Annotated in this window: 39 protein-coding genes and 2 tRNA genes (1 of these 41 running past the window's edge); 19 read left to right on the top strand and 22 right to left on the bottom strand. The window is 48.3% G+C overall.

Annotated features, from left to right (window positions below):
* Positions 1-229: hypothetical protein (locus tag K0A89_00905; protein MBW6517049.1), on the top strand; the 229-nt coding region annotated here is incomplete at its 5' end.
* A 137-nt stretch (positions 230-366) separates the two neighbouring features.
* Positions 367-1692 (top strand): YIP1 family protein, encoded by a 1326-nt coding sequence (locus K0A89_00900; protein MBW6517048.1) that lies wholly within the window; start codon positions 367-369, stop codon positions 1690-1692.
* Positions 1693-1699: 7 nt separating this feature from the next.
* On the opposite strand, the gene K0A89_00895 is transcribed toward K0A89_00900, so the two are convergent.
* The 4 genes from K0A89_00895 to K0A89_00880 form a co-directional block, all read right to left on the bottom strand.
* The gene (locus tag K0A89_00895; GenBank protein MBW6517047.1) at positions 1700-4288 is read right to left on the bottom strand and encodes a valine--tRNA ligase; all 2589 of its coding nucleotides are present in this window, start codon (positions 4286-4288) and stop codon (positions 1700-1702) included.
* An 80-nt stretch (positions 4289-4368) separates the two neighbouring features.
* Positions 4369-4830, bottom strand: a complete 462-nt coding sequence (locus K0A89_00890; GenBank protein MBW6517046.1) for a phosphopantetheine adenylyltransferase — start codon at positions 4828-4830, stop codon at positions 4369-4371.
* 33 nt (positions 4831-4863) lie between these two features.
* Positions 4864-5397: a metal-dependent hydrolase gene (locus K0A89_00885; protein MBW6517045.1), complete on the bottom strand. Its 534-nt coding sequence runs from the start codon at positions 5395-5397 to the stop codon at positions 4864-4866.
* Between the two features lie 42 nt (positions 5398-5439).
* Complete coding sequence (locus tag K0A89_00880) at positions 5440-6240, bottom strand: hypothetical protein (protein MBW6517044.1); 801 nt, start codon at positions 6238-6240, stop codon at positions 5440-5442.
* A 111-nt stretch (positions 6241-6351) separates the two neighbouring features.
* Here K0A89_00880 and K0A89_00875 point away from each other — a divergent pair, with 111 nt between their 5' ends.
* Both K0A89_00875 and K0A89_00870 read left to right on the top strand, forming a co-directional pair.
* Positions 6352-7260 (top strand): ATP-binding cassette domain-containing protein, encoded by a 909-nt coding sequence (locus K0A89_00875; GenBank protein ID MBW6517043.1) that lies wholly within the window; start codon positions 6352-6354, stop codon positions 7258-7260.
* Positions 7261-7277: 17 nt separating this feature from the next.
* Complete coding sequence (locus K0A89_00870) at positions 7278-8060, top strand: ABC transporter permease (protein MBW6517042.1); 783 nt, start codon at positions 7278-7280, stop codon at positions 8058-8060.
* Here K0A89_00870 and K0A89_00865 read toward each other — a convergent pair.
* From K0A89_00865 to K0A89_00855, 3 genes are all read right to left on the bottom strand, one after another.
* On the bottom strand, positions 8057-9316 hold the full coding sequence (locus K0A89_00865) for a class I tRNA ligase family protein (protein ID MBW6517041.1): 1260 nt from the start codon (positions 9314-9316) through the stop codon (positions 8057-8059). The genes K0A89_00870 and K0A89_00865 overlap by 4 nt on opposite strands.
* Positions 9317-9387: 71 nt before the next feature.
* A complete protein-coding gene (locus K0A89_00860) occupies positions 9388-10260 on the bottom strand; it encodes a hypothetical protein (protein MBW6517040.1) in 873 nt (290 codons plus the stop codon).
* A gap of 6 nt (positions 10261-10266) precedes the next feature.
* On the bottom strand, positions 10267-11001 hold the full coding sequence (locus K0A89_00855) for a radical SAM protein (GenBank protein MBW6517039.1): 735 nt from the start codon (positions 10999-11001) through the stop codon (positions 10267-10269).
* A gap of 199 nt (positions 11002-11200) precedes the next feature.
* Between K0A89_00855 and K0A89_00850 the strand changes: the two genes are divergently transcribed.
* Positions 11201-15406, top strand: coding sequence for an alpha-2-macroglobulin (locus K0A89_00850; GenBank protein ID MBW6517038.1), 4206 nt, complete (start codon positions 11201-11203; stop codon positions 15404-15406).
* 41 nt (positions 15407-15447) lie between these two features.
* Here K0A89_00850 and K0A89_00845 read toward each other — a convergent pair whose 3' ends face one another.
* Positions 15448-16311: a cation diffusion facilitator family transporter gene (locus K0A89_00845; GenBank protein MBW6517037.1), complete on the bottom strand. Its 864-nt coding sequence runs from the start codon at positions 16309-16311 to the stop codon at positions 15448-15450.
* 86 nt (positions 16312-16397) lie between these two features.
* Here K0A89_00845 and K0A89_00840 point away from each other — a divergent pair, with 86 nt between their 5' ends.
* A complete protein-coding gene (locus tag K0A89_00840; protein ID MBW6517036.1) occupies positions 16398-18299 on the top strand; it encodes a phosphoadenosine phosphosulfate reductase family protein in 1902 nt (633 codons plus the stop codon).
* 85 nt (positions 18300-18384) lie between these two features.
* Here the strand turns inward: K0A89_00840 and K0A89_00835 are convergent, their stop codons facing one another.
* The 4 genes from K0A89_00835 to K0A89_00820 form a co-directional block, all read right to left on the bottom strand.
* Positions 18385-18801: a hypothetical protein gene (locus K0A89_00835; GenBank protein MBW6517035.1), complete on the bottom strand. Its 417-nt coding sequence runs from the start codon at positions 18799-18801 to the stop codon at positions 18385-18387.
* 185 nt (positions 18802-18986) lie between these two features.
* Positions 18987-20501, bottom strand: coding sequence for a catalase (locus K0A89_00830; protein MBW6517034.1), 1515 nt, complete (start codon positions 20499-20501; stop codon positions 18987-18989).
* 262 nt (positions 20502-20763) lie between these two features.
* The gene (locus K0A89_00825; GenBank protein MBW6517033.1) at positions 20764-21012 is read right to left on the bottom strand and encodes a hypothetical protein; all 249 of its coding nucleotides are present in this window, start codon (positions 21010-21012) and stop codon (positions 20764-20766) included.
* Positions 21013-21131: 119 nt separating this feature from the next.
* Positions 21132-22553, bottom strand: coding sequence for an ATP-binding protein (locus K0A89_00820; GenBank protein ID MBW6517032.1), 1422 nt, complete (start codon positions 22551-22553; stop codon positions 21132-21134).
* Between the two features lie 421 nt (positions 22554-22974).
* Between K0A89_00820 and K0A89_00815 the strand changes: the two genes are divergently transcribed.
* Positions 22975-23835: a DUF488 family protein gene (locus K0A89_00815; GenBank protein ID MBW6517031.1), complete on the top strand. Its 861-nt coding sequence runs from the start codon at positions 22975-22977 to the stop codon at positions 23833-23835.
* Positions 23832-24587 carry a hypothetical protein gene (locus K0A89_00810; GenBank protein ID MBW6517030.1) on the top strand — a complete coding sequence of 252 codons (756 nt, stop codon included), beginning with the start codon at positions 23832-23834 and terminating at the stop codon, positions 24585-24587. Before K0A89_00815 ends, K0A89_00810 begins: the two co-directional genes overlap by 4 nt.
* A gap of 181 nt (positions 24588-24768) precedes the next feature.
* On the opposite strand, the gene K0A89_00805 is transcribed toward K0A89_00810, so the two are convergent.
* Genes K0A89_00805 through K0A89_00785 form a run of 5 tightly spaced genes read right to left on the bottom strand, consistent with a single transcriptional unit; the run spans position 24769 to position 29790 of the window.
* On the bottom strand, positions 24769-25659 hold the full coding sequence (locus K0A89_00805; protein MBW6517029.1) for a radical SAM protein: 891 nt from the start codon (positions 25657-25659) through the stop codon (positions 24769-24771).
* 36 nt (positions 25660-25695) lie between these two features.
* Complete coding sequence (gene gatB / locus K0A89_00800) at positions 25696-27138, bottom strand: Asp-tRNA(Asn)/Glu-tRNA(Gln) amidotransferase subunit GatB (protein ID MBW6517028.1); 1443 nt, start codon at positions 27136-27138, stop codon at positions 25696-25698.
* Positions 27139-28554: an Asp-tRNA(Asn)/Glu-tRNA(Gln) amidotransferase subunit GatA gene (gene gatA / locus K0A89_00795; protein ID MBW6517027.1), complete on the bottom strand. Its 1416-nt coding sequence runs from the start codon at positions 28552-28554 to the stop codon at positions 27139-27141. It abuts the gene before it with no gap.
* Positions 28555-28564: 10 nt separating this feature from the next.
* Entirely contained in the window at positions 28565-28846 is a 282-nt protein-coding gene (gene gatC, locus K0A89_00790; GenBank protein MBW6517026.1) for an Asp-tRNA(Asn)/Glu-tRNA(Gln) amidotransferase subunit GatC, read from the bottom strand.
* Positions 28843-29790, bottom strand: coding sequence for an asparagine synthase C-terminal domain-containing protein (locus K0A89_00785; protein MBW6517025.1), 948 nt, complete (start codon positions 29788-29790; stop codon positions 28843-28845). The genes gatC and K0A89_00785 overlap by 4 nt, the downstream gene beginning before the upstream one ends.
* Positions 29791-29858: 68 nt before the next feature.
* On the opposite strand from K0A89_00785, the gene K0A89_00780 reads away from it, so the two are divergent.
* Together K0A89_00780 and K0A89_00775 are read left to right on the top strand one after the other, a co-directional pair.
* A complete protein-coding gene (locus K0A89_00780; GenBank protein ID MBW6517024.1) occupies positions 29859-31058 on the top strand; it encodes an ABC transporter permease in 1200 nt (399 codons plus the stop codon).
* Between the two features lie 490 nt (positions 31059-31548).
* Positions 31549-32094, top strand: a complete 546-nt coding sequence (locus K0A89_00775; GenBank protein MBW6517023.1) for a hypothetical protein — start codon at positions 31549-31551, stop codon at positions 32092-32094.
* A gap of 54 nt (positions 32095-32148) precedes the next feature.
* Here the strand turns inward: K0A89_00775 and K0A89_00770 are convergent, their stop codons facing one another.
* The gene (locus K0A89_00770; GenBank protein ID MBW6517022.1) at positions 32149-32727 is read right to left on the bottom strand and encodes a hypothetical protein; all 579 of its coding nucleotides are present in this window, start codon (positions 32725-32727) and stop codon (positions 32149-32151) included.
* 196 nt (positions 32728-32923) lie between these two features.
* Here K0A89_00770 and K0A89_00765 point away from each other — a divergent pair.
* From K0A89_00765 to K0A89_00725, 9 genes are all read left to right on the top strand, one after another.
* A tRNA-Asn gene (locus tag K0A89_00765) sits at positions 32924-32996 on the top strand.
* 15 nt (positions 32997-33011) lie between these two features.
* Positions 33012-33086 (top strand) — tRNA-Ile (locus tag K0A89_00760).
* 281 nt (positions 33087-33367) lie between these two features.
* Positions 33368-34423 carry an elongation factor Tu gene (locus K0A89_00755; GenBank protein MBW6517021.1) on the top strand — a complete coding sequence of 352 codons (1056 nt, stop codon included), beginning with the start codon at positions 33368-33370 and terminating at the stop codon, positions 34421-34423.
* A complete protein-coding gene (locus K0A89_00750) occupies positions 34420-35217 on the top strand; it encodes a bifunctional fructose-bisphosphatase/inositol-phosphate phosphatase (GenBank protein ID MBW6517020.1) in 798 nt (265 codons plus the stop codon). The genes K0A89_00755 and K0A89_00750 overlap by 4 nt, the downstream gene beginning before the upstream one ends.
* Before the next feature lie 61 nt (positions 35218-35278).
* Positions 35279-36103, top strand: a complete 825-nt coding sequence (locus tag K0A89_00745) for an NAD(+)/NADH kinase (GenBank protein ID MBW6517019.1) — start codon at positions 35279-35281, stop codon at positions 36101-36103.
* A gap of 69 nt (positions 36104-36172) precedes the next feature.
* Complete coding sequence (pyrH, locus tag K0A89_00740; GenBank protein ID MBW6517018.1) at positions 36173-36847, top strand: UMP kinase; 675 nt, start codon at positions 36173-36175, stop codon at positions 36845-36847.
* A 33-nt stretch (positions 36848-36880) separates the two neighbouring features.
* Entirely contained in the window at positions 36881-37666 is a 786-nt protein-coding gene (locus K0A89_00735) for a sugar phosphate isomerase/epimerase (protein MBW6517017.1), read from the top strand.
* Between the two features lie 46 nt (positions 37667-37712).
* Complete coding sequence (locus K0A89_00730; protein ID MBW6517016.1) at positions 37713-39017, top strand: phenylacetate--CoA ligase; 1305 nt, start codon at positions 37713-37715, stop codon at positions 39015-39017.
* Positions 39018-39032: 15 nt separating this feature from the next.
* On the top strand, positions 39033-39464 hold the full coding sequence (locus K0A89_00725) for an acetolactate synthase (GenBank protein MBW6517015.1): 432 nt from the start codon (positions 39033-39035) through the stop codon (positions 39462-39464).
* 66 nt (positions 39465-39530) lie between these two features.
* Here the strand turns inward: K0A89_00725 and K0A89_00720 are convergent, their stop codons facing one another.
* The 4 genes in view from K0A89_00720 to K0A89_00705 are tightly spaced (at most 16 nt apart) and all read right to left on the bottom strand, a layout consistent with a single transcriptional unit that may run on beyond the window.
* Positions 39531-41060: a PGF-pre-PGF domain-containing protein gene (locus K0A89_00720; protein ID MBW6517014.1), complete on the bottom strand. Its 1530-nt coding sequence runs from the start codon at positions 41058-41060 to the stop codon at positions 39531-39533.
* The gene (locus tag K0A89_00715) at positions 41011-41295 is read right to left on the bottom strand and encodes a hypothetical protein (protein ID MBW6517013.1); all 285 of its coding nucleotides are present in this window, start codon (positions 41293-41295) and stop codon (positions 41011-41013) included. The genes K0A89_00720 and K0A89_00715 overlap by 50 nt, the downstream gene beginning before the upstream one ends.
* Positions 41295-44204: a hypothetical protein gene (locus K0A89_00710; GenBank protein MBW6517012.1), complete on the bottom strand. Its 2910-nt coding sequence runs from the start codon at positions 44202-44204 to the stop codon at positions 41295-41297. The genes K0A89_00715 and K0A89_00710 overlap by 1 nt, the downstream gene beginning before the upstream one ends.
* A gap of 16 nt (positions 44205-44220) precedes the next feature.
* On the bottom strand, positions 44221-46430 hold the 3' portion of the coding sequence (locus tag K0A89_00705) for a hypothetical protein (GenBank protein MBW6517011.1). Its footprint extends 436 nt past the window's final position; 2210 of the gene's 2646 nt are visible here — the last part of the coding sequence; its start codon lies beyond the right edge, outside the window; the stop codon is at positions 44221-44223.

Genomic DNA, 46430 nt, shown 5'->3' with positions numbered 1-46430 from the left:
CACCGACCGCAGCGTCATCACCCATCCCCGCCAGTTCTACCAGGACATAGCCGTGTCAGGTTCTCTCAAAGAACCCCTGAACTTTACCTTCATGACCATCCTGATGATAGGGATTCTGTATGCAGTCGTCATCATATCCTCGGTCCTGATTTTTCCTTCACACGATGGCTGGCTATTGAGATTCGGGAGTTACTACAGGAATATGGCCGCCGGGAGCAGACCCATATGAACCTGAGACCTGGGGGAACCTGGAGCTTTTATAACCGTAAAAATTCACGAAATGAAGGAAGAAATGGATTTACCAGATAAAAAATTAGACTTTAAACCACAAATTTTTAAATACAATAAATCCAATAGATTCATACAATGTCATCGGCAAAAACGTACCTGAAAAACTACCTCGCCACTGTCCGCAGTGTCATCATCCAGCCCCGCCAGTTCTACAGGGACATGCCCGTATCAGCCGGCCTCAATGAACCCATGGGCTTTGCGCTCCTGACCATCCTCATCGTATCGCTGCTGTATGCAGCCATATTGATGGTATCATGGGCTCCCCTCATTCCCCTGAATTCGGACCTGGTTTTCACGATAATCATAATCCTGGCCGTTATCCTGTACTCTGTCATCAGCATGGTGATATCCCTCCCAATAAACGCTATCCTGTATCACTTCATGCTCATGATATGCGGTGCAAAAGGCAGCATTGAAGCCACGCTGCGAGTATTCTGTTACTACCTCGCAATCTCCTATGTCGTGCTCCCGTTGACCCTCATCGGCGTGCTGTTCTTTTACCTGTTGGAGATAACAGGCCTGGAGGGGGTCGGCATCGAAATAATGGCATTCTTTGTCGCGGTGAGCATACTGGCATTAGTGGTCTATAGTTTTTACCTACTCCTTGTGGGATTCGCAGAGGTCCACCAACTATCAATGAGGCGAGTGGTCCTGGCAGTAGTCGGCATCCCCTCAGTACTGTTCCTGCTCCTGATGGGTCTTATGCTGGGAATGATATATGTCATGGAACAATCCGGGTCATTCGGAACCCCGCCCCCGTATGGCAGTAATTATAACACCTACGACCAGCAGTTTCCAGATAATACACTTATAGACCCGATCCTCATATCACCTTACAGCACGCCACCCGTTGTAGACGGATACTACACATCAGAGGACGGTTGGGATGAGGAACAATCCATACATTTCGATGTAAGGGGTGTGCCATATACCATGGCCTCCAAACATGATTATGAGAACCTGTACATTCTCCTCCAATGGGAAGGCGGCCCCCGGTGGCAGAACTCCATGGACATACGCCTTGAGCAGGACGGCACCACCCACGACCACGATCTTTCAACAGGAAGGGACGACTACAAATACAACGGCGCAGAGGTGTATGGACCCAGCAATCTTGCCGATGCACACTATGACGGCGGGACAGCAGAAGAAGAAAACGGTATGCTCTTAGGCAACTATTCTGACGGTTTATGGGTGCAGGAATGGGTGATACCGGTCAATTACGATGAACCCGGCGATATCTATATCACACAAATGCCGGCAACCCTGGGCTTTGCCGTTATCGACTGGGGGCCCGGTGCAGCAACCGGGGTATGGCCGCCGGGGTATGGCCGCCGGGAGCAGACCCGTATGAACCCGAGACCTGGGGGGATCTGGAGCTTTTTTAATTTATCAGAATAAAAAAATCCTACTTTCCAATCACGACCATCACATCCCCTACCTCCAGCACATCAACCGCATGGCCTTCTGATAATATCTCGCGCTCAAATGCCACTGAATCAGGTTCGAGTGTTATTGTCTCGCCTCCTGCTTCGATAGATATTGCTCCTGCCGCTGCCTGCTCTGCTATGGTTGCAGCATCAGCACGTTTCAAAGCACCTATGATGGCTCCGGCCTTATCACGGAACCTGGGGCCGATCACACCCATATCCGGCTTCAAACCGCTCACGCTATACTCGAATTCGGGCTCTCCTGCCATTATATCTATTTTGGCGTTCACCGTTCCGGCAATATCAGCCACATCCTCGATACGCCCGTATATCCTGAGCTGACTCATGGGTGCATTCAATGCCATACCTTTGTCAGATTTAAAGCGCCTGATGGCAGCGGTAATCTCCTTCACCTGCTCGCCTGACCCCTCGGCAATTGCGTCAATGGCAGATTCGTCCACGCCGGGCCATGCATCAGTATGCACGCTGTGGTCATGCAACTGTGAGAACACCTCTTCTGCAAAGTAAGGAATGAACGGAGCCATCATCTTTGCCAGAGCATCCACGGTTACGTACAGGGTCTGCTGAGCAGCCCGCTTTGCTTCGGTATCGTCGCCGTACAGCCTGGATTTTACGAGTTCTATGTAATTATCTGCCAGGATATCCCAGGCAAAACCCCTGATATTCTTCAAGGTCTCGTCGAACTGGTATGCATCCATGCTGGCAGTGGCTTCCCTGATAAGGATGTTCAGTTTGCTCAGCAGCCAGCGGTCAATGGTCCTGTACTGAACCTCACCAGACTGGAAACCCTCAAGGTGAGGCATGCAGAACCGTACAATGCTCCAGAGTTTTTGCTGGAACCGGTTCGCAGCTACTACATCTTTCCAGCTGAACATGATATCGGACCCGGTAGACCCGCCAATAGCGGCCCACTGCCTGAAAGCGTCAGAGCCGTACTGTACAACGACCTCTTCCGGCATCACGATATTACCCAGGCTCTTGCTCATCTTATGGCCGTCATCACCCAGCACCATACCGTTTATCATAATGTCGTCCCACGGTCTCAGACCCGTTAAGGCACTGGCGCGCAGGATAGAATAGAAAGCCCATGTCCTGATAATATCATGTCCCTGTGGGCGCAACTGGGTAGGCAACCTCACATCATCCCGGGACAACCAGCCGGCAGCGTTCAGGGCTGTAATGGATGAGTCCATCCAGGTATCCAGCACATCCTGCTCAGGCAAAAACGACGTTGAACCACACTTACAGGCATCGGGCGGCTGTGAGAGGTTGGGGTCCAGGGGCAGCCATTCCTCTTTAGCCACCATTACCTCACCGCATTCATCACAGTACCACACCGGGATGGGCGTTGCAAAGATACGCTGCCTTGAAATGCACCAGTCCCATTCCATGGTACCTGTCCAGTTCTTGAGCCTGACCTCCATATACGGGGGTACCCATTTGATCTCTGATGATTTTGAGATGATGTCGTCTGCATCTATTTTCACGAACCACTGCCGCTCTGACAGTATTTCAATTGGCGTTTTACAGCGCCAGCACAGACCAACATTCTGGTCCAGGGTCTCCTGCTTATAGATGATGCCCGCATCCTTCATGTCCCTGGTAATGGCCTCTTTGCAATCCTTCAGGGACATGCCCTCGTACTTCCCTGCAATTGAGGTCATCATGCCCTGCTTGTCAATAGCTTTACGCAGGGGAAGGCCCAGTTCAGCCCACCATCTGACGTCCTGCTTGTCGCCGAAGGTACATATCATGACCACCCCGGTACCGAATTTGGGATCGACCCCTGAATCCGATAGCACCTTCACCTTATGACCGAATACGGGCACCTCGATCTCCTGGCCAATATACTGTCCGTACCTCGTATCGTCAGGGTTCACGGCCACAGCCACACAGGCTGCCAATAGTTCGGGCCTGGTGGTAGCCACGTCAAGTTCATCAAAATGGAAAAAGTTCAGCGTGGTCTGCCTTGCATCATATTCAACTTCTGCAAAAGCGATAGCGGTCTCGCATCTTGGACACCAGTTGTTGGGATGGTCGGAGCGGTATATCAGGTCTTTATTGTACATCTGCACAAAGGAGTGCTGGGTTTTGCCGTAGTATTCCGGCTTCATGGTGATGTACTCGTTACTCCAGTCAATGCTGAACGCCAGGCGGCGCATGGTATCGCGCATTTTCCCGATATTCCCTGCTGTCAGTTCCTCGCACATCTGCCTGAACTCGGCACGTGGCACCTGGTTCTTGGTGATCTTGTGTATCTCTTCTACCTTCACTTCGGTGGGCAGGCCGTGGCAGTCCCAACCCTGGGGGAACATCACATTGTACCCGCGCATGCGCTTGTATCGGGCAACGAAATCTATGTAACACCAGTTCAGTGCATTGCCTATATGGAAATTGCCTGTTGGATAGGGGGGTGGCGTATCGATGATATACTGGGGTTTTTTGCTGTCCCAGTCAAAGTAGTTCATAGAATCGTGCCATTCTCCCATCCACCTGGGTTCGACCTCCTGCGGGTTGTACTCTTTCGGCAGTTGTGTTAGAGACATATAATGTTCCTCTTGAAGTATGAAATATGGTATTACCTTGATTGAAGTGTGAACACAAAACATCCACAAGATAAATATTATTATCGGTGTTGCAGCAGGTTGCCGTGAATATCTATCTCCCCCTGTAACACCCTGGTTGAGGAGATTGGCTGTCCGTCATCAGCCAGGACATACTTTACCAGTTCGATGCTGATGGGTTCTTTTCCCTGTTCAGTTCGCCGGGTATTTATTATGTGGGCTGTGGGTTCGGTCTCGGGAGAGACTACAAGGTAATCGAAATCCTCATCTATGGCAGGACCGAACGGGTCGTCCAGCCTGGTAATAAAGGGACTTGCATTGAAGGTTTCCTGCATAAAATCCGTGACCTCCTGTTTTCTTACCTCCCAGTCTTCTACTTCGTGGTACTTTTTCCCTGCCATCTCGTTTGAAGTAATGCCTATCAAGAGTTCCCCACCTTTGCTTAACTGGTATGCCCTGGCAAGCAGGGCTCTGTGGCCGTCATGTAAGGGATTGAATGTTCCGCCTACTGCAACTCTGGACATTGAACTGTCTTAATGCAGCAGGGACAATAATAGTTATCGATACTTGTCAGTACCAGAGCGGGTGAGATACACAGTGATGGCAGCAATACACAAGACCAGCATTGCAACAAATGCATAGGTCGTTTCGGTAAGCAGGATGTAGTACATCTTGCGGCTCAGCGGATACAATAACATGATCCCATTGGCTGCAACTCCCGTTACGACCGCTTCATTCACTTCACTGGCTGCCGTGTCATTGGTGATGGCAATGTCTATTATCTGCCTGATGGTACCTTTTGAATTGTCGAACAGAAAGATATCCAGCAGGCTGTGGCTTAAGAAACCCGACAGCAGTGCTCTGAGTGATACGGGATAGACTATACCGATGACTCCTCCCAGTACCGCCAGCACCAGCGGTGCGTGTATTTCGCTGCGGTGGGTGGTGAGGATATCAAGGTCGGGGAACAGGCTGGCGACGATGGCTATCGATAATATAGTGGTGCGGTATTTTTCCCACTCCTGCTGGCGTTTCATGTAGGCCAGTCTTGTTAAGGCAAGGCCGAAGATGATGTGTGATATCCAGTCCATGGTTGTGATAGTGGAATTAAAAAATTATAATCTGCCATTAAGTCAATACCTGCCGTTGAGCAGTATCACGTTCCCCCGCCCCTGCTTCACTTTACGCACCAGCCCCCCGTCCTCAAGGTCGGTGACCATCAGGCTCACTTTGGCTTCGGAACATCTCAGTTTACTTCTCAGCTCCTTCTGGGTGAGCCTGCCCCCTGCCTGCCGGATGATTCCCAGTACTTCATTAAGGTCATCAGGCAGGGTTTTGAACTCAGGTGTCCCGGGCACGGGCTGAGGCTGCTGTTCAGCCACCGGGTCGAATCCAGGTTCACCTTTCGTACCAGGTTCGGACTCGGTCCAGGCCTCCATTTCTCCATTTCCCTTCCTGCTCCTGTAATGGTAATATGCCGCCATTACCACAAAGAACAACACCAGCAGTGAACCTGCCGAATATGTCCAGTCAAATGCAGGAAGGGTATTTTCCTTGATATCATAGGAAATGTTACCAATATCCTCATCAGGGAAATCTTCACCTTCGTTTTGCAGGGGGAACAGCAGGATATCGAACACATAGTCCCCTTCAAGGTCGGTCACCGTGATATTATCCTCTGCATAGTACTCCAGGGTATCATTTGTGTAATAACTGGTCTTGATAAGGTAATCCCCGGGCAGCAGGTTGAAGGAATACACACCAGATGTAGCCACCCTGAACTGGACAGGTGTGGAGTTCACTTCCACCAGGGCATTGTCCAGTGGCTCGAAAGTGGACCACTCGTATACAATTCCATGGATGATAGTGGCGCTTGATGTCGGCAATATGAGCAGCAGAATAATCGTCACTAAGGTGGCTCTGGCAGATAACATATATGAAACCACATTTCGCAGACCAATATAAAAAACTTGTGAATGCAAAAACCAAATAAAGAAATACAAATAAAACCAATTCCATATTCAATAGTAATGTGGTGGTAGGCTATCTCTTCTATTATCGTTGCTGAAGACCTTGTAAAGACGTTCGGTGAATTCGTAGCTGTTGACGGGATAAGCTTTACTGTGGAAGAAGGAGAAGTGTTCGGTTTTTTGGGTCCCAACGGTGCCGGTAAGACCACAGCAATGAAGATGATCCAGTGTGTATCACCCAGGACCGCGGGAAAACTTGACGTGTTCGGCATGGATGTGAATACCAGCCAGTCCGACATCAAGAGATTGTTGGGCGTCGTTCCCCAGGAGACGAACCTGGACCCGGATTTTAGCGTATACGAGAACCTGATGGTCTTTTCACGATATTTTGACATGAGCCGCAATGATGCCAGGAAGGTTACTGATGAACTGCTGGATTTCGTCCAGCTAAATGAGAAAAAGAATGTCAATATCGAGCAGCTCTCAGGTGGTATGAAGCGGCGTTTGATCCTGGCAAGGGCCCTTATCAACAGACCGCGCCTGCTGATCCTGGATGAACCCACGGTGGGACTGGACCCCCAGGCAAGGCACCTTATCTGGGACAAGCTCAGGAGCCTGCGGGATAAGAAGGTCACCATTGTGCTCACCACTCATTATCTTGATGAGGCCGCACACCTGTGCGACAGGCTTGTTATCATGGATAATGGCAGGATACTGGAGGAAGGAAGCCCGAAAGAGATGGTACAGAAAAATATCGGCACCGATATTGTGGAGGTCGGGAACGGCCCCGAGATCCTGGCATGCCTTGATGATATGGTCGCAGACTATGAGATCATAGGTGATACAATACAGGTGTATACCAACGACCCGGAGCATGTCACATCCCACCTGTTGAAGGAATGCCGGCTCGGGAAAATTACTGCACGTTCGGCAACCCTGGAGGACGTGTTCCTGAAATTAACGGGCAGGAAGTTGAGAGAATGATGAATATGATAACTATTATGTCATATTTTCACATTCCTGTGCTCAGCAAGCGCATCATGAAGGTATGGCTCCGGAACTGGGACGTGTTCCAACAAACCTATAAGGTAAATTTCCTGCCACCTTTCCTTGAACCCCTGTTATATCTTTTTGCGCTCGGATTTGGCCTGGGTGTGTTTATCGAGGACATCGAAGGTGTCTCTTACGCAAAGTTCATAGCGCCGGCCCTGATAGCGATTTCGATCATGAACTCTTCTTTTTTTGAGTGTACGTATTCTTCATATGTCAGGATGTACTACCAGAAGACCTATGATGCCATGATCTCGACACCCTTGAGCATTGATGAAGTGATAGCAGGTGAATTGTTGTGGGGAGCAACCAGAAGTTTGATAAATGCAACAATAATGCTTCCGGTACTTGCTGCTTTCGGGCTTATCGACCTGCCTTTGTCCCTGCTGATAATCCCGTTCTCATTCCTGGGTGGACTGCTCTTTGCCTCTATAGCAATGTGTTTTACAGCAATCTCGCCAAACATAACCGCACTCAATTACCCGGCCTTTTTGTTCATAACACCCATGTTCCTCTTTTCCGGCACATTCTTCCCGCTGTCCCTTCTCCCCGTACAGGTACAGTATTTTGCACTGGCAGTGCTACCGCTGACCCATGTGGTCATGATTGTCCGGTCCCTGACCTTAGGTACTCCTACCGTTCACCTGTTGTTCAATCTTGCATGGATCGTATTTGCAGCGACACTTTTTTTCGTATTGTCAGTGAACCTGATGAAAAAGAAACTTATAACTTAATTCTCTGCCAGCCCGAATACCTGTAATACGCTATCAATTTCAGTCAACACACGAACGATCTTCCCTACATCCCGCTTTGCTGCACCTTTTTGTACAAGAAGTCCTGACAACAGTGACAATGTATGGGAAATATCGTTAAATGCCTGCCTGACATCAAGGTCATTATCCATGTTCTTTTCAAAACCAGCCTTTAAACGCTCTGTAAATTCCTCTACGTTATTGCCGGATACATTGCTATCATCTGCATTCCTGATAGTATCGATCACATTCTGTACCTGTGATAATTTACCTGTCACCTTCGTAAACTTATCATAAGTAAAGTTCAGACGCTTCCGGTAACTACCATAAAGAAGAAAGAAACGTATCTCTTGTGCAGAATACCCCTTATCCAGCAGGTCATCAGGATAGACCACATTGCCTTTGCTCTTGGACATCTTCCTGCCATCCACCAGCAGATGTGCCCCGTGCAGCCAGTAATTTGCCATCTTTTTACCGGTGACCGATTCGACAATGGCTATGGTATAATCATGGTGCCGTACCATATTATCCTCTCCGCCGCAGCAGATGTCCAGTGAAGGTCCCAGTGTCTGCAATACCATGGCAGGGTCCTGGACGTTCCATGCAGGCCTGCCCCTGCCGATGCTTGTGTCCCAGTACACGGTATCACCCTCCCGGTACCCGTGCCAGAGAATGAAATCGCCAAGGTTCCAGTAGTTGCCTGGATAGGTATCCCTGTGAAAGCGGCGCCTGGTCTTCGGCCACCGGGACAGGTCGGGCCGTCCCAGTTTACCGAAATCATCGAACTTGAGCGGGTCAAAGTACACATTCCCCCTGTACCAGTATGCATAGCCTTTTTCCAGCAGGTTCTGTATGATATCCACCGCCTGGTCAATGGATGTGGATGAACGGGGATTGAACGTGGGAGGTCGTATCTTCAACAAAGCAAGGTCCTGGAAGAACAGCTTGCTGTATTTTCCCGTAAATTCCAGTACATCCATAGCGTGTTTTTTGGCTTCAAGGATAGACTTTTCTTCCACGTCAGTGCAATTCAGTGCCCGTGTGACCGTATATCCCTGGTACTCAAGATAGCGCTGCAGCACGTCCTCGAACAGGAACGTGCGGTAATTCCCTATATGCGGCCGCTGGTAGATGGACGGGCCGCAGGTGAACATTTTCACTTCACCTTCCTTCATTGGTCGAAATTGTTCGACCTGCCTGGTGAGACTATTAAAGAGAGATAGCACATGTAACCCCATTGTTCTGATGTATCCGAAGGCAAATATATGTTTTCACATGTTTCCGGAAAGAACAGTATCATGCGAATAATTCAGCAGATGCGCATTCTATTCTCTGTCTCCTGAATAAAACCCTCGTGTTTCATCTGTTGAATGATGTTCCTGACACGCTCACGGTTCTCATCGAGCAATGCAATAAGTTCATTTTCATCCATTTCCCCCGTTTCCAGAAGTTTCTTCAATACCGCTCCCCGTATCTGGCGGTCTGAACCTTCGAATGGCGATTGCCGGGCATAGGAAGTACTCTTTCGGTTGGGATTTAGGATGTGCTTTTTCAACATGGAACCATAATCCATGAGGGCATAGTACCATTGCCTGGGGTCTGACCTGTCAAGCGTTTTTTCAACCAGGGGAACGATGTCACTATCCTGGATGGATTCCCGGTCGTGGAAAAAGAAATGAATGAACACACGCCTTATATTGGTCTCGATGAACACGACAGGTTTATTGAAGGCAAAAGCAGCAATCGAACATGCAGTGGCCTTGCCGATACCGGGAAAGGTGGACAGGATTTCTACATCATCCGGCAGGCTCCCGTTGAATTCATTCACTACTCGCCGCGCTCCTTCCCTCAATGCTTTAGCCCGCCGGTTGTATCCCATACCCTGCCAGACCCGCAGCACATCCTCCAGTGGCGCATTAGCAAGGGTTGTGAAATCAGGGAATACAGTAATAAATTCCCCGTACTTGCCAAGCACCCGTTCCACCTGGGTCTGCTGGAGCATGATCTCAGATACGTAGATGTGATAGGGATCGGTGGTGTGTCTCCATGGCTGGTCCCTCCCGTTTTCAAGATAATAGTCATATATGATGGTCCTGAACAGCGAAACTGTGCCCGTGTCAGGTCCGTGTTCTATCAGTCGCTCGTTAAAACGTGAGAGAAGACCATTATCTTCCGGGAACATGGAAAATTAACCTGGATAATATCTGCAATCCACTTTCGCACATACTTTATTGCGGTGGCTGTGTTCGCATCGCAGCCGTGCTGCAGGTACATGCCCGAACTCCACACCCAGCACTTCCCTGAAGTACTCGGTTGCCACTTCCAGCACGGTCATGGTACTGCGCTTGCAGCACCTGGGCCCCCGGTTGTTGGATATGGCTGCCAGCGCCCTCGAGGTCATGGTTATGCCGCGGCTGCGCTCAACATCGGATAAAGGGGTGGCCCTGAGTATCACAGCAATGGCAATACCGGTGGCAATGGCGGCCGCATCGGTGCCGAACAACCCGCAGTATCCTGCCGGTACCTGGCTGCCCCGCCGGATAGCCTCCCTTACGTCATCTTCGGTGCCTTCGCCTGTGATGTTCCTGTGGGCGGCCACCAGCACGGCCGCTATCATGCCGTGGTGCTCAGAGCCGTGCATGGGTATGCCGGGATGACGCATGATGGACAGTGCCAGCTCCATGGGGTTAGTGGAAGCTGATGCTGTGCAGGCCCGCTCAATTATTTCCAGGGCACCGGCGCTATGGCACGGGTCGCACACATAATGACCGTTGGGGCATACGAAATATCCCTCTTCGGTTTTGTTGCAGTAGATGCATGTACTGCTGGCGGGGCGGTCAAGGTATTGTAGTTCAGAGCCGCAGACCATGCAATTCTCGTTGTGCTTTTGTGAGGGGGGTTGCTGGGGTGTCATGGGAATCATGTCTGTTATAATTCAACTGATGTAATATTAATGTCTTCATGGGGGGGATATTCCAGATCCTGCATACTTATTGAGTTGCAGTCATTCCTTCCTCCTGAACCATAACTGCGAACCCATTCGAAGTCTAAACAATCTTTATAAGGTTGTCACACCAATCTTCCCTATAAGAATCCAAAAAATCCCAAGGAGTCCTCAACCCATGAACCCTGATAAGAAAATACCCCTATTCATCTCGCTACTGGTCCTGTTCCTCATACTTCTGATCGTCTTTCCCACCATCACCCAACCCATTACAAAACTGATCAACCAGCCTGCGCGTCCCTACGACCCAACCGCCTCCTATACAGGCAGCGACCTCCTGATTCTCGCCCCCCGTGTCATGTTTACGGGCGGCGAATCAGCCATTACCATTGCTGCATCTGAAAAAGGGTTCCCGGTGGAGCAGAGCATCAGCTTCATGCTGGTGGACGCCGCCGGTGTGGCAACCACCCTTACGCGGGGCTCGACGGGTCCGTCCGGTCACGCCGTGGCCGCCTTTGATGTCCCTGACCTGGACCCCGGCACCTATACCCTGGTGGCCCAGCCTGCCGGCTCCAATGCCACGTTCAACGGCAGTGTCAGGATAGCAAACAGCAGCGCCCTGTTCCTCGAGACCGATAAACCCATATACAAACCCGGGCAGGTCATCCACGGCCGGATCCTGTCCCTGAACAACAAGCTCATACCCGTATCAGGCCAGTGCACCATTGAGATATCAGATGCCAAAGGCATCAAGATATTCAAGGAGACCCTGGACACCAACGAATACGGCGTGGCATCCTTTGACATGCCCCTGGCCAGTGAAGTGAACCTGGGCACCTGGAAGGTCAAAGCCGATATGGGCCAGGCCCAGACCCAGCTCGACCTGAGGGTCGAGAAATACGTGCTGCCAAAGTTCAGCGTGGATGTGACCACACCCCGGGACTGGTTCCTGGTGAGTGATACAATAACCGGGCAGGTGGATGCTGCCTACTTCTTCGGCAAGCCAGTCGAAGGCAGGGTCAACGTTGTAGCCACCCGGTACGTAGGTGTATGGGAAGAATATGCCACGTATGAGGCAGACCTGGAAGACGGCTCTGCAGAATTCGAACTTCCAGCTGTTGGCTGGGTAGCCGGTACCTCAGGCGCCGGTGGCATGGGCAGTATGCAGCTTAATATTTCAGTGACCGATACCGGAGACCACACCGAGACCACCACCAAACTGCTCAGGATCACCCAGTCACCCGTTGTCCTCCAGGTCATACCTGAATCCAGGCTGGTCAAACCCGGTATGCCGTTCAATGTCCTGGTAGTGACAGAAACGCCTGACGGTGAACCCCTGGAGAAGGATGTGGAAATAGAGCTTGAATTCCTGGATAAGAATTACAATCAGCAGCGTCAATCCTCCACTGTTACCACAAAGAACGGTGTGGCCCTTGCCGAATTCCAGGCGCCTGAGGATATCCTGAGAGTAACCCTGAACGCCCGCTCAGGTGATGCATCCCAGAGCATGAACCTGGGTACCGTATATTCGCCAAGTGGCAGTTTCCTCCACCTTGCCCAGACCAGCAGGGGTACTCCGCAGGTAGGGGATACTATGACCTTCACGGTGTACAGCACCAATCCCGGCACCGTGTATTACGATATTATGGCAGGAGGCAGGGCCGTGTTCTCTGCCACGAGCAGTGAGCGCAATATCAGCCTCACGGTCACGCCCCAGATGAGCCCCCGGGCCGAAGTGGTGGCGTATATCATCAATCCCAACAGTGAAGTATCGGCAGACACCCTGCCCTTTGATGTGCTCATGGAAGCGCCTGTTGACCTGCAGGTTTCGTTCGACCGGGAAGCAGTTGAACCAGGCGACGATGTACGCGTGGATTTTGATGCAGGCTCCAAATCCATGATAGGGTACTCCATAGTGGACGAATCGGTATTCGCTCTCAGTGAAGGCAGGCTGAACCTCCGGCAGGTATTCGATGAACTTGAAAAACGGTTCATGGAGCCCCAGGCCGAAGCCCATCCCCAGTACTGGACCCCTGTTCCCCTGGGTGCACAGGATATTATCCAGGAGGCCGGGTTCCAGGTACTAAAATCACCGGACCTGGACGTTCCTGAGCAAATAATCGAACAGGAAAAGATGGGAGGAGGGCGAAATGGTGGTTTCTTTGGAGGTATAGTGGTGGAAGATGTCATGGAAATGGGCACCGAAGTTGCCATGGCTGCCATGACAGGTGCGCCCATACCCTCTGCGACCGCACCTCCATCTGATGACCAGGGTGAATTAATGGAAGTGAAGCGGGTCAGGCAGTTCTTCCCCGAGACATGGATATGGGAACCCGGACTGCTTACCAACGGAAAGGGACAGGCCAGCGTTGACCTGAACGCTCCCGATTCCATCACTACCTGGCGGCTCCATGCCGTCTCTTCTTCCCCTGAAGGATTCGGCATTGCCGAGACCAACCTCAAAGTGTTCCAGGATTTCTTTGTGGACCCGGACCTGCCGTATGCAGTGACCAGGGGCGAGGAATTCCCGGTCACCGTACAGGTGTATAACTATCTGGACAAAGACCAGCAGGTAACGGTGACCCTGGCCGGAGAGAACTGGTTCAATATCATCGGCACCAGCAAATCGAAGATAACCGTTCCTGCAAACAGCGTGAAACCGGTACATTTCACCATCAGGCCCACAAAGGTGGGTACCCAGCTGGTGGAGATAACAGGCCAGACCACCAGACGGGCCGATGCGGTAAAGAAAGATATCATCGTGGAAGCGGAAGGGACACAGCGAGAGATAGTGATGAACGGTATTTTGCAGGATAAGGATGTTACCCTGGACGCCGCCCTGCCACAGGGTATCGTTGCCGATTCCGGCAGGGTGCTGCTCAGCTTCACTCCGTCCCTGGTGGCCCAGTCCATCAGCGGTGTGGACGACCTGCTGGGTATGCCATACGGCTGCGGGGAGCAGAACATGCTGCTCTTTGCGCCAGACGTGGAAATACTACGATATCTGAAGACCTCAGGACAGGCCAATCCCGAGATACAGGCCAAGGCCGAGATGTTCATCATCACCGGATACCAGCGTGAGTTGACCTACCAGCACAGGGACGGTTCGTTCTCGGCTTTCGGGGACAACGACCCCGAGGGCAGCCTCTGGCTCACTGCCTTCGTGCTCCAGTCCTTCAGCGGTGCCAGGGATGTGACCACTATAGATGAATCGGTGCTCGACGAGGCAGCTGACTGGATAGTTGACAGGCAGAACCGTGACGGCTCCTGGGACCAGATAGGTTTCGTGCACCACCAGGATATGATGGGGGGATTGAGCGGTAAGTATTCCCTGAGTGCCTACACAGCACTGTCACTGCTGGAATACGGCAGGGCACCCGGCGCTCTTGACAATGCGCAGAAATACCTGGAAGATAACCTGGACGACCAGAGCGACGACCCTTATGCACTTGCACTGGCCACGCTGGTGCTTGAGCGACTGGATAGTGACCGGGCAGATGATGCCCTTGATATGCTCATGGACCTGGCAAAACAGGATGAGAACGGCATGTACTGGGAACTTGAGCCGGCCGTGATGCCGATGAGGGAAATGTACTGGCAGCCTCCTTCCAGCAAGAATGTTGAAGTGACAGCCTACGGCGCACTGGTGCTTATCGAGCACCGGGATGCCAGGGCCAATGAGGTACTGAAATGGATATCTTCACAGCGCAACAGCCTGGGAGGGTATGGTAGTACCCAGGATACGGTCATGGCCTTCAAAGCGCTCATGACTGCAGCAGCTACACAGGCAAAGGATACCGATGCCACAATAACGGTCAGTGTAGATGGGAAGGAGATTACCAGGGTAAGGGTGAATACCGTAAACTACGATGTGCTGCAGATGGTAGAGATACCCGGCTCCACAGAACTGGTTACCCTGAGCATGTCAGGAAAAGGCGATATCAGCTACCAGCTCGTCAAGCGGTTCAATGTGATACTGCCCGATGTACCGGAATTCACTGACCTGGAATTCGAGGTGGAATATGATGCTGCTAATGTGGCTGTGAACGATATCGTAGATGTCCATGCACGCGTGAACTATACCGGAGAGGCAAATTCCACCGGCATGCTCATTCTTGACATAGCAGTACCCACAGGATTTGACCCGGTAGTATCCACGCTGGATGAACTGAAAAACGACCGCATCATAAGCAGATATGATATTGCAGGCCGCAAGGTCATCCTGTATGTGGACGACCTGCCAAAAGGAAAAGAATTGAGGTTCGACCTGTCAGTCCAGGCCCGGTTCCCGGTCAAGGCCATAATCCCGGACAGCAGTGCGTACTCATACTATAATCCTGAGATAAAGGCCGAGTCGAGGGGTCAGGAGATAGTTGTCGCATAAATGGGATAAACCCGCCAGAACAGGCGGGTTTATTCAATAGTTCATTCACGATCCCTAACAGGCTCAAGATGCACTACGACATCCTTCACACCATTAACCCTCTCTTTAATCTGGTTCTCCACGGCATGGGCGAGACAGTGTGCCTCATTTATGGATAGCTCCCCTTTTACATGCACATGCAGGTCCACATAGACATTATCGGCCGTACCCCTCGTCCTGATATGGTGGCAGTCTTCAACCCCCTCTATTTCCAGTGCAATCCTGCACAGCATATCAGCATCAAGGACCGATGCGTCCAGAAGTGAATATGATGTTTCCCTCACCACATCCAGGCCGGACTTGACAATGACCAGCGCGATTATTATACCTGCTATCACATCGATTACGGGAAAGCCTGCCGTGACGGCTATCAAACTGAATATCACACCAATGGACACGAAGATATCGCTTCTGGTATGAAGGGCATCAGCGGTGAGTATAGGGCTGTTGTATTCCCTGCCCTTCCTGGTCTCCAGGGTGGTGACAAAAAGATTGACTGCCATGGTGCCAAGCATGACCATAAAACTCAGCGAGGTGACCCTGGGTGAAACCGGTTCCTGGAGATGAAGGAGGGCACCCCTTGCCACTTCAAATCCGGTGATGAGCAGCAACAGGGCAATGAACAATGAGGCGAAGGGCTCGTGTTTGCGGTGCCCGTATGGATGGGATTCGTCTGCCGGCCGGGAGGCTACCCACACGCCCACCATACCGACCATGGTGCCGCCCCCGTCCATCAGGGAATGAAATCCGTCAGCTTCCATGCTGATGGAACCGGTCAGATAACCGTACGCTATCTTGGCGAATGCTACTGTCAGGTTCAATGACAGAGCAATGGCCTGGACCATCAGTATTTTTTTATATTGCATTTACCCATCCTATAAATCTGATATCTGCTGAGATATCTCTATAATCCTGCATAATATTTCTATACTTCTCATTCATAAGGAGGCACATGACTAAAATATATTTGGGAAAAATGGTACTCCACTGGTGTCCCCGGTGCAACCTGCCCGTGCTGGATTCCACGTGTGCCTGCGGTTCTGTTTCATATAAAGTGAAGGTCACTCCCCCCGGTGATATCAGGCCCGCATTTTCCCATGATATTGACTTAATCAATACTACTGCCACAGCACAGTTCGGTGCCCCCCTGATACCTGAGGGGACCATCGTCATCATGAACAAAGTGCCCTCTGACGACAGGATGGAAGAAATAATCGCTGACGGTGTGGCACTGGCAAATATCAGGTATGATGTGGAGTCAGGCCAGTGGGGGCTGCTGCCCAGGATGGAGGGGGCAGCCCGGATATTCACACAAATGAACGGCCGCAGCAACTGGGTGATGATCGACGGCTCTGCAGTACCGTTCATAGAAAAGGGTGCCAGTACCCTGGCTCCAGGTGTGATAGATGCCGACCCAGATATTGTGCCCGGTGACGAGGTCGTGGTCCTGTCTCCAGAGGGAACGTCTGTGGCTGCAGGCCGGGCCAAGATGTCGGGTCGGGAAATGGTGGATGCCACAAAAGGTGTTGCCGTCAAGACCAGGTGGAACGGGAGAGTCGAGAATGTGCCTGCACCTGACCCTCATTCATGGGACGAGGTCGTTTCTGCCAATATGCATATCCTGAAGGATTTTGAAGCAAAAGCCCAGACGTTTATCAGGAACGTAAGCGAGTCCACACGTCGGCCGGTAAGCGTTTCCTATTCCGGGGGCAAGGACAGTCTGGCTACCCTGCTGCTGGTGAAAGATTGTATCGAGGATTTTGAGGTACTGTTTGCGGATACGGGACTGGAATTTCCGGAAACCGTGGCGAATGTTGACGATGTTGCCGGGTACTACAACCTGCCGGTCAGGATATACAGTGCAGGAGACGTGTTCTGGAAGTCCTTTGACCGGTTCGGTCCGCCAACCGTGGAGGCCAGGTGGTGCTGCAAGACGTGTAAACTGGGTCCTATATCCATGCTCATCGAGGAGCATTTCCCTGACGGCTGCCTCACATTCATCGGGCAGCGCAAGTACGAGAGCGAAGGGCGGGCCCGGAGTGATAAGATATGGAAGAATCCCTGGGTCGGTAACCAGATAGCAGCCTCGCCCATCCAGAACTGGACCGCGCTGCACATCTGGCTATACCTGTTCTGGAAAGGAGCACCCCACAATCCGCTGTATGAACAGGGGTTCGACCGTATAGGTTGCTGGTTATGCCCGTCAGGAAGTATGGCAGAATTGTCCCGTATCAAAGAATTACATCCTGAAATGTGGGCCCGGTTCGAGGAGAAACTGCGCTCGCATGCAGAGAAGTTCGGCTATGGTGAGGGGTGGGTTGATTTCGGGCTGTGGAGATGGCAAAATCCTCCGCAGGTACAGCGTGAGATGGCACAGAGGTTGGGTATCAACCTGGTGCCCAATGTGTACAATGGTGACATGGAGTTCTCAATGGTATCGGGATACCGGCCATGCAAGGCTGGCGGTGTTTCTGCGGAGGGGAGTTTCGGTGTGCCCCTGAACCTTGAAGTTATCGAGGATTCGGGCATGGTGATGGTGCTGGGTGATGTGCATTCCATGGACGGTGTGGTCACGTCCAGCCAGGGTGAGGACACGGTGCAGGTGTTCGCATCCGGGACTATGACCGCCAGGAGCGATACCGACCCGGCTGCCAGACGGTTGATGGGGAGAGCAGAATCCTCTATCCGGCGGGCGCTGGAGTGTACGGGCTGCGGGTTGTGCGTAGCAAAATGTGAAGTGCGGGCCGTTCAGGTGAAAGATGGACGGGCTGTGGTCAATGAGAAGTGTACGCATTGCGGGCTTTGTTTGACGGCGTGTCCAGTAGTGAGGTATCTGGGGACAGTGGAAAAATAAGAACATATGACTCGTACAATTAACACGGAATCAAAAATATTGGTCAATTATACAAGTCATAGAATTGAAGCGTCTCTGTTTCAGGTCATACCCCGAACTCGACCACATTACCTTTCTCGTCTGTCATGGTCATCTTGCCGTCTTTCATGCTGATAAAGGACACAACCTTCCCGGCAGCATCATAGTACGTCCATTTGAATGTCTCGCCGTTCTCTGACCATAGATACTCCATTTTCGCGATCTCATCTGCAGTATTGGTTTCCATAACAGCCTTGCACAGGGTAACGCCGTCTACGGTCATGGTACCAATGACCTCCATGGATGCTATCTCCTGGGTCTGAGGATTTGAGGCCTGCCAGGTAGTACCGGCCGGACACCATTCGTCTTCGGCCCCCTCGGGGACGTTGTATTCAATATCCATGTCACCATCACTGGTTGAGACAGTGGTGGTGGTTGTGGAATCCTTTTCAGTACAGCCGGCTGTAATGAATACAAACAACAGCAGTAAGATTATCACTTGTTTAAGCAAATGTAATACCTCCTATTAAGAATGTGTTTGATTCAATTTAAATACACTGATTATGAGTATCAATGTGAAGCAAAGCATAAGGCAGAGCGTGTGTATTTACCCATGTGTTTCCCGCAACCCACACGAGTTTTTGCAATCATTGGTCGTATGATTAGTTTCTATGATGTTACTTTTGCTCGCTCATCATGTGACATGTTAGCCAATTTCTCAACTTCTTTTACATCCAGTTTAAGTCCATCAGCCACCCGACGACCATAGTCCGGATCTGCCTTGAAGAACAGAGCAGTCTGGCGGAGTTGTATACGCTTTGGGGCTCCCCCAAGATGACCAACAATATTACCCACGAGATTCTCACGGTCCTGTTCGGTCATCACATCACGGTAGAGATTACCGGGCTGGACAAAATCATCGTTTGGATACGTATATGGGTAACGGTCTGCTTGTCCTGAGATGGCCATGCCGGGTTCTTTTACAGAAATATCCGGCTCTTGCCCATGAAAACTGTTCGGCCAGTAATTAGGACCGCTGCCGCCATTTGCATCGGTACGCATAGCTCCATCACGCTGATAGCTGTTCTCAGGTGCATTTTTCGGTGCATTTACCGGCAGCAGGTGATAGTTCGGACCCAGTCTGTGGAGATGGGTGTCATGGTACGAGAACAGACGACCCTGGAGCATCTTATCAGGAGAAGCGGCAATACCTGGCACAAGGTTCCCGGGGCCGAATGCAGCCTGTTCAACCTCTGCAAAGTAATTTCTTGGATTACGGTTCAAAACCAGCTTCCCAACCTCGATGGGTGGAAAGTCAGCATGGGGCCAGACTTTCGTGATATCAAGGATGTCTAAACGGTAATCTTTGGCCTGCTCAGGGGTCATTATCTGCATCTGGAGCGTCCATGATGGGTAATCTCCGCGTTCAATTGCTTCATAGAGGTCCCGTGTAGCATGGTCAGGGTCCTTTGAGCGCATGACCTCTGCTTCCTGGCGGGTTAGATTCTTGATTCCCTGATCGGTCTTAAAATGATATTGCACCCAGAAATATTCGCCCTTCTCATTATACCACTTGAAAGTGTGACTGCTATAACCATTCATGTTTCGATAGGTGGCCGGAGTGCCGCGATCGGAAAAGAGAATGGTTACCTGGTGCATTGATTCAGGTGTCAGGGAAAGGAAATCCCAGAACATGTTAGGGTCCTTACAGTTGGTCGCAGGGTTACGCTTTTGCGTGTGTATGAAATCAGGGAATTTTAACGGGTCGCGTATGAAAAAGACCGGGGTATTATTCCCGACAAGGTCATAGTTACCTTCCTCAGTATAGAACTTCAGTGCAAATCCCCGTGGATCACGCTCGGCATCTGCCGAACCCCTTTCTCCTCCTACCGTTGAAAACCGGGCAAATACCTCGGTCCTCTTGCCAATTTCAGACAGGAATTTTGCTTTTGTGTATCTGGTAACATCTGCAGTAACCTCGAAGTATCCGCCTGCACCTGCTCCCTTAGCATGCACCACACGTTCAGGGATACGTTCACGGTCAAAGTGACCTAACTTCTCAAGCAGGTGAACATCCTGCATCAGAACAGGACCTCGTTCTCCGGCAGTAAAGCTATTCTGGTCGTCAGCGACCGGTATCCCAAAAGCAGTAGTTAATCTCTGTTTCTGATTGTTGTTACTCATTATAGTTCCCCACTTTTTATTCATTATTGGAACATTTTTGTGTTCAAGAATAATATGATATGCGCAATATTTATACACTTCGCCTTAACGTACACTCTCTTCGGAATTATATTTCCGGTCATATCCCACCTGCATCCAATCCCATGTCCTTCAAGGGGGCAGCTAGATGGAGTAAGAAGTAAATGGGGAATAAGAGAGTGAACAAATGGTTGTGGATTTAAAGAGGTTCATAAGAAATAATCTATACAATTAATAGTTTAATTCAAATCAATATTTTATCCACAAGCAGGTCAATGATTGTTGTTAAATGAACATTCGAAGAAGGATATAATCCTTTTTCATCATGTTTGTGGTGGGGAAATGTATCAATTTCCCTATGATGGGGTACATTATCCCATCGTTCTATTAACTCACCATTTTCTGACTGCCAGTGATATTTGCATTTGAGGCGGTTAGCAATCTCATGTTCAATTTCAATAAATTCTATAAAATGGAGAATAGAACCGTCCAATAGTTCCAGCTTTCCCTTTTAGTATCCCAGAAACTGGTCGATCTCGTCAAATTCAGTAGAGAAATGGGTGACGATTGGGCATTCAGTAAGAGTGACTTCAATCTGAGAGTAATACTCCCTTACATCACACCCATATAATCGTCAAGGGTAAGTAGCAAAATCCCATCCTTTTTTGCTGTCTTTTTCAGATTTTCAGTAAATCCGGATTTACTGATAAGACCGAAATACTCTTTTCTATCTGGGAGCCACTTCACATACCTGGCTTTTTCCTTGAGTTTATGGTAAATGTCAACACCGACCTGCCTGTCCTGCCATTTACACTCACAAAACAGGATTTGCAGTGTATCGTTGTTCACTGCCGTTATGTCAATCTCATAATCATTCTGTCCTTTTGGAGCCAGGGGAATTTTCCCCCACTGCCTGCCAATCTTATGAAATCTGAAGGGTAGTTTACCAGCTACATTAAGTTGCGTCAACATCTCTATGCCAATCTGCTCAAATGTTTCACCAAGAAATGTGTTGTAATTTTTATTAACGTCTTCAATTGCCGGCGTATAATCCCCTTGCTCTACCGAGTCCTTATGCAACAGCACATACCTGAACCAGAATCTCAGGAAATTGTCCCGGATACGGTACATGGTCTTTTTTGTTGTGATTTTCTCTGTCACAGGATGCTCTTTTCTCACAAAACCTAAGCGTATCAGGGTGTCCAGATAGTATGGCAGGTCCTTTGCCTCCATGAATGAACTGGCGGCAATCTCACCGGGTCTGGTGGCACCTTTTGATATGGCAAAGAGGATGTTCATGAAGGTGGCAGGCTCCCGCAATTCCTCACGCAGCAGGAATTCGCCTTCTGCATACAGTACGGCTTCTTTTGCGAATATGTTATGTTTGAGATGGTCCTGGAATTTGTCCTTTGGATCAAAGAACTGCAGGTAGAATGGAACGCCTCCGGCTGCACCGTAAATTTTCACCAGTTCATCCTGGGGCAATCCTGGGAAGAATTCGTCGATATGCCTGAACATAATAGGTTCTACCTTTATCTGGCCTGTCCTTCTGCCATACAGCGGACTTGAATATGCGAGTGTGCTTTTCTCCATCATGGACACCGAGGAACCGCATAGTATGAGGTGGAATGGTCCGTCTTTTAACATCTCATCGACTATTAATTGGAAGACAGAAGGAATAGAATCATCCTGCTGGGCCAGGTATGAAAATTCATCGATAATTATTACCAGTTTTTCTTTGCGGGTCCATTTTATCTTTATGTAATTGAACACTTCGTCAAATGTTTCCAGACTGGGTTCGAAGTCCTCGAAAAAGTCTGCGGCTTTTTTCCTGAATCTGTAGAGGTTTGGCCTGGTGCCCCTTCTGTCTGCCAGGAAGTAGATGTGGGGCTTATCCTGCTGGAAATTGTGTATCAATTCGGTCTTACCGACCCGGCGGCGGCCGTAGATTACTGTGAATGAGAAGCCTTTGCTCTGGTAATCGCGGTGTAAGGATGAGAGTTCTTCTGTGCGATTGATAAATTTACTGAACATGTTTATTATGATTTAGTTCCGAATTATTATATAGTTATCGGATGTTAATCCGAATGTTGCTGATGGGGGGGTAAATTGGTATCCTTCATCTGTGTTGATGGTCACTCTGCGCCCGCTTTTGCATAGGCGACACGCATGTTTTCTCATCGTCACGGACTCCGGACGGCGCTACGCTCTGTCTGGGGCATCTGGAGGATGCTCATTTGTTAGAATTTATATTGATTTTTTTACTAAATAAGGCGCAATTAATTTAATTAGAAACATTGTTAAATAATACTTTCACATCACTCTAAGGTAACTATTATTAAAATAGAAATTAAATAAAAATGGTATAGGTTAAATATAAAATTGAACGAAACCTATAATGAATATATATCATAAGAAACCAATAAAGACATGAAAATTTAACAATTATGATAAAATGCGAACTTTAACTCATAAACAAAGAATTTTAATGAAAGTCGTTGAAAGACTTTCGGTAGAAGGGGAATCATCAAAATTTATGTTGGTGAAAATTTTATTTTTACTAAATTACGAAGAAAATATTGATGAAAATTTGAAATTTTATAATTTTTTCCCTTATAAATATGGACCATTTTCCAATATGATATATTCCGATCTTAATATGTTGGAAAAAGAGGATTTTATTTCAAAAAATGGTAATGGTCTGCGACTAACTGATAAAGGGAAACAAGCTGCTAAAACTGCTAATTCCCGAGGATCAATTAAAGTATCAAGAATCGTTAAACGATTTAAATCGGATCGTCAAATAAGGGAATATGTTTATCAAAAATTTCCAGAATTTACTGTTAAAAGTGAAATTATACCCACAATAAATAAACAGACTATTCCAGGTCTTTCTACAATTGGCTATGAAGGCAAAGATATCGATTTATTTTTAAATGTATTGATACATAATCAAATAGAAATTCTGATAGATGTTAGAAAAAATCCTTTTAGTATGAATTTTTCTTTCACTAGAAATAAATTAATAAATTCTTTAGAAAAAGTTGACATAAAATATATTCACATCCCAGAATTAGGGATAGATGGAAAATCTAGAGAAAATCTTATTAGTCGTAATGATTATGAAAATCTTTTTAAAAAATATGAAATCACTACACTGAAAAGTCATCCTGAAAAATTAAATTATATAATGAAATTGATTGAAAAAAATAGAGTGGCACTTTTGTGTTTTGAAGCAGACAAAGATTTCTGCCATAGAGGAATTATAGCTAAAGAGATTGAAAAACAACATGGTATGGGAGTAACTCATTTGTGAAGGAAAATATTTTAGTTTTAGTACGAGCCACACCTGAACAAAGCAAAGGACATGGTCATTTGGTGTGTGTGGCAGGGATAAATGAAGACAATCAATGGAGAAGACTATATCCTTTCGAATTTAGCTACGGGGAGAAATTGATTGATTTCAAAAAAAAAGATACTATAGAAGTCTATCTTACTGATCCAGATAATGATAAAAGAAGAGAGAGTAGAAGAGTAATTAATTATAAAAAATTAATAACCCCTTTAATTGATGAAGACATCCATGATCGAATTCAACCTCTGGTTTCCTCTATAGAAAAATTAAGTATTGAAAATGCTAGTCTCGGAGTTATTAAACCTGAATTACTTGATGTGGAAATTATAATAAATAGTACTAATATCTACGACAATCAGGCATATTTTTCTCTAACAGGAGATTATCTCGAAAAAAGAGAAAAAGTAAAGATGCCAGTTGAATTACGATATATTTTTAAATGCAAAGATGAACCAGAATGCAAAGGACATAAGATTATACTAATAGATTGGGAACTTAATGAGCTTGCAAGAAATGTTATGCTAAGAGATGATGATTCAAAATTAATAAACGAAAAAATTCGTACGAAATTCTTTGATTTCATGAAAACGAGAGATTTATATTTCTTTATGGGTACACATTTTAGGTTTGGAACCTGGATAATTATTGGAATTTTCTACCCAAAAAAGCAGAAAAAAGAGAAAACTGTTCAGGAAAGCTTGATGAATTTTTAAATATTCTAAAAGCACTATTTTTTAAGTTATAAATAAAAGGTTTTGGATAGCTATCCACTATTCGAGCATGAATCACCCATCCCGAAGTAACTTGTATACCCCGTACAAATTGTAACGGAGCCTGTATAGCATTTTCAGGATTATCTGCCTATTAACCTACCCAACCAGATAACCCCTTCACTCACCCGTGATAATATTCACTCTGCGCCCGCTTCTGCACTGGAGACCCACAGGGCTCCTCACCAGGCACACCCACAGCATCGGCCCGGCACTGCTGGCACAGCCTGAACTGGGGCAGGTACTCCTCGGCCAGCGTCCTCACCAGATTCAGGTCTTCGCACGATGGCGGTTCCGAGCCCTCGAAATCGTACAGCGGGATAAGCGGGATAATATTCATAATAGCAGCACCGTACTCTGCCGCCTTTCTGGCAATATCCTCGATCTCGTCCATATTAATATCAGGAAGCAGCACCGTATTGGTCTTAACCAACAACCCGGCTTTACTGGCAGCCCTGATACCTTCCCACTGCTTTTCCAGCAACAGTTCGGCAGCTTCCAGGCCCTTGTAGGTCTTGCCGTGGTACCGCACCCAGTGATAAATCTTAGCCGCAGTTTCAGGCTTTACCGCATTCACGGTAACGGTCACGCTGCTCACACCAACCGCTTTCAACGCATCGATCTTCTCGCTGAGCAGCAGCCCGTTGGATGCAACGCACTTTATCAGGTCAGGATACTTCTCATGCACCAGGCGCAGGGTCTCGAACGTGGCATCGTTTGCCAGGGCCTCGGCAGGACCTGCAATACCCACCACTTTCAGGTTCTCCATCTCCTTGACATACTTGTCTACCCGCTCCAGCGCCTCCTGCGGTCCAATGATACCACTGGCCACACCTGGCCTGTGCTCGCATTTATCAATGGTACGGATACAGTACCCGCACTGGATATTGCATTTTGGTGCAACAGGCAAGTGTATGCGGGCGGTCTTGAAATGCATCTTCTCGTTATAACAGGGATGCACGGTCGTCACATGTGAGAATTTGGAGCCGATATCTCCCCAGCGTTCTTCTTTCATAATCTAACCTCTATTACGATATTACAACGATTTGATTTAAATCCTCTGGATAATCATCTCGCGAACTTCTTTGGCATCAGCACGGCCCCTGGTCTTCTTCATGACCTGCCCGGTCAGGAAATTCACAGCCTCGGGCTTGCCGGACCGGTAATCCTCAACAGCCTGGGGATTCTCTTCAATGACCTCGACCACAGCCGTGGTCACAATGTCGCCACCCGCCTTCAAAAGACCTTTTGCCGCCACAACTTCATCAGGGTTACCACCCTCATCCAGGATTGTGCGGATAACCTCAACACCACTTTGCTCTGAAATCTTATCCCCGGCCACCAATTTCACCAGAGCCACCATATATTCGCTGGAAAATGCATCAATGCCAATGTCCCGGTAATTCAGTTCACCCTTCAGTACATCAGCTATCCAGACCGCTGCCAGTTTCGAATCAACCTCTGCCGCCACCTGTTCATAGAAATCCGCCACCTGTTTCTCGGAAGTAAGGCTCCTGGCATGGTCATCAGTGATACTATAATTAGACACGAACCGCATTCTCCTGGCATCAGGCAGTTCCGGCAAAGTCTCCTGTATCCCGGGCGCCCAGTCTGCCACCCTGATGGGCCCAAGGTCAGCCTCGGGGAAATAGCGATAATCATGCGCCTCCTCCTTGGTCCTCAAACTCACGGTCACACCCCTGGCCTCGTCAAAGTGCCTGGTCTCCTGCACCACCTTGCCGCCCCGCCGCAGCAGGTTCTTCTGCCGGATTATCTCGAACAGCAATGCCCGCTCCGCACCTTTGTGGCTGCTGATATTCTTCACCTCGGACCGGCTGCCGCCCGCCAGCGAGATATTGGCATCCACACGCATGGAGCCCTCAAGCGTCGTATCCACCACGTCCAGGTATCCCAGGATGTTGCGCAACTTATCCAGGAACCTGCGCGCCTCCTTCGGGCTTCGCAGGTCGGGCTCGGTCACGATCTCAAGCAGTGCCACACCACTGCGGTTGTAATCGATGAAGGTGTACTTGGAGCGCTCGATACTGCCGCCCTCGTGTACCAGTCTTCCAGGGTCCTCTTCCATGTGTGCCCGGTTGATGCGGATTCGCACTTCGCCGTCCTCGCCCTCAATGTTAATGTAGCCATTTGAGGCAATAGGATAATCGTACTGTGTTATCTGGAAGCCCTTTGGCAGGTCGGGATAGTAGTAATTTTTCCTGTAGAACTGGGTATGCTCCTCTATCGTGCAATTCAGAGCCAGTCCTACCTTGATTGAGTATTCCACAGATTTGCGGTTTATCACAGGTAACGACCCTGGCAGGCCAAGGCATACGGGGCATGTATGGGTGTTTGGTTCATCATCGTGGTAATCCAGGGGACAACCGCAGAATATCTTGGTATTGAGCTTGTTCAGCTGCACATGTATCTCAAGCCCTATCATCACGCCGACGTCATCCAGGTATGGGCGCAATTTCAAACTTCCCTCTCGCATCTATGCCACCTCCGGGCTTCTGGTATGGAAATCAGTGTTCTGCTCAAAAGTATAGGCTGTGCGGATAATGGTCGCTTCGTCGAAATGCCGTCCCATTACCTGCAACCCTATCGGCAGCCCGTTCGAAAAACCACAGGGCAATGAGACCGAAGGCACGCCTGCCAGGTTAATGGGAACGGTGTTCACATCTGCCATGTACAGGGTCAGAGGGTCGCTTATCTTCTCCCCAAGTTTGAATGCCGGAGTGGGCATGGTAGGTGCTATGAGCACGTCGGTATCTTTGAGAGCCTGCTCAAAGTCCTGCCTGATAAGTGTCCTGACCTTCAGCGCCTTGAGGTAATACTTGTCCATGTACCCCGCTGACAGCGCATAGGTCCCCAGCAGGATGCGGCGTTTCACTTCCTCGCCAAACCCCTGTGCCCGTATCTCGCTGTACGTGGTATGCCAGTCGTGGTCCTTTTCGAGCCGCAGCCCGTACCGCATACCGTCGAACCGTGCCAGGTTTGAGGACGCTTCGCTCATCGCAATGACATAGTAGGCAGCAAGTGCGTACTTTGTATGCGCCATCTTCACTTCTTTCCACGATGCACCCAGCTCTTCCAGCCTGTGCACGCCGTCCCAAACCGACTTCTCCACAGCCGGGTCGATCCCCTCACCGAAATATTCTTCCGGCACCCCAATGGTCAGTCCTTTCACGTCGTCCACCAGTGCCTTTGTATAATCCTTCTCTCCGGCTACTGACGTGGAATCCCTTGCATCGTGTCCGGCAATTACATTGAACAATAAAGTCATATCCTCAACATTGGAAGCAATAGGTCCTATCTGCTCCAGGCTGTTGGCATAGGAGATCAGCCCGTACCTGGATATCACGCCATAGGTGGGTTTGAGCCCCACCACGCCGCAAAAAGATGCGGGGCACCTGACCGAGCCGCCGGTATCTGAGCCCAGTGACAGCGGCACCTCGCTGGCAGCCACAGTGGCAGCACTGCCACCGGATGAACCGCCCGGCACCCGTTCTGGGTCCCAGGGATTGAGCGTGGGGCCGTAATGGCTGCTCTCAGTGGAGGTGCCCATGGCGAACTCATCCATGTTCGCTTTGCCAACAATAATGGCCCCTGCCGCTTTCAGGCGCTCGATAACATGGGCGTCATAGGGCGGCACATAACCACCGAGTATCTTTGATGCACAGGTAGTCTGAATGCCTCTGGTCGATATATTATCTTTGATGGCAATGGGTATGCCTGCCAGGGGTCCGGTATGTCCTTCCATTTTCCCGGCCGCCTCAAGGGCAGATTCCTTTGCCACGGTGATGAATGTGTTGAACGTGCCGCTCTCTATCCTGTCGATGCACTGGTTTAGTACGTCCTCAACTGACGAATTTCGTATTGCTTCAAGGGTCTGTGCTACTGTTATCATTCCATTTACCTCAGATTATCCTGGGGGCCTTGAAGTAGCCATCCTGCGTCCTGGGCGCGTTGCCCGTGGCCTCGTCATGGGTGAGGCAGCCAGTGACCTCATCATCCCTGAACACGTTATTAACTTTCAAAACATGGAAGGTGGGCTCCACACCCTCGGTATCCACCTCGTCCAGCTGTCCGAAATAATCCAGTACCGAATTCAACTGGCCCGCATATCCTTCAAGCTGTTCCTCTTCCATCTTCAGCCTGGCCAGCCAGCCAATATGTTCAACGTCCTTTGTTGTGATCATGATGTTACATCCAGCGTAATCCTGTTTTCCTCTGCAACCGAATAAAGATATTTTCTTATATAGCCTTTATCTTGTTTCCTGTACCCTGCCTGCCTGGCAAGTTTGCCCATAGCCGCCCACACGCCGCTGCCATACTGCATGGCTTTCTTGTCCCGCCATGCGATCTCACCCGGCATAACCTGTTCAGCAGCCCTGCGGAGGATGTACTTGCCAACCCGTTCTCCCCCGGACTCCCTGACCTTCAACATGGCAGGAATGAACAGGCCCAGTTGGACCATCCCGGGTTCAAGGAACGGGACCGCAAGCTCCACGTTTGCAGCCTTTGTAATGGTACTATCGCGCAGGATGTCCCGCCGGGATAATCCGGCTACATCTGCGGCGATTGCTTCATCCAGGGCAGACATCCCCTCGTGTGCAATGTCCTGATACCGGTGATAGCCGCCGAACAGTTCATCGGCTCCCTGTCCGGCTAACAGCAGGCCGATATTCATGCTTTTTGCCTCAACGCAGGCAATAAAAAGGGGTACTGCAAGTGAGATGGTCATGGGGTCGGCGGTTCCCAGTACCTTCATAACGCGGGGAATCGTCGATTGGACATCCCCGGGGGTAATGATTTTTGAATGGTGATTGTTCCCAAGTCCCAGCAATTGTGCGGCCACAGGCGCCCATCCAATATCATTAGAATCCGAAAAACCAACCGTGATAAGCATGATGTCAGGTATCTGGCGTGCGGCCAGCACAGCGATGAGTGAACTGTCCACCCCGCCCGAGAACAGCACGGCGCAATGTGGTCGTAAACTCTTGCTCACACTCACGGACAGGCTTTGTACGATCATCTCACATAATGCGGGTTCATCATGGTTCCCTGTTGCCCGGACTATTGTCTGAAAATGAGCATCCATCTCTCTTCCTCTGTGACCGTGACAGCTTCTACCTGCTGCCAACAAACTGTGTCTGCAATATATTTGCATTAACATTATTATATCTACGGCACGTACTATCATGAGGTATCATGCTTGCGCTCAAGAACATAATGAAAAACAGGGTCCGGACATCACTTAACATCGCTGCGGTAACAATAGCAGTATTGTCCGTGATACTGCTGGCATCCCTGGGTAGTGGTCTTGTGACCACGGGTGAAAGTGCTTTCAAGGAGAGTTTGATGCATCTCTGGATAACAGGCCAACCTGTTGACCTGCGCGCCAGCTATGCAAGCGTTGGTGCGGCAAAAATAAACAATGCCCACCAGCTTTCATATGATGCCGTGAAAGACCCCCGGATCACCCACACCATCCCCATGCTCACTGAAATGATCTATGCCTACAGGGATGATGTAAATCCCAGGGCGGTATTCGGACTGGGAGTGGAAACGAGCGGGCCCATGGTTGTTATTTCCGAAGGTTCCCCCCTGAACACCAGTTCCCACTATAATGGCGGGGCGTATAACGGAGCATGGACACGGGAAGTTTTGGTGGACAGCCGCGCATCTGCTTTGTTGAATGTTAATGTGGGTGATACCATACACGTGGGTAAATCTGTTGGAGATGCAAAAGGGCAGGTATTCAAGGTTGTGGGAGTCACCAACTCACTGGCAGGATTCAGCGTCAATCCCATGATCATATTCCCTTTTTCAGAATTCCAGGATATTACCGGCAACCACTATTATGACAGCGCTTCCATGATAATGGTCAGACTGAAAGACCCTGAAGACGTTCATGCGGTCAAAGCCGACCTTGAAGTGGCCTATCCGAACTATGTGGTGAGCACAAACATGGAGTTTCTCGAGAAGGTAATAAAAGAGAACAGCATAATGCTTTACAGTGCTGCCTCAATGGTGGTGTTGGCACTGGTCATGGGGGGCGCCCTTGTCGTGAACACCACGCTGCTATCCATAAACGAGAAACGCAAAGAGATAGGTATCATGCAGGTTATTGGCCTGTCCAGGTGGTCAATGGTAAAAAGTATAGGACTGGAAGGATTGATAATCAGCCTTCTGGGAGGGATCGCCGGATGTGTTTTGAGCATACCTTTCACGATAGGACTGAACCACGGGATTGAATCCATGATGGGTTTTAAAAATGTGCTGGTACTGGATGAAATGTTCCTGGCGGGAGGATTTGTAATGGCAATAACACTGGGTCTGTTATCCACTATCATAGCTATGTGGCGGTTAGTCCGGATACACCCGATAGAACAGTTGCGTAGCATTTAATCAAGGCACCGTAGCCCTTCTGGGGACATTTGGTCTTACACAGGCCGATGTTTCAGGTATCGAGCGTTAATTATTTATCTTGAAACACTATTACTAATTTAGTTAACTTAATTACTTTAATAATGGTCAAATAGAAGAGGAAATCGTTTGATACTACCTGCCAGATGTCCGCGTATGCAAACAGGTTGCTGTGCATTAATTGTTGGGAACAGAAAACTCCCTGAAAAATACTCGGGTAGATGTGAGCGAATGGAAGAATACGTCTATTGCGAACATTACAGCAGTGGTGTATGGGGCAAGAGTAGCAGTTTTCATATAACGAATATCGTACAGTCTTTTCGTAGACTTTGAGATGTGAAGAACAGAACATTGTCCTGATTGTTTCCGGTTTGCTTGCTGCCAGATCATTTTATTAAGTCATATTTTATATATGATGAATCAAATAATAACTATTACTGTTACTGTCAAAAACGCTTAAAGGTGAAAAACAATGGACCACAAAAAACATTTTGTAATTTTACTTATGCTTATGTATCTTACTGCCCCTGTATTTGCATCCCAGAATCTGGAGAAAAAAGATGTCAGGGATGGAAGTTCCTGGGACATAGGGAATGGTTATTACATCATGGTGGAAGGGGTGGACTATGTTGAAGAACAGGCTTTTGTTTCTATCTGGAAAGATGGGGAAATGCTAAACGAAAACCTGCTTCAGGCTGGAAAGAAATTTGAATACTATGACTCAACAAGTTCCCTGATCGTTTCCCTGAAATTGGGTTCAGTATTCAGGGGCACGTCAGGCAGCGTGTGTCATTTTATTGATATCTATCTACGATACGGAGAACCTTCCAGCACGGTTACAACAAAACCAACGGCAACTGCAACCAATACGGCCGTGTCTACAGATACTCCATCTCCCCTCAGTACCAGGGATGTGAGTTTTGGTGATGGCGCCATCATACCAGGCCTTAGCGCACCACTTGTCATGGCTATTATGATATTGTCTGCAGTAATACTCAAAAAGCAAAGGAAAGAATAGGCCCGATAAGGAACGAAGGGATAAATAAGACATTAAATGGACCTTGGAATACGTTCAGGTCTTTTCATCTTCTTTCTCAGCTTTATCTTTTTGCCTCATATGAGCAAGACCGAGAGACTCGATGATCATGTCAGCCCTCTCTTTGAATGTTTCTTCTATCTCTGTTTTTAAGAAGTCCATATTATTCAATTCCGCTTCAAAATCATCATCATCCTGATCGGTTTCCGGTCCATGTTCCGGTACCTGTACCGGCATAGATTCCTGTGCATGTTCTGGCACAGGTTTTGATGCATGTACCGGCATAGATTCCTGTGCGTGTTCTGGCCCAGGTTTTGATGCATGTACCGGCATAGATTCCTGTGCGTGTTCTGCCACAGGTTCTGGTGTATGCTCAGGTAAAGATTCTGATGCCGTTTTTTCTTTGCTTAATTCAACGATGGGCTTTTTTAGCAGATGGATCTTGAGACGGTTTCCTTTTACTTTTTCCAGGTCTAAGATCAGTTTTTTGGCAATAAAATTGTCAGGGTTGGCAACAGAGTTATCACATTGGTCCTTGCAAATGTTACAGATGGCTTCAGCAACTGGTTTGTTCCATCTTGGACAGAATAGTTCCAATGTAGTGCCACCCGTCATTATTTTTTCACCAATGTATTGAAAGAGAATTATTAAATAATACTAATATGGACCTACTATTTATAAAACCATTATATCCTCACTTTTTTATTTAAACATTTGCCAAAACCTTAGGGATAATGCATATATAAATAAACAAAACCTTTAAATCAAAGCATGTCCTTAAGAACGACTCGCATAAAAAAGCAAACATGATGCCGCCATAACTCAGTTGGTAGAGTGCATGGCTGTTAACCATGATGTCACAGGTTCGAGCCCTGTTGGCGGCGTCTCATCCTTATCGGGGGCCTGTAGCTTAGTCAGGTTAGAGCGCCCGGCTCATAACCGGGCGGCCACCGGTTCAAATCCGGTCAGGCCCATATAAATAATCCATTGTCAAGATAGGGATTTTATCAGGACAGTCTTTCCATCGGAAAGAATATGCGGTCTGTTGAATACGTTTCCTCAAATATGAAGGATTGAATGAAAATAGTTTTTATTAGAACACCAGGTTTTTGCATTCCTTTATGAAGGTCACAGCACGTGAAAAATGAAGCCGACGAGTTTTTATGTGAAAATATTCATTACCTTTTAGAGCATTTACTACTTATAGTACCCGGGATATCATTATCGGGTAAAAAACACTTGTGTTGAATGAATTATGGTATCAATAGCAATTATCGGAGGAGAAGGTTCGGGCAGGAGCTCGTTGGCTGCCAAGCTTGGCAAAAAGGGAAATGAGAGTGACATTACCCTGTATGACTTTGCCAAAGGCGAGCAGATACTGACTATCATAGACCCATCTGGATATCCGGCATCCCCGAAACCCTTGATGACAGCACTGGGCATGGTTGACATGGTATTGCTGTGTATCCCGCCCAAGGGAATGGATGCAGCGACCGGGGAGTGCGTGATAGCCATTGACCTGCTTGGTATCAGGCAGGGCATCGTTGTACAGACCATGGCTGACAGGTCAAACTCCTATGAACTGCAGGAGAACGCAAAAAAGTTCAGGGCAATGCTAAAAGATACAACTGCCCGGGACTGGGATATCATGGCGGTTTCCACCAGCACTTTTGAGGGAATGGAAGAGTTAAAGGAAGCCATTAACAAACTCGATGCACACGTTGCAGTACAGCATCTCAAGACCGCAGACCAGCCCCCCAGGGTGATAGTGGACCATTCCTTTAACGTAAAAGGCATTGGTTCGGTAGTACTGGGACGGGTGACCAGGGGCACCATTCACAAGCAAGATAAACTCACCATCCATCCTATAAAGCGCGAGGTAGAGATCCGCAATATCCAGATGCATGATATCGATTCAACATCTGCCCCACCCGGTTCGCGTGTCGGCCTGGCCCTCAAAGGCGTCCAGGCAAAGGAAGTGAACAGGGGCCATATCATCTCAATTAAAGAGATCTGCTCTGATGATATTGAACTTGAGTGCAATGTGTCGCGATTCAGTCCCGGAATGTCCGTGGGAACTACGTTGCACGTGTACGTTTCTCTCCAGTCCAGCCCGGTCAAAATATCAGGTATCACCGTGGGCGGACAACGTGTACCTGAAGTCAAGGCAGGTAGCCAGTGCAGGGTTCACCTGAGCATTGATGAAGAACTGGCCTATAGCGCGGGAGATACATTCATTATAGCGGACCTGAACAAACCCCGACAGCGATTCATTGCTGTGGGGACGCTCCCCCGGGAACCGGGGGCCTGAGCTTGACCGAGATTGCCGTTTTGTGTGATGATGTGGCAGATGCTGTGGCCCGGGCAACAAAGGAACTGGTGGGTACTCAAAAAGGAGACCGCGTTGTGGGCATGGGTGCAGACGGCACTCCTTCCAGGTTTATAGACATCGTCGCCGAGGATGCCGCACTTGAGATACTGGCATCATCTGGTATTGATATGAAGGTGGTATCAGAAGAGAAAGGTATTTTCACCTATGGAGACCGGCCGGAATTTACTGTGGTGTTGGACCCGCTTGACGGCACTTTCAATGCAACCCACAATATTCCCTTTTACTCAGTTTCCATAGCCATTGGAAATAATGACCTTTCAGACATCAGATACGCCAAAGTATATAACCTTGCCAATGACACGGATTTTACTGCATCCCTGGGAGAAGGTGCGTTGTGCAATGGCCAGGAGATACATACATCATCGGTCAATAGACTAGAGGACCTCACAGTGGCTGCCTATGCTTACAATGACGGCTGGGATGTGTTGAAACGCCTGGGCCGGCAGGTGCGGCGTATCCGTACCCTGGGCAGTGCGGCACTGGAACTGTGTTACGTGGCGTCAGGCGGTTTTGATGCTTTTGTCGATACCCGTGACAGGCTGCGCATCATGGACGTTGCGGCCGGTTTGCTGATAGTTAAAGAGGCGGGTGGCAGGGTGACCGACGGGCAGGGAAATCTGCCAATCGGTGAACTCAATGTCACCGACAGGGTAAACATTGTGGCATCAAATGGCATTGTCCATACCGCTCTTGAAAAAACAATAGGGTTATAATACTGTACCAGATTATATTACTTTTATTATCTTAAAAAGGAAGGAATTGAAGGGGAATTCAATGATACAAAAGGTTGGAGTGGTCTCCCGTTGTGACAGGCCTAGTGCTGTGGGTATTGCAGGCGAGATCATTGAACATCTTCGCAAGAAGGTTGACGTTTTTGTGGACCCTGGTACTGCCGTTGAACTGGGTCTCGAAGGTATGCCGGTAGGCCAGATGCGCCAGGAGGGCGTGGAGTTAATTATTGCAGTGGGTGGGGACGGTACGGTACTCAGGGCCATACAGCACATGGATGACCCGCTACCGGTTATTGGTGTAAATATGGGCACGGTGGGTTTTCTTGTGGATGTGGACGCAGAAGAAGCATTGCAGACCATTGATTCCATCCTTCCCGGATTCCAGGTTGATGAAAGGTTCCGCCTGGAAGTGTGGATAAATGATGTCAAACTTCCGCCTGCCACCAATGAAGTTGTCATCATTACCGCCCATCCTGCAAAGATACTTGCCTATAAGGTCTGGGTAGATGAGCGTAAACTGGAAGAACTGAGGGCTGACGGGTTGGTCATTGCCACGCCCACCGGTTCGACTGCCTACGCCATGAGCGCCGGGGGTCCTATTGTAGACCCAAGGGTGGATGCCACCGTGGTGGTACCTCTTGCTCCATTCAAACTGTCTTCACGTCCTTGGGCCATACCGGGCCGGAGCAGGATTAAAGTGGAACTGCTTTTGCCGCATAAAGAAGCAGTGGTGGTAGTGGATGGACAGTATTCACAGGGCATTTCCTCAAACGATGTCATAACGATTGAAAAAGCAGCCAACCCGGCGCGTTTCGTACGTATCAATAATGACGGTTTTTACGAGAAGGTAAAAAGTAAATTATATTGAAAAAGTATTCAGGTTTAAGGTAACGTAAGGTAACGTAAGGTACAGCGAAAAAAGGGACAGGTAATATCAATGATAATCGTAGTTTCGATAGGGGGGTCTGTGTTGACAAGTGACCTTGACCCTGAGAGGATACAGAAGTATGCAAAGAGCATCGAACAGCTTGCAAAGGTCCATACTGTGTATGTGGTCGTCGGGGGCGGCAGGGTTGCCAGGGAATATATAAAAACTGCCAGGGTGCTGGGTGCCAACCACGTGGAATGCGACATTATCGGGATAGATATTACCCGCGTCAATGCCAGGCTCCTGATATCCGCCCTTGGCAAGCGCGCGTACCTCGAACCTGCTACCAGTTACCCTGAAGCTGCAAAGGCAGCCCTTGCCGGACATATCGTGGTGATGGGAGGGTTGATACCTGGCCAGACCACTGATGCGGTCTCAGCCGTTCTGGCTGAGTACGTGGGTGCTGACCTGCTCATCAATGCCACATCAGTGGACGGGGTATATTCAGCAGACCCGAATACCGATAAAGATGCACGAAAATTCGATACCATGACACCTGCCCAGCTTGTGGATGTGGTGATGAAGATTGATATGGTCGCAGGTTCCAATTCGCCTCTTGACCCCCTGGCCGCCAAGATAATCCAGCGCTGTGGTATCAGGACCATTGTTATTGACGGAAGGGAGCCCCATAATATTATTGAAGCTGCTGCAGGGCGGCACAGCGGGACGCTGGTATCCCGTTGATTCGAGATATCCATTTTACCCTCACGTGATAATATGAGTTTTGGACTTGACCCCGGGCATCTTAGTTTTTCGTACCCTCCACCGGCGGGTGACCTGTCTGAATTTGCCAGCACGCTCATTGACATGGGATTTACTGGCTGGGAGCTGGTGTGTGACGGGCGACAGAGGCCCGGTGAATTGAACATCAACGAAATAGCATCGGTCCTTGAGACCACTGGTCTGGACCTGAGCGTTCATCTCCCTTTCTCTGACCTGAACCTTGCCAGTCTCAATGAACCTATCTGGAATGAAACCCTCCGCCAGATGATGCAATGGATACAGCTTATGGCTCCCTGTTCTAAACTGGCCGTGGTACATCCGGGCCATCTTTCCCCGCTGGGTATGCAGCTACCTGACCTTGCATGGCAGCGCAACATCCAGGGACTCAGGCAATTGTGTGACCATGCGGCCCTGTTCGACATGACCGTCGGGGTTGAGAATATGGTCAACATGGAATTCATTTTCGGCAAGCATGCCGAGGAAATGCTGGGTATGATAGAATCGGTTGACCGGGATAACCTGGGATTGACCTTTGATGTGGGGCATGCCAACACCAATAAGGCTGTAACCTCATTCCTTGAAAAATGTCAGGCTAACATTGTGCACGTGCATCTTCACGATAACAAGGGACGCAGGGATGAACACCTGCCTCTGGGCAAAGGTTCGGTTGACTGGGCCGCTGTGACCGGGAAACTTCCCAAACGTGATATCAGGTACGTACTGGAATCCAGGACTTTCGATGCAGCACAGGAGAGCATTGAGTATCTTCGTTCACGTTAAACCAAACATTTTATATCTTTTTAGAGAAGAGTATTCAGGGATTACCATGCCTGAATACTGGGACCCGCTTGTTGAGAGAATGCCTGTAGATGAACTGAAAAAGGTCCAGGAAGATAAACTGAAATCACTGGTCCGATATGTGTATGACCATTCTCCGTTCTACAGGAAACGATTTGACGAAGTAGGGGTTTCGCCTTCTGATATACAATCCCTTGAGGATGTGAAGAAACTTCCTTTCACTGTCAAACAGGACCTCAGGGATACATATCCCACAGGCATGTTCTGTGTCCCGCAAAGCCAGGTTGTCCGCTACCATGCATCCAGCGGTACCACCGGCAAACCGACTGTTGTGGGATATACCCAGAATGATGTCAAAGAATGGAGCACCTCACTTGCCCGTGGCCTGACCTCTATTGGCATAGGCCGGGGAGATGTGGTGCAGGTTGGTTACGGGTATGGCCTGTTCACGGGCGGACTGGGATTGCATTATGGTACGGAAATGGTCGGGGCAAGTGCCATTCCAACCAGTTCCGGGAATACTGAGAGGCAGATAGAACTGATGCAGGACCTGGGCTCCACTGCTATCGCCTGCACACCGTCATATTTCCTTCACATACACGAGGTCGCAAAGAAAATGGGTATCAGTATAGCTAACGACACTCAATTGAAATGCGGGATATTCGGGGCCGAACCGTGGTCTGAGGAGATGCGCAGAAGGATCGAAGAGCAGACCGGCATCAAGGCGTACGATATTTTCGGGACTTCAGAAATAAGCGGTCCCCTGTTCACCGAATGTACGTACCAGGACGGCATCCATATCTGGGCAGACCAGTTCCTGATAGAGGTCATTGACCCGAAGACCGGGGAGCAATTACCTGACGGCGAGAGGGGGGAGCTGGTCGTGACCACGCTGGTCAAGGAAGCGCTGCCGCTGATACGATACCGCCTCGGTGATCTGACCGTGATAAGAAGCGAATCCTGCAAATGCGGCAGGACGCATCCGCGCATCATGCGTATCCTGGGCAGGACCGATGATATGATAATCGTAAGGGGCATCAACGTGTTCCCGGGACAGGTGGAAGCGGTATTGATGGAGATACCCGAAGTGGCCGAACATTACCAGCTCATTGTTGAACGTGAGGGGGAACTTGATAAGCTTACGGTCAAGGTCGAGGTGACCGCGGACGTGTTCAGTGATAAGATATCTGACCTGATGAAGCTTGAGAAAAAGGTAGGCAAGGCACTTCATACGGTACTGAACATCACAGGAAAGGTCGAACTTGTGGAACCGGGGACCATCCCGCGGTCCATGGGTAAGGCACAGAGGGTTATTGATAAAAGGAAAATATGATATGGAGTGGAGAACATGGAAAGTAAAATGATCAAACAGATATCCATATTTGCCGAGAATAAACCGGGCAGGCTTGAGGAGATCACCGGGCAGCTGAAATCCGCAGGCATCAATATAAGGGCATTTACTATTGCAGAGGCTGGGGATTTTGGCGTACTGCGCATGGTTGTTGATAAACCTGACAGGGCCCATGATGTATTACACGATGCCGGATTCACGGTCTCCGAAACTGAAGTGCTTGGCGTGGAGATGAGCGATTCACCCGGCGGCCTGCATGATATTGCATCAGTGCTTGGTTCTAATAATATCAACGTGGACTATGCCTATGCCTTTGCCACGGCAACTGAGAAGGCGCTGTTGATAATCAGGGTGGATGACATACATAATGCCATCAACGTGCTTGACGGGGCCGGTGTGGTGCTTATCGGAATTGAAGATGTGAAATAATGTTCAAGGTAAATCGGTTTTTCCCGCACGATGGTAAAGATAACCATAAAATTGTACAGGGTCTCTCTAAATCCATTCACGCAATTCCTTTCTCCACAGATAAACAAATAGTGCAAGGTAACTGATTACCTGTATCAGGAGCAATAACCAGCATGGCTTTTTCTTTTCTACCGGTACGCTCGTTTCATTTGATGGAGGCGTTTCTTTTTGCTCAACTGGTGTGGGAATGGCGGTAAATGTGGGTAATGGCATCATTTCTAACCATGATGCCTCACTTGAAATCGCAAACGGCGAAAAATCCGGTGTTTTTGCTTCAAAATAATAATAAGTGGCATCTTCTTTTACATATGTTGTATCTAGTTTAGACCAGACCCCGTCGACATAACGATACAGGGCAATAGTGGATACATCAATATACTTGTCAGATATCCATGTCCTGTCAACAACAAAAACGACTGTTACATTATCAATATTCTTTGGTACGGCCCATCCATAATTCCCAAGCCAGATATTAACATTCTTAAATACTAACCCGGGCGGAGTTGCATTGACCAGCGAGGACGTACTGTTCAATACTTCCACCTTTGAAGCGATCTCTCCCGCACTGACAAGAGACGTGAAATTGATATGTTTTACAATAGTGCAATCGAGATTAAAGCTGTAACTGACAGATGCATTTTTTTGTACACTTTGCCGGTCTGTTTCCGAACATACGATATTGTAGAAGTCTTCTCCCGAGGAGCCGCCACCTCCTCCACCGCCACCTCCACCGCTACCCGGTCCTTTGTCAGGGGAAACAATGGAATTGATGATGTAACCTCCACTTTTTACCGGTGTTACCGGCACTGAACTGCCTGAAAGGTTGAACGATACGGTATAGTATACCTGTCCAAAGAAAACAGGGACATCCGGGTAATCATAGAATAGTTCACCGTGCCATGATTGTCCGGGCTGGAGGATGACGTTCGGGTAGAATGTCTTGATGAGCGCAGTATTGTTCAGCATTGTGTCTGAGAGATATATCTCAGACTTATACTGTGAATAATTGAACTCGCTTTCATCCCACACCCGTAAACCGACCCTCCACCTATCCTTGGAAATTTTCTCTTTTTCAAGCGTGAAGTTCGTGGAGATAGTGACACCAGATAATGAAAGAGATGTGGATGCCGAATAGGTGGGAAGAGTAAATGATACGTTGGAATCTTGAACGGTAATGCTGGTGGTGGATGTGGTAGAAAACAGTATTTGCATGCTCTCGGTGGATGCGGGATGGATGGTAACATTAGTCCAGACAACCGTATTCGTAGTGTTCGAAAAATTCACGCTGCCATTTGTGGCTGTGATGTTATGATAGTTCAGTTCGGACGGGAATACCTTGTCAAACTGGACAATATTGATATCTTCAATTCCTGAATTGTTGATTGTTACATTGAAAACAATGGTCTGGTTAATACCCGGTACAAGTGTTGCAGGCGTTAAGGTCTCGACCACTGATATTGGAAGGCTGATGGCGGAACTGGCAATCTGGTACGATACAACGGTCGTATTATTGCAGCCAAGTTTTGTTGATATGGATATTGGAAGGTGTAATGCCACTGGTAAAATCAATGTTGATATCTGCTATGGTATTGTTCAGGGATGGATTCGTAATATAGAGTGAACCCGTGGCATCACTGAGACTGTAGTTCCCGTCTGAATAAAAAACCAGGCTATTGATGTATTCGGTAGTATCGAGATGCAGGTTCAGGGGAATTGCCGATACTGGCGAACTGAACAGCAAGGACAGAGACAGTAACAGCACAATTGAGGGAACCTGGCGGCAGTATCTCATTAGAACACACCCACCGTGAGAACATCAGAAATATTGTACCTTCCGGTTGCCACCATGGTATAGGTCACGACCTTACTTTCCCCTGCCATGAGATCCATGGTCCAGTAGTATCTGGTTGCATTTGACCCATTATAATTTGGCACCGGGTTGGTGATGGTGAAATTGACAGGTACCAGGTCATAGACACTGAGGTTCGTCTGGTTTGAAATGTCAGGATTGGTCAGGTTAAGTGTAATGGTATAGTTTTCAAGACCCGGTCCGGGTACAATGGTCTTGTTCACACTAAAATTCACGTATTCCAGAACATCGGTCGATACATAATGTATAAAGACGGTACTGTTCGTACCTTCTGGAAGATTACCTTTATGGCAGGTCCAGCATTCCGAGTCATTATACGTGCTAAAACCGGTATGGTTGAAATAATCAGGGTCTATGGATGCATTGACACCGTATTCAGGATGTCCGGTTATCTCAGGTGGCACGGGGAGACTGTGGTTCAGGAAGGAATTAACCATATCAGAGTAACTGTTGCCACCGCTTACATAACCCTGGTAGTGGCACGATGCACACCATGTCGTCGAGTTGTTTACCTGTTGACCCACGTAATTAGTACCCTTGAAAAAATACGGTAATCCCAGTGCATATTCATGGTGGTCGTCAGGAGCGTGGCAGTACTCGCAAGCATAACGGACCGACCTGTTGTTCACCCACCCGTATGAACGCACAAACAGGTATTCTATGTCCAGCCAGGATGCATGTACATCAATATCAGCAGGAGTCGTTCCAGGACCGTTACTGTCTTTGATGAGAAGAGTAATGTTTCCATTATTGAATTCCTGTTGGCTCAGTGGTATTATTGCGCTGGTGAATGCACCGACATTAAGGTTTGCTTTCAATTCAAAAAGAGAATTGTTCATTACATATAACTCTGCAGATTCCATGTGCGAATGATACCCTATGAACAGACTATATCTGTCACTTGGTGGAGTATTATTAATATATAATGTAAAATTGTACTTCTTATAATCCGTTTCATAAAGGTCCACATGGACATTATCATATGCGGTTTTTATATTGACCGTTTTTGTATTCAGGGCTGAGAACCTTGTCCTGATTCTGATAGTGTAATCACCATTTTTCCAGAACACGGTGTCCGGATTTGGAACCGATATGTCTCCACTTTCCACCCACCGGGATTCAGGATTCGAAGGCAGGATCCTGCTATAGACCTCGGTTACATTTCCGCTATTGTCATCGATACTTACATTTATTGCCCTGGTGGCAGTTGTGTCCATGTCAGAAGCAATGACAAGCATACTGTCGAGTTTAACTATTACCTCTGTGACTTTATTGCTTCTTGGATAAGTGAAATTGGCATTCCAATAGGAATCTACCACATCGTTCCTTTTTATTGAAGAAACGGTTATCGCACCGGGTGTATTACCGATTGTACCTGAGTATGCACTTGTCCCGCTTAACGTGTCGGATGAGACCCATCCTGTTGCATTCACAGCGAAATCAGTATTGTCCGGATAATACCCTACAAAAGATTCATCTGTAGTGTTCTCGCTTATTATGGTTGACGACACGTTGGTATCCTGCATGGCAGCAAAGCCTGTCAAAAAGCCCCGTACTGAGTTGTTTTGCCAGCCAGTAACAAATGTTATGGTATTTGGTACATATGTCCAGAACGGTTCGCTGGTCCTGTTCCAGATACTGCCATTCCCGGGGTTATCTGAATGATGCTGGATCCCTATTTTTACAGGGTTCAATCCCCATTTGTACATATTTGCATCTGCAAGATTATTTTTGTGGCAGAGATTGCAATCAGCAGCCGTATAGTTCAACTGTACAAAGTCCCAGCCATTGTTCTGCAGGTATTTTATCGGGTGGATATTCGGTCCGGAATTGTCCATATGGCATGATGTACAATTCACTATGTTGTTATGGTTCCTGAACATTGCCGGATCATGGCACTCAATGGCAGTGCAATTTTCATTCCCGAACTGGCCGCTCTCAAGCGTGGGTTTCTTCATTAAAGCATCATGCAATGCAGTTGCTGCATGACACTGTGGTGCAACACAGCTCTGGTTTTGGGGTCTTGAATTCATGGACGAATGGTTGGGTAATTCCGTATTTTCAAAGTCGTCGAACACATCCCTGAACGGAGACGAAGTGTTCTGGTGGCAGTACAGGATACAGTATGTGGTCGTGCCCCGCAGTGCTTTAAGTTCAGGAAAGCCAATGTCGTAATGAGCAGCAAGTGAATTCTTCAGGTTAAAGTGGAAATCATCATCCTGGTGGGACCTGTTATACATTACATCATTACCGTCACAGTCATAACAGTGAAGTGCACCGGGTGTCTGTGTATCAGATGACGCATTGCTGTGTGCAACATTTTGTGGAGCATTCCACGGTGCGGATGCGTTCTGGTGGCAGTCCTCGCATGCATGCGGGGTCATGTAATTGACGGGATGGCCGCTGGCAGGTTGTTCTGAATAATTTGCAATGCCATCACCGTTATCGTCTTCACCATGGCAGGCCCAGCAAAGCCTGTCATCTGCAGGTCGTGATGCTGAGCCATTCGACGCATTGTAGTTCAGCGGGTATCTACCCTCTGATATGTTTAACTGGTTATGGACATAATCGCTCTTATTAAGCGTGTTATAGTCAATGAGATACAATGCCATGCCACCCAGGTCGTGGCATTGGCTGCAGTTGGGGTTGGGTATGCCTGCCTCGGGGACCAGATGAACGTTTAGACTCTTGCTGGAATCCATGTGGCATGCTTTGCAGTCAGTAGTACCTGAATCATGAGGATATTTCAAAGAATTCGTAGGCCCTGTATTTGAGTGACAGGGAAAACACTGGTTGTTGATATTTCCACTGCTGGTTATGTCAGCTGACATGTTGGGCATGGTGAGACTATGTGTTGTACCATGGCAAACAGCACAGGATACATTGGATAACGAAACCAGAATGATTGTGAGATTTTGCTTTATAGATATCATAATTCAACGCATGTGTGGAAACGGCAGATGCTGTATTCCATGCAGGGGTGGTTGTTCCCATCATTTCTGTTGTGTCATGACAGGTAATAGTTTGTAAGACCTGACCACTTGCCGTATTTTGGGAAACTGATGCCACGTTGCATGATGGTCTGTCAGTGAGAGTAGTCCGGTCACCATTTCCGTAATCATAGAATTTACCCGTGGTAAAGTGACAGGCAGCACAATACCTTGTGCCCGGGACAATACTATTCCATTCAATATTGCCAACTCCGGTTTTAGGAATTTTAGAACTGTTCCAGATGAAATCTGAAAAATCGTTACTTGAGTCAGTATAAATTCCGGGCGGATTCATCCTTCCGACATGCACATCCAGCATAGGTTCAGGTATCGTCCCGGATATAGTTTCAAAAAAATGTTCACTTCCGGTGTGGCAGACAACACAAAGAGCAGTTCCCTCATCATTTGACCCTGTATGCTGAACAGGGTGACTGGTAGGGTCAGTGTCTTGATGGCACCTCAGAGCACTGAGCAGAACATAGGTATATCTGGTACCCACTCCGGTATCTGTGACGGTAATATTAAGTTTTAGATGGTCTTCAAGCAGGTTTGTTGCATTTGTAGTATCAATATCTAACAGGTCAATTTCAGCTACATATATGCCATCATTTGCAACATCGATGCCTGATAAGGTTCCGTCATCGTTAAGGTTGAAACTTATATTATCATAAAAACTAGGATTGTTCATGACATTATGATGTACGGAAATATCAGCTTTATGCTGGTGGTCTAACCTCTCGATATCATCCAGGGTACCAGTGATAGTCCTGCCGGTCATTATTTTGCCACTTTCATCAAGGACCACTGCGTACACATACATTTTTAAGTCAACTGCACGGGTTCCCTGATATGCGATTACTGATGCTGGACCACCCTTTGCTGGATTGCTTTTTATTACCCAGTCTGTATAGACTTTCTTATCTGTGAATATGATCAGTTCTGTCGGCGTTCCAGGAGGTGGTGTATCCACAACATACGAAAAGGTCATACGTGAGTTATTGGTGGTACTGTCATAGACAATAGCGGGTCTATAGTCATCGGTCCTGTCCGTACCGTTTACCTGGAATACCACTGTTACCCTGTGACCACCGGCGACCGACGTATTATTTGTAGGAATAATGAATGTCAGTTGGGTGAGCCCCTGAATGAAATCCTGCTCATCACTCCCCAGGGAAATATTGCTGCCAGTGGCTGGGTTGTAGTCATAGATTATGGCTTTGTAATGGATAGTTCCATTGTTGGAATCGTTGTAGTTATTGTCAAACCACATGGTAATGGTAGTGTCAGATGTGAACGTGAAAGGTGAGGAAAAAACCGGATCGGTATAGAACCTGAAACCCGGGGGTTCGGTGAATGTGGCCGGGTTACCCGAAGTGTATAAGGGTCCTGCGGTCGTATCGTCTGTGGTATCGCCTGTGTTGTCTGTGGAATTGGCGACCTTCCGGATGCCGTCTACTCCCACATTTACGGTTTCAGGATGGAAATAATAGGTATTGGTTGGGTCTGCAACCATAACCTTCCATAGTCCGGAGGTATTGCCACCCAGCCCGGTAAAGAAATTGTAGGATGTTGGCGGAGTTGTCCTCTGCGGACTTTCGATAGTATACCATTTTGTCATTGACCCATTGATAGAAACAGGCCATGTAATCATATTATATTGTGCATCGTATGCTGATACAATGCCGTTGTTTGGATTCGTTACTATCCAGTCTTTCGGGAAGTAATCAACCAGGTTGGTATTGTAAAGGGAACCTTCAATGTTCACGGTGACTGTGACATGGATGTTGGTTTCAGGCGGCACCTTATGCTGTCCGGTCCTGGGTCCTGACAGGTCTCTTAAGAACTCCACACCCGATGAAAACGATATTGCCCGGGGGTTTGTGGGAGCAGAGAGTGTAAATACTACTGTTGCATGTTCCTTTGAACCATTGGCATAACTTTCGGCTTCAGCCTGGTATTGACCTAAAACTATCTGTCTGTCTGGCCGGAATGTTCCGGTATAAACGCCATTTTCCTGAGTTACTTTTACAGCCACAGAAATTCCCATCGGGTCGGTGACCCAAACAA

Source organism: ANME-2 cluster archaeon (assembly GCA_019429385.1).
In the GTDB taxonomy this organism is placed as follows: Archaea; Halobacteriota; Methanosarcinia; order Methanosarcinales; family Methanocomedenaceae; genus Methanocomedens_B.
This window is presented reverse-complemented; position numbering and strand designations above follow the sequence as displayed.

What these genes read in the sequence shown, in the direction of transcription:
- K0A89_00745 (MBW6517019.1), top strand. Translation starts at nt 35,279, where the DNA reads ATGATACAAAAGGTTGGAGTGGTCTCCCGTTGTGACAGGCCTAGTGCT.
- K0A89_00830 (MBW6517034.1), bottom strand. Translation starts at nt 20,501, where the DNA reads ATGAGTAACAACAATCAGAAACAGAGATTAACTACTGCTTTTGGGATA.
- K0A89_00770 (MBW6517022.1), bottom strand. Translation starts at nt 32,727, where the DNA reads ATGACGGGTGGCACTACATTGGAACTATTCTGTCCAAGATGGAACAAA.
- K0A89_00865 (MBW6517041.1), bottom strand. Translation starts at nt 9,316, where the DNA reads ATGGGGTTACATGTGCTATCTCTCTTTAATAGTCTCACCAGGCAGGTC.
- K0A89_00840 (MBW6517036.1), top strand. Translation starts at nt 16,398, where the DNA reads ATGACTAAAATATATTTGGGAAAAATGGTACTCCACTGGTGTCCCCGG.
- gatB (MBW6517028.1), bottom strand. Translation starts at nt 27,138, where the DNA reads ATGCGAGAGGGAAGTTTGAAATTGCGCCCATACCTGGATGACGTCGGC.
- K0A89_00820 (MBW6517032.1), bottom strand. Translation starts at nt 22,553, where the DNA reads ATGTTCAGTAAATTTATCAATCGCACAGAAGAACTCTCATCCTTACAC.
- K0A89_00890 (MBW6517046.1), bottom strand. Translation starts at nt 4,830, where the DNA reads ATGTCCAGAGTTGCAGTAGGCGGAACATTCAATCCCTTACATGACGGC.
- K0A89_00895 (MBW6517047.1), bottom strand. Translation starts at nt 4,288, where the DNA reads ATGTCTCTAACACAACTGCCGAAAGAGTACAACCCGCAGGAGGTCGAA.
- K0A89_00755 (MBW6517021.1), top strand. Translation starts at nt 33,368, where the DNA reads ATGGTATCAATAGCAATTATCGGAGGAGAAGGTTCGGGCAGGAGCTCG.
- K0A89_00815 (MBW6517031.1), top strand. Translation starts at nt 22,975, where the DNA reads ATGCGAACTTTAACTCATAAACAAAGAATTTTAATGAAAGTCGTTGAA.
- pyrH (MBW6517018.1), top strand. Translation starts at nt 36,173, where the DNA reads ATGATAATCGTAGTTTCGATAGGGGGGTCTGTGTTGACAAGTGACCTT.
- K0A89_00900 (MBW6517048.1), top strand. Translation starts at nt 367, where the DNA reads ATGTCATCGGCAAAAACGTACCTGAAAAACTACCTCGCCACTGTCCGC.
- gatA (MBW6517027.1), bottom strand. Translation starts at nt 28,554, where the DNA reads ATGATAACAGTAGCACAGACCCTTGAAGCAATACGAAATTCGTCAGTT.
- K0A89_00730 (MBW6517016.1), top strand. Translation starts at nt 37,713, where the DNA reads ATGCCTGAATACTGGGACCCGCTTGTTGAGAGAATGCCTGTAGATGAA.
- K0A89_00725 (MBW6517015.1), top strand. Translation starts at nt 39,033, where the DNA reads ATGGAAAGTAAAATGATCAAACAGATATCCATATTTGCCGAGAATAAA.
- K0A89_00710 (MBW6517012.1), bottom strand. Translation starts at nt 44,204, where the DNA reads ATGTCAGCTGACATAACCAGCAGTGGAAATATCAACAACCAGTGTTTT.
- K0A89_00845 (MBW6517037.1), bottom strand. Translation starts at nt 16,311, where the DNA reads ATGCAATATAAAAAAATACTGATGGTCCAGGCCATTGCTCTGTCATTG.
- gatC (MBW6517026.1), bottom strand. Translation starts at nt 28,846, where the DNA reads ATGATCACAACAAAGGACGTTGAACATATTGGCTGGCTGGCCAGGCTG.
- K0A89_00880 (MBW6517044.1), bottom strand. Translation starts at nt 6,240, where the DNA reads ATGTTATCTGCCAGAGCCACCTTAGTGACGATTATTCTGCTGCTCATA.
- K0A89_00850 (MBW6517038.1), top strand. Translation starts at nt 11,201, where the DNA reads ATGAACCCTGATAAGAAAATACCCCTATTCATCTCGCTACTGGTCCTG.
- K0A89_00885 (MBW6517045.1), bottom strand. Translation starts at nt 5,397, where the DNA reads ATGGACTGGATATCACACATCATCTTCGGCCTTGCCTTAACAAGACTG.
- K0A89_00805 (MBW6517029.1), bottom strand. Translation starts at nt 25,659, where the DNA reads ATGAAAGAAGAACGCTGGGGAGATATCGGCTCCAAATTCTCACATGTG.
- K0A89_00775 (MBW6517023.1), top strand. Translation starts at nt 31,549, where the DNA reads ATGGACCACAAAAAACATTTTGTAATTTTACTTATGCTTATGTATCTT.
- K0A89_00780 (MBW6517024.1), top strand. Translation starts at nt 29,859, where the DNA reads ATGCTTGCGCTCAAGAACATAATGAAAAACAGGGTCCGGACATCACTT.
- K0A89_00870 (MBW6517042.1), top strand. Translation starts at nt 7,278, where the DNA reads ATGTCATATTTTCACATTCCTGTGCTCAGCAAGCGCATCATGAAGGTA.
- K0A89_00855 (MBW6517039.1), bottom strand. Translation starts at nt 11,001, where the DNA reads ATGATTCCCATGACACCCCAGCAACCCCCCTCACAAAAGCACAACGAG.
- K0A89_00735 (MBW6517017.1), top strand. Translation starts at nt 36,881, where the DNA reads ATGAGTTTTGGACTTGACCCCGGGCATCTTAGTTTTTCGTACCCTCCA.
- K0A89_00860 (MBW6517040.1), bottom strand. Translation starts at nt 10,260, where the DNA reads ATGTTCCCGGAAGATAATGGTCTTCTCTCACGTTTTAACGAGCGACTG.
- K0A89_00715 (MBW6517013.1), bottom strand. Translation starts at nt 41,295, where the DNA reads ATGAGATACTGCCGCCAGGTTCCCTCAATTGTGCTGTTACTGTCTCTG.